At 68.9% G+C, this 55,297-nt stretch carries 53 protein-coding genes and 1 other RNA gene (2 of these 54 only partly in view); 27 read left to right on the plus strand and 27 right to left on the minus strand.

What is annotated here, in order from left to right; all coding sequences use genetic code 11:
• The 3 genes in view from ACAM42_RS19375 to ACAM42_RS19385 are tightly spaced (at most 31 nt apart) and all read left to right on the plus strand, a layout consistent with a single transcriptional unit that may run on beyond the window.
• On the plus strand, positions 1-328 hold the 3' portion of the coding sequence (locus ACAM42_RS19375) for an RDD family protein (protein ID WP_369629065.1). It extends 233 nt beyond the left edge of the window; 328 of the gene's 561 nt are visible here — the last part of the coding sequence; the start codon falls outside the window, past its left edge; its stop codon occupies positions 326-328.
• The gene (locus tag ACAM42_RS19380; RefSeq protein WP_062481435.1) at positions 325-723 is read left to right on the plus strand and encodes a diacylglycerol kinase; all 399 of its coding nucleotides are present in this window, start codon (positions 325-327) and stop codon (positions 721-723) included. Before ACAM42_RS19375 ends, ACAM42_RS19380 begins: the two co-directional genes overlap by 4 nt.
• A gap of 31 nt (positions 724-754) precedes the next feature.
• Positions 755-1,345, plus strand: coding sequence for a TIGR00730 family Rossman fold protein (locus ACAM42_RS19385; protein WP_369629066.1), 591 nt, complete (start codon positions 755-757; stop codon positions 1,343-1,345).
• A 126-nt stretch (positions 1,346-1,471) separates the two neighbouring features.
• Here ACAM42_RS19385 and ACAM42_RS19390 read toward each other — a convergent pair whose 3' ends face one another.
• Positions 1,472-1,810 carry a P-II family nitrogen regulator gene (locus tag ACAM42_RS19390; RefSeq protein WP_056580191.1) on the minus strand — a complete coding sequence of 113 codons (339 nt, stop codon included), beginning with the start codon at positions 1,808-1,810 and terminating at the stop codon, positions 1,472-1,474.
• On the minus strand, positions 1,807-3,504 hold the full coding sequence (locus ACAM42_RS19395) for an NAD+ synthase (protein ID WP_062481432.1): 1,698 nt from the start codon (positions 3,502-3,504) through the stop codon (positions 1,807-1,809). Before ACAM42_RS19395 ends, ACAM42_RS19390 begins: the two co-directional genes overlap by 4 nt.
• A 19-nt stretch (positions 3,505-3,523) precedes the next feature.
• On the opposite strand from ACAM42_RS19395, the gene ACAM42_RS19400 reads away from it, so the two are divergent.
• Both ACAM42_RS19400 and ACAM42_RS19405 read left to right on the plus strand, forming a co-directional pair.
• Complete coding sequence (locus ACAM42_RS19400) at positions 3,524-4,765, plus strand: GNAT family N-acetyltransferase (protein WP_369629067.1); 1,242 nt, start codon at positions 3,524-3,526, stop codon at positions 4,763-4,765.
• 77 nt (positions 4,766-4,842) lie between these two features.
• On the plus strand, positions 4,843-5,595 hold the full coding sequence (locus ACAM42_RS19405) for a hypothetical protein (RefSeq protein WP_369629068.1): 753 nt from the start codon (positions 4,843-4,845) through the stop codon (positions 5,593-5,595).
• A 44-nt stretch (positions 5,596-5,639) separates the two neighbouring features.
• Here the strand turns inward: ACAM42_RS19405 and ppa are convergent, their stop codons facing one another.
• Positions 5,640-6,167: an inorganic diphosphatase gene (ppa, locus tag ACAM42_RS19410; protein ID WP_007834256.1), complete on the minus strand. Its 528-nt coding sequence runs from the start codon at positions 6,165-6,167 to the stop codon at positions 5,640-5,642.
• A gap of 254 nt (positions 6,168-6,421) precedes the next feature.
• Here ppa and ACAM42_RS19415 point away from each other — a divergent pair, with 254 nt between their 5' ends.
• The 7 genes from ACAM42_RS19415 to ACAM42_RS19445 all read left to right on the plus strand — a co-directional run bounded on the left by ACAM42_RS19415 (position 6,422) and on the right by ACAM42_RS19445 (position 14,883).
• Entirely contained in the window at positions 6,422-8,938 is a 2,517-nt protein-coding gene (locus tag ACAM42_RS19415) for a sodium-translocating pyrophosphatase (RefSeq protein ID WP_369629069.1), read from the plus strand.
• Between the two features lies 1 nt (position 8,939).
• Positions 8,940-9,308, plus strand: coding sequence for a nuclear transport factor 2 family protein (locus tag ACAM42_RS19420; RefSeq protein WP_062481424.1), 369 nt, complete (start codon positions 8,940-8,942; stop codon positions 9,306-9,308).
• 72 nt (positions 9,309-9,380) lie between these two features.
• Positions 9,381-10,112, plus strand: coding sequence for a MerR family transcriptional regulator (locus ACAM42_RS19425; protein WP_070060925.1), 732 nt, complete (start codon positions 9,381-9,383; stop codon positions 10,110-10,112).
• Positions 10,113-10,117: 5 nt separating this feature from the next.
• Positions 10,118-11,554, plus strand: a complete 1,437-nt coding sequence (locus tag ACAM42_RS19430; protein ID WP_223301332.1) for a TolC family protein — start codon at positions 10,118-10,120, stop codon at positions 11,552-11,554.
• Positions 11,555-11,559: 5 nt separating this feature from the next.
• Positions 11,560-12,543 carry an HlyD family secretion protein gene (locus tag ACAM42_RS19435; RefSeq protein ID WP_369629070.1) on the plus strand — a complete coding sequence of 328 codons (984 nt, stop codon included), beginning with the start codon at positions 11,560-11,562 and terminating at the stop codon, positions 12,541-12,543.
• Positions 12,544-12,556: 13 nt separating this feature from the next.
• Positions 12,557-13,741 (plus strand): ABC transporter permease, encoded by a 1,185-nt coding sequence (locus tag ACAM42_RS19440; RefSeq protein WP_369629071.1) that lies wholly within the window; start codon positions 12,557-12,559, stop codon positions 13,739-13,741.
• Positions 13,741-14,883, plus strand: a complete 1,143-nt coding sequence (locus tag ACAM42_RS19445; protein WP_369629072.1) for an ABC transporter permease — start codon at positions 13,741-13,743, stop codon at positions 14,881-14,883. Before ACAM42_RS19440 ends, ACAM42_RS19445 begins: the two co-directional genes overlap by 1 nt.
• Here the strand turns inward: ACAM42_RS19445 and ACAM42_RS19450 are convergent.
• Positions 14,880-15,509 (minus strand): TetR/AcrR family transcriptional regulator, encoded by a 630-nt coding sequence (locus ACAM42_RS19450; RefSeq protein WP_062473073.1) that lies wholly within the window; start codon positions 15,507-15,509, stop codon positions 14,880-14,882. The genes ACAM42_RS19445 and ACAM42_RS19450 overlap by 4 nt on opposite strands.
• A 118-nt stretch (positions 15,510-15,627) precedes the next feature.
• Between ACAM42_RS19450 and ACAM42_RS19455 the strand changes: the two genes are divergently transcribed.
• The gene (locus tag ACAM42_RS19455) at positions 15,628-16,464 is read left to right on the plus strand and encodes a metal-dependent hydrolase (protein WP_369629073.1); all 837 of its coding nucleotides are present in this window, start codon (positions 15,628-15,630) and stop codon (positions 16,462-16,464) included.
• A 5-nt stretch (positions 16,465-16,469) separates the two neighbouring features.
• On the opposite strand, the gene ACAM42_RS19460 is transcribed toward ACAM42_RS19455, so the two are convergent.
• From ACAM42_RS19460 to ACAM42_RS19495, 8 genes are all read right to left on the minus strand, one after another.
• A complete protein-coding gene (locus ACAM42_RS19460; protein ID WP_070060930.1) occupies positions 16,470-17,063 on the minus strand; it encodes a hypothetical protein in 594 nt (197 codons plus the stop codon).
• Between the two features lie 226 nt (positions 17,064-17,289).
• Positions 17,290-17,538, minus strand: a complete 249-nt coding sequence (locus tag ACAM42_RS19465; RefSeq protein ID WP_056580179.1) for a hypothetical protein — start codon at positions 17,536-17,538, stop codon at positions 17,290-17,292.
• Complete coding sequence (locus tag ACAM42_RS19470; protein ID WP_062473079.1) at positions 17,525-17,893, minus strand: hypothetical protein; 369 nt, start codon at positions 17,891-17,893, stop codon at positions 17,525-17,527. Before ACAM42_RS19470 ends, ACAM42_RS19465 begins: the two co-directional genes overlap by 14 nt.
• A 17-nt stretch (positions 17,894-17,910) precedes the next feature.
• A complete protein-coding gene (locus ACAM42_RS19475) occupies positions 17,911-18,822 on the minus strand; it encodes a hypothetical protein (protein ID WP_369629074.1) in 912 nt (303 codons plus the stop codon).
• Positions 18,806-20,725, minus strand: a complete 1,920-nt coding sequence (locus ACAM42_RS19480) for an iron-containing redox enzyme family protein (RefSeq protein ID WP_369629075.1) — start codon at positions 20,723-20,725, stop codon at positions 18,806-18,808. The genes ACAM42_RS19475 and ACAM42_RS19480 overlap by 17 nt, the downstream gene beginning before the upstream one ends.
• A gap of 4 nt (positions 20,726-20,729) precedes the next feature.
• Positions 20,730-21,671 carry a fatty acid desaturase gene (locus ACAM42_RS19485; protein ID WP_369629076.1) on the minus strand — a complete coding sequence of 314 codons (942 nt, stop codon included), beginning with the start codon at positions 21,669-21,671 and terminating at the stop codon, positions 20,730-20,732.
• Positions 21,652-22,425, minus strand: coding sequence for a sterol desaturase family protein (locus ACAM42_RS19490; protein ID WP_095950217.1), 774 nt, complete (start codon positions 22,423-22,425; stop codon positions 21,652-21,654). Before ACAM42_RS19490 ends, ACAM42_RS19485 begins: the two co-directional genes overlap by 20 nt.
• A 9-nt stretch (positions 22,426-22,434) precedes the next feature.
• On the minus strand, positions 22,435-24,000 hold the full coding sequence (locus tag ACAM42_RS19495; RefSeq protein ID WP_062473093.1) for a phospholipase D family protein: 1,566 nt from the start codon (positions 23,998-24,000) through the stop codon (positions 22,435-22,437).
• Positions 24,001-24,131: 131 nt separating this feature from the next.
• Here ACAM42_RS19495 and ACAM42_RS19500 point away from each other — a divergent pair, with 131 nt between their 5' ends.
• Positions 24,132-24,689: a peroxiredoxin gene (locus tag ACAM42_RS19500; RefSeq protein WP_095745539.1), complete on the plus strand. Its 558-nt coding sequence runs from the start codon at positions 24,132-24,134 to the stop codon at positions 24,687-24,689.
• Positions 24,690-24,744: 55 nt separating this feature from the next.
• Positions 24,745-26,178, plus strand: coding sequence for an aldehyde dehydrogenase family protein (locus ACAM42_RS19505; protein WP_062473096.1), 1,434 nt, complete (start codon positions 24,745-24,747; stop codon positions 26,176-26,178).
• Between the two features lie 24 nt (positions 26,179-26,202).
• Here ACAM42_RS19505 and ACAM42_RS19510 read toward each other — a convergent pair whose 3' ends face one another.
• Together ACAM42_RS19510 and ACAM42_RS19515 are read right to left on the minus strand one after the other, a co-directional pair.
• The gene (locus ACAM42_RS19510) at positions 26,203-27,129 is read right to left on the minus strand and encodes a ZIP family metal transporter (protein ID WP_369629077.1); all 927 of its coding nucleotides are present in this window, start codon (positions 27,127-27,129) and stop codon (positions 26,203-26,205) included.
• A gap of 19 nt (positions 27,130-27,148) precedes the next feature.
• Entirely contained in the window at positions 27,149-27,787 is a 639-nt protein-coding gene (locus tag ACAM42_RS19515) for a superoxide dismutase (RefSeq protein WP_369629078.1), read from the minus strand.
• Between the two features lie 251 nt (positions 27,788-28,038).
• On the opposite strand from ACAM42_RS19515, the gene ACAM42_RS19520 reads away from it, so the two are divergent.
• From ACAM42_RS19520 to glp, 4 genes are read left to right on the plus strand one after another with little or no spacing between them, the layout of a single operon-like run.
• The gene (locus tag ACAM42_RS19520; RefSeq protein ID WP_369629079.1) at positions 28,039-29,328 is read left to right on the plus strand and encodes a serine hydrolase domain-containing protein; all 1,290 of its coding nucleotides are present in this window, start codon (positions 28,039-28,041) and stop codon (positions 29,326-29,328) included.
• 49 nt (positions 29,329-29,377) lie between these two features.
• Positions 29,378-30,517 (plus strand): GTP 3',8-cyclase MoaA, encoded by a 1,140-nt coding sequence (gene moaA / locus ACAM42_RS19525; protein ID WP_369629080.1) that lies wholly within the window; start codon positions 29,378-29,380, stop codon positions 30,515-30,517.
• Positions 30,518-30,528: 11 nt separating this feature from the next.
• A complete protein-coding gene (gene mobA / locus ACAM42_RS19530) occupies positions 30,529-31,173 on the plus strand; it encodes a molybdenum cofactor guanylyltransferase MobA (protein WP_307693018.1) in 645 nt (214 codons plus the stop codon).
• Entirely contained in the window at positions 31,170-32,486 is a 1,317-nt protein-coding gene (gene glp, locus ACAM42_RS19535; RefSeq protein WP_369629081.1) for a gephyrin-like molybdotransferase Glp, read from the plus strand. Before mobA ends, glp begins: the two co-directional genes overlap by 4 nt.
• A 22-nt stretch (positions 32,487-32,508) precedes the next feature.
• Here the strand turns inward: glp and rnhA are convergent, their stop codons facing one another.
• Together rnhA and ACAM42_RS19545 are read right to left on the minus strand one after the other, a co-directional pair.
• Positions 32,509-32,958 (minus strand): ribonuclease HI, encoded by a 450-nt coding sequence (gene rnhA / locus ACAM42_RS19540; RefSeq protein ID WP_095745544.1) that lies wholly within the window; start codon positions 32,956-32,958, stop codon positions 32,509-32,511.
• 66 nt (positions 32,959-33,024) lie between these two features.
• Entirely contained in the window at positions 33,025-33,786 is a 762-nt protein-coding gene (locus ACAM42_RS19545; RefSeq protein WP_223301333.1) for a class I SAM-dependent methyltransferase, read from the minus strand.
• Here ACAM42_RS19545 and gloB point away from each other — a divergent pair.
• The 3 genes from gloB (at position 33,785) to ACAM42_RS19560 (ending at position 37,990) form a co-directional block, all read left to right on the plus strand.
• A complete protein-coding gene (gene gloB, locus ACAM42_RS19550) occupies positions 33,785-34,564 on the plus strand; it encodes a hydroxyacylglutathione hydrolase (RefSeq protein ID WP_369629082.1) in 780 nt (259 codons plus the stop codon). The two genes, ACAM42_RS19545 and gloB, sit on opposite strands and share 2 nt — an antisense overlap.
• The gene (locus tag ACAM42_RS19555; protein ID WP_159271586.1) at positions 34,561-36,165 is read left to right on the plus strand and encodes a transglycosylase SLT domain-containing protein; all 1,605 of its coding nucleotides are present in this window, start codon (positions 34,561-34,563) and stop codon (positions 36,163-36,165) included. The genes gloB and ACAM42_RS19555 overlap by 4 nt, the downstream gene beginning before the upstream one ends.
• Positions 36,166-36,229: 64 nt before the next feature.
• A complete protein-coding gene (locus ACAM42_RS19560; RefSeq protein ID WP_062473110.1) occupies positions 36,230-37,990 on the plus strand; it encodes a monovalent cation:proton antiporter-2 (CPA2) family protein in 1,761 nt (586 codons plus the stop codon).
• A gap of 27 nt (positions 37,991-38,017) precedes the next feature.
• On the opposite strand, the gene ACAM42_RS19565 is transcribed toward ACAM42_RS19560, so the two are convergent.
• From ACAM42_RS19565 to dnaX, 7 genes are all read right to left on the minus strand, one after another.
• Positions 38,018-38,851 carry an ABC transporter permease gene (locus ACAM42_RS19565; protein WP_062473112.1) on the minus strand — a complete coding sequence of 278 codons (834 nt, stop codon included), beginning with the start codon at positions 38,849-38,851 and terminating at the stop codon, positions 38,018-38,020.
• On the minus strand, positions 38,848-39,663 hold the full coding sequence (locus ACAM42_RS19570; RefSeq protein ID WP_307586782.1) for an ABC transporter ATP-binding protein: 816 nt from the start codon (positions 39,661-39,663) through the stop codon (positions 38,848-38,850). The genes ACAM42_RS19565 and ACAM42_RS19570 overlap by 4 nt, the downstream gene beginning before the upstream one ends.
• 52 nt (positions 39,664-39,715) lie before the next feature.
• Positions 39,716-40,753 (minus strand): ABC transporter substrate-binding protein, encoded by a 1,038-nt coding sequence (locus ACAM42_RS19575; RefSeq protein WP_062473116.1) that lies wholly within the window; start codon positions 40,751-40,753, stop codon positions 39,716-39,718.
• Between the two features lie 138 nt (positions 40,754-40,891).
• Positions 40,892-41,284: an MAPEG family protein gene (locus ACAM42_RS19580; protein ID WP_159271584.1), complete on the minus strand. Its 393-nt coding sequence runs from the start codon at positions 41,282-41,284 to the stop codon at positions 40,892-40,894.
• A 51-nt stretch (positions 41,285-41,335) separates the two neighbouring features.
• The gene (gene recR, locus ACAM42_RS19585; protein WP_062473120.1) at positions 41,336-41,926 is read right to left on the minus strand and encodes a recombination mediator RecR; all 591 of its coding nucleotides are present in this window, start codon (positions 41,924-41,926) and stop codon (positions 41,336-41,338) included.
• Between the two features lie 7 nt (positions 41,927-41,933).
• Positions 41,934-42,266, minus strand: a complete 333-nt coding sequence (locus tag ACAM42_RS19590) for a YbaB/EbfC family nucleoid-associated protein (protein WP_007836669.1) — start codon at positions 42,264-42,266, stop codon at positions 41,934-41,936.
• 74 nt (positions 42,267-42,340) lie between these two features.
• Positions 42,341-44,188 carry a DNA polymerase III subunit gamma/tau gene (gene dnaX / locus ACAM42_RS19595; RefSeq protein WP_369629083.1) on the minus strand — a complete coding sequence of 616 codons (1,848 nt, stop codon included), beginning with the start codon at positions 44,186-44,188 and terminating at the stop codon, positions 42,341-42,343.
• A gap of 114 nt (positions 44,189-44,302) precedes the next feature.
• On the opposite strand from dnaX, the gene ffs reads away from it, so the two are divergent.
• Both ffs and ACAM42_RS19605 read left to right on the plus strand, forming a co-directional pair.
• Positions 44,303-44,399: signal recognition particle sRNA small type (gene ffs, locus ACAM42_RS19600), an RNA gene on the plus strand.
• A 104-nt stretch (positions 44,400-44,503) separates the two neighbouring features.
• Positions 44,504-44,932, plus strand: coding sequence for a GNAT family N-acetyltransferase (locus ACAM42_RS19605; RefSeq protein ID WP_369629084.1), 429 nt, complete (start codon positions 44,504-44,506; stop codon positions 44,930-44,932).
• Positions 44,933-44,945: 13 nt separating this feature from the next.
• Here ACAM42_RS19605 and ACAM42_RS19610 read toward each other — a convergent pair whose 3' ends face one another.
• Genes ACAM42_RS19610 through ACAM42_RS19620 form a run of 3 tightly spaced genes read right to left on the minus strand, consistent with a single transcriptional unit; the run spans position 44,946 to position 52,005 of the window.
• A complete protein-coding gene (locus ACAM42_RS19610; protein WP_369629085.1) occupies positions 44,946-46,184 on the minus strand; it encodes a TIGR03862 family flavoprotein in 1,239 nt (412 codons plus the stop codon).
• Positions 46,181-49,453 (minus strand): UvrD-helicase domain-containing protein, encoded by a 3,273-nt coding sequence (locus tag ACAM42_RS19615; protein WP_369629086.1) that lies wholly within the window; start codon positions 49,451-49,453, stop codon positions 46,181-46,183. Before ACAM42_RS19615 ends, ACAM42_RS19610 begins: the two co-directional genes overlap by 4 nt.
• Positions 49,450-52,005: a PD-(D/E)XK nuclease family protein gene (locus ACAM42_RS19620; protein ID WP_369629087.1), complete on the minus strand. Its 2,556-nt coding sequence runs from the start codon at positions 52,003-52,005 to the stop codon at positions 49,450-49,452. The genes ACAM42_RS19615 and ACAM42_RS19620 overlap by 4 nt, the downstream gene beginning before the upstream one ends.
• Before the next feature lie 160 nt (positions 52,006-52,165).
• Between ACAM42_RS19620 and trxA the strand changes: the two genes are divergently transcribed.
• Both trxA and rho read left to right on the plus strand, forming a co-directional pair.
• The gene (gene trxA / locus ACAM42_RS19625) at positions 52,166-52,498 is read left to right on the plus strand and encodes a thioredoxin TrxA (RefSeq protein WP_042578306.1); all 333 of its coding nucleotides are present in this window, start codon (positions 52,166-52,168) and stop codon (positions 52,496-52,498) included.
• Between the two features lie 182 nt (positions 52,499-52,680).
• Complete coding sequence (gene rho / locus ACAM42_RS19630; RefSeq protein WP_062473130.1) at positions 52,681-53,946, plus strand: transcription termination factor Rho; 1,266 nt, start codon at positions 52,681-52,683, stop codon at positions 53,944-53,946.
• 54 nt (positions 53,947-54,000) lie between these two features.
• Here the strand turns inward: rho and ACAM42_RS19635 are convergent, their stop codons facing one another.
• A complete protein-coding gene (locus ACAM42_RS19635; RefSeq protein WP_369629088.1) occupies positions 54,001-55,068 on the minus strand; it encodes an oxidoreductase in 1,068 nt (355 codons plus the stop codon).
• Between the two features lie 197 nt (positions 55,069-55,265).
• On the opposite strand from ACAM42_RS19635, the gene ACAM42_RS19640 reads away from it, so the two are divergent.
• On the plus strand, positions 55,266-55,297 hold the 5' end (the start) of the coding sequence (locus ACAM42_RS19640; RefSeq protein WP_056580149.1) for a type B 50S ribosomal protein L31. Its footprint extends 229 nt past the window's final position; only the first 32 of its 261 coding nucleotides appear in the window; the start codon lies at positions 55,266-55,268; the stop codon falls past the right edge of the window.

Below are 55,297 nucleotides of genomic sequence, written 5' to 3' on the forward strand. Positions count from 1 at the left end.
GGTGTTCGGCGTCTACTTCGTCTGGTTCTGGGCCAAGGGCCAGACGCTGGCCATGAAGACCTGGAACATCCGCATCGTCGACCGCCACGGCAGTCCCGTCAGCCAGGGCCGCGCACTCGCGCGCTACCTGCTGAGCTGGGTCTGGTTCCTGCCGCCGCTGGCCGCCATCGCCCCGTTCAAGCTGTCGGGCGGCGAGTCGACCGTCCTGATCTTCGGCTGGGTCGCCATCTGGGCGCTGCTGGCCCGTTTTCACCCCGAGCGCCAGTTCTGGCACGACGCCTGGGCCGGTACGCGGCTCATCACCTCCAAGCCGATGAGCCGCCAATGAGTGCCCTGCCCGACCCCGCCGTGAACCCGCAGAAGGCCCGCAAGGGCTTCGAGCGCGTCTGGCATGCCACCCTGATCTCGCTGCACGGCCTGCGCGCCGGCTGGAGCGAGCCGGCGTTCCGCCAGGAAGCCATCTTGTCGATGCTGATGATCCCGGCCGCCTTCTGGCTCGGGCGCAGCTGGGTCGAGGTGGCACTGCTCGCCGGCAGTGCCATCCTGGTGATGATCGTGGAGCTGCTCAACACGGCGGTGGAAGCCGCCATCGACCGCATCGGCCCCGAATGGCACGACCTCTCCAAGCGCGCGAAGGACATGGGCAGCGCCGCTGTCCTGCTGTCGCTCACGCTGTGCGGCGGCATCTGGGCCGCGGCCCTGTGGCAACGCTTCGTGTCATGAGCGGGTCCGCCGCCTGCGGCATGATCGCAGGATGACTCCTGAATTTTCGATTTGCGTGTATTGCGGCTCGCGCCCCGGCGAGCGCCCCGAGTTTTCCCAGGCCGCCCAAGCCGTGGGCCAGTGGATCGGCAGCCACGGCGGCCAGCTCGTCTACGGCGGTGGCCGCACAGGCCTGATGGGCACGGTGGCCGAGGCCACCCGCCAGGCCGGCGGCCGCGTCGTCGGCATCATCCCCAAGGCCCTGGTCGACAAGGAACTGGCCAATCCCCTGTGCGACGAGCTGCACGTGGTCGACACCATGCACGAGCGCAAGGCCATGATGGGCGAGCGCGCCGACGCCTTCCTCGCGATGGCGGGCGGCATCGGCACCTTCGAAGAACTGTTCGAGATCTGGACCTGGCGCCAGCTCGGCTACCACGACAAGCCGACCGGCATCCTCAACACCGCCGGCTACTACGACGGCCTGCTGGGCTTCCTGGCGCACAGCGTGCGCGAGGGCTTCATGGGCGAATGGCAGATGGACCTGGTGCGCACCGGCACCGACGTGCCCGAACTGCTGACCGCACTGCGCGCCGAAGTCCCCCTGCACCCCCGCGACGACAAATTGTCAGAAAACCTCTGAGCCCCAAAGGCCGCTGGAGCCCCTTCCAGCGAACACCGCGGAACCGGCTTTGCCGGGCCGCAGGTGTTGCCCCCGGTAGGGGGTTGGCGTAGCGACACGAAGTGCGCGCAGCCTGGGGGCGAGCTTTTAAACTGCGTTTTCGTTTTCTTCGCCGGTGCGGATGCGCACGATGCGCTCCACCTCGGTCACGAAGATCTTGCCGTCGCCGATCTTGCCGGTGCGCGCCGAGCTCACGATGGCCTCGATGCAGCGCTCCACGTCGCTCTCGTTGACGACCACTTCGACCTTCATCTTGGGCAGGAAGTCGACCACGTACTCGGCGCCGCGGTACAGCTCGGTGTGGCCCTTCTGGCGGCCGAAACCCTTGACCTCGGTCACCGTGAGGCCGGTGACACCCACCTCGGCGAGGGCTTCGCGCACGTCCTCGAGCTTGAAGGGTTTGACGATGGCGGTGATCTGCTTCATGGTTTTTGTGCTCCGGCGGTTTCGTTGAACTTGCTGGTGATAGGGTAACGCCAATCCTTGCCGAAGCTTCGGTGGGTGACCCGGATGCCTACGGGCGCCTGGCGCCGCTTGTATTCGTTGATCCTGATGAGCCGCGCAACCCGCTCGACCACCGCGCGGTCGTAGCCCGCGGCAATGATCTCGTCGATGCCTTCATCGTCCTGCATGTAGCGTGCCAGGATGCCGTCCAGCACGTCGTAGGGCGGCAGGCTGTCCTGGTCGGTCTGGTCGGGGCGCAGCTCGGCGCTCGGGGGGCGCGTGATGATGCGCTCGGGAATCGGCGCCGCGCCGGTGCCGTACGGGTCGTGGGCATTGCGCCAGCGCGCCAGCGCGAACACAGTGGTCTTGAGCAAGTCCTTGATGACCGCAAAGCCGCCCGCCATGTCGCCGTAGAGCGTGCAGTAGCCGGTGGCCATCTCGCTCTTGTTGCCGGTGGTCAGCACGATGGCGCCGAACTTGTTCGACAGCCCCATCAGCAGCGTGCCGCGGATGCGGGCCTGGATGTTCTCCTCGGCCGTGTCTTCCGGCCGGCCCGCGAACTCCCCGGCCAGCGCGGCCTTGAAGGACTCGAAGGTGTGCTTGATCGAAATCTCGTCGTAGCGCACGCCCAGCCGGCCGGCCATGTCCCGCGCGTCGATCCAGCTGATGTCGGCCGTGTAGGGCGACGGCATCATCACCGCGCGGACCTTGTCCTTGCCCAGCGCGTCCACCGCGATCGCGAGCACCAGCGCCGAGTCGATGCCGCCCGACAGCCCCAGGATCGCGCCCGGAAAACCGTTCTTGCCGACGTAGTCGCGCACACCGAGCACCAGCGCGTCCCACAGCTGCGCCTCGGCGTCGCGCGGCGCGGCGATGGCCGACGGATCGGCCACGACGGCGACGCCGCCCTGCGCCCCGCGCGCGAGCTCCATGAAGACCAGCCGCTCGCGAAAGCTCTCGGCCTGCGCGGCCAGCGCGCCGTCGGCCTGCAGCGCGAACGAGGCGCCGTCGAACACCACCTCGTCCTGCCCGCCCACCAGGTGCGCGTAGACCAGCGGCAGGCCCACGGCGCGTGCGCGGTCGGCCATGCGCGCCACGCGCTCGCCTTCCTTGCCGACGTGGTACGGCGAGGCGTTGATCACCGCCAGCACCTCGGCGCCGCCAGCGCGCGCCAGCTCGGCCGGCGCATCGAACCAGGCGTCCTCGCAGATCAGCAGGCCCACCGACACGCCGCCCGCCTCGAACACGCAGGTGCCCTGCCCCGGCGTGAAGTAGCGGCGCTCGTCGAACACCTGGTAGTTCGGCAGTTCGCGCTTGGCGTAGGTTTCGAGGATGCGGCCTTCCTTGAGCACGCTGGCCGCGTTGTGGCGCAACTGCACGGCCACAGATCGGCTGCGCAGGCTGCCGCCGCTGGGATGCCCCACCACCACGACCATGTCTTTGAGGTCGGCCAGCGCGGCGGCAATGCCTTTCACGGCATCATCACAGGCTTCGGTGAAGGCGGGACGGAGGAACAGGTCCTCCGCCGCATAGCCGGCAATCGAGAGTTCGGGTGTCAGCAGAAGGCGCGCGCCTTGCGCGTAGGCCTCGCGTGCGGCGCCGACGATCTTCTGCGCATTGCCGACGAGGTCGCCCACCACAAAATTGAGTTGCGCGATGGCGAGCTTGAGCGTCATACAGAAGGAAAAAAAAGGCTTGAACGATTATGTCATTCGGGTTCTGGCGTCGCCGTCGGACATCGACCCGCAAGCCTGGAACGCCCTGCTCGCCGCGCAGCCCGAGCCCTCGCCCTTCATGCGCCACGAATACCTCGCGGCGATGCACGACAGCGGCAGCGCCTCGCCCGAGCGCGGATGGACGCCGCAGTTCGTCACGCTGTGGCGCGGCGATGTGCTCGAAGCCGCCTGCGCGCTCTATCTCAAGGACCATTCCTACGGCGAGTACGTGTTCGACTGGGCCTGGGCCAACGCCTACGAGCAGCATGGGCTCGCCTACTACCCGAAGGCCGTGGTAGCAGCGCCCTTCACGCCCGTGCCCGGCGCCCGGCTGCTGGCACGCGACGCGCAAAGCCGCACGCTGCTGGTGCAGGCGCTGGTGGCGGTCTGCAAGGAACAGGAACTTTCGTCTTTGCATCTGCTGTTCGGCGCCGACGCGGATATCGCCGCATGCACCGAAGCCGGGCTGATGCTGCGCCACACGGTGCAGTTCCACTGGACGAACGTGGCCCCCACGCTCGGCACTGACGTGTCCTCGCTGCCCCCCGAGGGGGCGCGTTTCGCCTTGGGGCGGCCCGGCGGCGAAACCGAACCCGGCTACACCAACTTCGACGCCTTCCTCGCCAGCCTCTCGCACGACAAGCGCAAGAAGATCCGTCAGGAGCGCCGCAAGGTCGCCGAGGCCGGCGTCAGCTTCCGCTGGTCGCGCGGCACCGACATCGCCGCCGCCGACTGGGATTTCTTCTACCGCTGCTACGAGCGCACCTACCGCGAGCACGGCAACCCGCCCTACCTCACGCGCGATTTCTTCCAGCGCATGGCCGACACGTTGCCAGAGGCGTGGCTGCTGTTCGTGGCGGAGCGCGACGGGCGCCCCGTCGCGACCAGCCTGATCGCACTCTCCACCGACGAGGCCCAGCCGCTGGTGGCCTACGGCCGCTACTGGGGCGCGCTGGAGCGCGTCGACTGCCTGCACTTCGAGGCCTGCTACTACCAGCCCATCGCCTGGTGCATCGCGCACGGCGCGGTGCGCTTCGAAGGCGGCGCGCAGGGCGAGCACAAGATGGCCCGCGCGCTGATGCCGGTGCGCACCACCAGCGCCCACTGGCTCGCGCACCCGTCGTTCGCCGATGCCGTCGAGCGTTTCCTCGAGCGCGAAGGCGCCGGCATCGAGAACTACATGGACCACCTCGGCGAGCGCAGCCCGTTCAAGGCGGCCTGAGCGGTGCGGGAGCGCCGGGGGCTGCTATAAAGCCGCCCGGCACTCAAACAACCACACACAACACACAGGGAGCACCGATGCCATTCGTCGGACTGGGACTGCACATCCTCATCGCGCTGTACTTCGCCGTGCATGCCATGCGCCACGGCAAGCAGATGTACTGGCTCATCATCCTCTTCAGCTTTCCGCTACTCGGCAGCATCGTGTACTTCGTGGTCGAGTACCTGCCGGCCTCGCGCATGCAACGCACCGCGGGCAAGGTGGCGAACGCGGCCATCGGTTTCATCGATCCCGAGCGCGAATACCGCGCCGCCGCCGAGGCCTACGACCTGGCGCCCACGGCGCAGAACAAACTGCGCCTGGCCAAGGCTGCGCTGGACCGCGGCCAGGCGGCCGACGCCGTCGGGCACTACCGCGACGCGCTGAAAGGCCCCTTCGCCTCCGACCCCGAGCTGCAGTTCGGCCTGGCCAGCGCGCTGGTCGCCGAAGGCAGCCCGGCCTCGGCCCGCGAAGCCTCGCAGGCACTGCAGAACCTGCGCGCCACGCGCGACGACTACCGCAAGGACGAGGTCGCCGTGCTGAACGCCCGCGCGCTGGCCGCCGAGGGCCGCACGTCCGAAGCGCGCGAAGCCTTCGAGGCGGCGCTGAGCACCTACAACACGGTGGAAACGCGCGCCCGCTACATCGCGTGGCTGGCGCAGCAAGGCGACACCGCCGGTGCGCAGCGCCATTGGAACGAGCTGCAGCAGGCGGCGCGCCACTGGAACGCGCATGCGCGAGGCGTCAACCGCGAATGGATGCGGCTGGCCGGGGATGCGGTCCAGGGCTGACGGCCCGGAGCATCCAGGCCGCCTCTTTCAAGCGAAAGAAAAAATTACTTCTTGTACGCGGCGATGCCGTCAAGAACTTCCTTCTTGGCGGCGTCGATGCCTTCCCAGCCCAGCACCTTGACCCACTTGCCGGCTTCCAGGTCCTTGTAGTGCTCGAAGAAGTGGCTGATGGCCTTCAGGCGCATCGGGTTCACGTCGTCGACCGACTTCCAGTGGCTGTAAATGGGCAGCACCTTGTCGGTGGGCACGGCCAGCACCTTGCCGTCGACGCCGGCTTCGTCTTCCATCATCAGGATGCCCAGGGGGCGGCAGGGCACGACCACGCCCGGCAGCAGCGGGTACGGGGCGATCACCAGCACGTCGACCGGGTCGCCGTCGCCCGACAGGGTCTGCGGCACGTAGCCGTAGTTGGCCGGGTAGTACATGGCCGTCGTCATGAAGCGGTCCACGAAGATCGCGCCCGATTCCTTGTCGACTTCGTACTTGATCGGGTCGGCGTTCATCGGGATTTCGATCACGACATTGAAGGCGTCGGGGACGTTCTTGCCGGGGGAGACTTTGTCGAAGGACATGACGTTTTTCGAGTAGTTGAAAAGTATGAGACGGATGGGGACAAACCCGGAGTTTACTTTCCGTGTCACGGGCCGGTCGCACGCGTGTGTGTTTTTGCCTGTAAATTGCAAGCGTTGGCCAATCGGCTCCGCACCTCCGGTGCAGTGAGCTTCGAGGAAGCAACGCGGCGGAGAACATGGTCCCGTACGCGTTGCGCGCAGGGCCCAGGCTGTCCGTCTCCACAAGTCACAACGAACGAATGGAGAAGCAAAGCATGAGCGGCAACACCCCCCTGATTCTTGCCATCGTCTGCGGCCTGGTGGCCGTAGGCTACGGTTTCTGGGCCCGAAGTTGGATTCTCGCCAAGGACCCGGGCAACGCCCGGATGCAGGAAATCGCCGCGGCCATCCAGGCCGGCGCCTCGGCCTACCTCGCCAAGCAGTACACCACCATCGCGGTAGTGGGCGTGGTGCTCGCGGTGCTCATCGCCCTCTTCCTCGACCTGACCACGGCCGTCGGCTTCGTGGTCGGCGCGGTGCTCTCGGGCGCCTGCGGCTTCATCGGCATGAACGTGTCGGTGCGCGCCAACGTGCGCACCGCGCAAGCCGCGACCAAGGGCATCGGCCCGGCGCTCGACGTGGCATTTCGCGGCGGCGCCATCACCGGCATGCTGGTGGTGGGCCTGGGCCTCTTGGGCGTGACGGGCTTCTACTGGTTCCTGGCCGGCAGCGCGCCGAAGGCGGACCACAGCCTTGCAGCCATCCTCAATCCGCTGATCGGCTTTGCCTTCGGCTCCTCGCTGATCTCGATCTTTGCGCGCCTGGGCGGCGGCATCTTCACCAAGGGCGCTGACGTCGGCGCAGACCTGGTGGGCAAGGTCGAGGCCGGCATTCCGGAAGACGACCCGCGCAACCCGGCGGTGATCGCCGACAACGTGGGCGACAACGTCGGCGACTGCGCCGGCATGGCGGCCGACCTGTTCGAGACCTACGCGGTGACGCTCATCGCCACCATGGTGCTGGGCGCGCTGATGGTCACGGCGGCACCACTGGACGCGGTGCTGTACCCGCTCGCGCTGGGCGGCGTGTCGATCATCGCGTCGATCATCGGCTGCTTCTTCGTGAAGGCCTCGCCGGGCATGGTCAACGTGATGCCGGCGCTCTACAAGGGACTGGCGGTCGCGGGCATCCTGTCGCTGATCGCGTTCTGGTTCGTCACGAGCTGGATCATTCCCGACAACGCCATTGCCGCCAGCGGCAGCCAGCTGAAGCTGTTCGGCGCCTGCTTCGTGGGCCTGGCGCTCACCGCCGCTCTGGTGTGGGTCACCGAGTACTACACCGGCACGCAGTACAAGCCCGTGCAGCACATCGCACAGGCCTCGACCACCGGCCACGGCACCAACATCATCGCGGGCCTTGGCGTGTCGATGCGCTCCACCGCCTGGCCGGTGATCTTCGTGTGCATCGCGATCCTGGCCTCGTACTCGCTGGCCGGCCTGTACGGCATTGCAGTCGCTGCCACGTCGATGCTGAGCATGGCCGGCATCGTGGTGGCGCTGGACGCCTACGGCCCGATCACCGACAACGCCGGCGGCATCGCCGAAATGAGCGAGCTGCCCGACAGCGTGCGCGCCGTGACCGACCCGCTCGACGCGGTCGGCAACACGACCAAGGCCGTGACCAAGGGCTACGCCATCGGCTCCGCCGGCCTCGCCTCGCTGGTGCTGTTCGCGGACTACACCCACAAGCTCGAGAGCTTCGGGCTGAACATCAGCTTCAACCTGAGCGACCCGATGGTGATCGTCGGTCTGTTCATCGGCGGCCTGATCCCCTACCTCTTCGGTGCGATGGCCATGGAGGCCGTGGGCCGCGCGGCGGGTGCGGTGGTGGAAGAAGTGCGCCGCCAGTTCCGCGAGATCCCTGGGATCATGGAAGGCACCGGCAAGCCCGAGTACGGCAAGGCCGTGGGCATGCTGACCGGCGCGGCCATCAAGGAAATGATGATCCCTTCGCTGCTGCCGGTGGTGGTGCCGATCCTGGTCGGCCTGCTGCTCGGACCGAAGGCGCTCGGCGGCCTGCTGATGGGCACGATCGTCACGGGCCTGTTCGTCGCCATCTCGATGTGCACGGGCGGCGGTGCGTGGGACAACGCCAAGAAGTACATCGAAGACGGCCACCACGGCGGCAAGGGCTCCGAGGCGCACAAGGCGGCCGTCACCGGCGACACCGTGGGCGACCCCTACAAGGACACGGCCGGCCCGGCGGTGAATCCGCTGATCAAGATCATCAACATCGTGGCGCTGCTGATCGTGCCACTGGTGGTCAAGTTCCACGCCGGCGATGCGGCCGCGGCCGTGCCGACCAAGGTCGAAACGCCGCCTGCAGCCACCGCCCCCGCCGCGATGGCACCGGCGGCCACGCCGGCCGCCACCCTCGCCTCGGCGGCCGTGGGAGCCACCGAAGCCGCGGCGGTGAAGGTCGAGAACGGCATCGTGAAGTTCTACTTCGCGAGCGCCAGCGCCGAGGTCGCGCCCAATGCCAAGGAGGCGCTGGCCGATGTCATCAAGGCCGTACAGAGCGGCAGCACCGTGCTGGTGAGCGGCTACCACGACGCCAGCGGCGACGCGGCCAAGAACGCCGAGCTGGCCAAGCAGCGCGCCATGGCCGTGCGCGACGCCATCAAGGCGGCGGGCGCGCCCGAGGACAAGATCGAACTCGCCAAGCCCGAGCAGTCGCAGGCCGACGGCCCAGCCTCGGAAGCGCGCCGCGTCGAAGTGAAAGTGAAGTCCTGATATGCCCACGCCCGCCCGGCTCGAAGCCTTCATTGCCGCCGTCGAGGGCGGCGCGCATGCCCAGGTCATCGAAGACTTCTACACCGAAGACGCCACGATGCGCGAAAACCAGGCCGAGCCGCGGCGCGGACGCAGCACGCTGGTCGCACAGGAAAGCGCCGTGCTCGCGCGCACCGAGTCGGTGGCGTCGACCTGCGTGCGGCCGGTGCTGGTGAACGGCGACCACGTCGGCATTCACTGGATCTTCGAGTTCACGTTCAAGGGCGGCGGGCGCATGCGCATGGAAGAGATCGCCTGGCAGCGCTGGGACGGCGAGCGCATCGCCGAAGAACAGTTCTTCTACGACCCGGCGCAGCGCAAGCCGGGCTGAGGATGCCCCGCCCGGACCGCGCGATCCGGGCTGGTTTATGCAACATTTTCGATGTAACATTGAAACTGTCACATGAACGCATCCACCGCCACACCCGATTCCACGGCCCCGCAGGACCTCTCCATCGAGGCCCTGGCGGCGCGCACGGGCGTCACGGTGCGCAACATCCGCGCCTACACCACGGGCGGCCTGCTGCCGCCACCGCGGCTGCAGGGCCGGCTCGGCCTGTACGGCCCCGACCACGTCCAGCGCCTGGCGCTGATCCGCGAACTGCGCGAACAGGGCTTCGGCATCGAGGCGATCCGCCGCATCTTCACGCGCGCGCCGGCCTCCACCTGGCCCGACCTGCTGGCTGTGGCCCGCTCGGTGTCGGGCAGCCTGTTCGCCGAAGAAACGCCCGTGGTGGTGTCGGCCCAGGCGCTGGCCACCAAGTGGCAGGGCCAGATGACACCCGCCCTGCTCGGCCGCGCCACCCGCGCCGGCCTCATGCGCGAACTGCCCGACGGCCAGGTGCAGGTGCTGAGCCCGGCGCTCGGCCAGGTCGCAGAACAGCTGGCCGCGCTGGGCCTGCCGCTCGAAGCGGTCATCGGCATGCAGGAAACCATGGTCCGCACGCTGCGCACCGTGGCGCGGCGCTGGCTGCGTACGCTGGCCGACAGCCTGCTCTCCGGCGACACCCTCGATGCCGGCCGCGCCGCGCAGCTGCTCGAGAAAGCACGGCCGCTGGCCACCGGGGCGGTGCAGGCCGCCTTTCCCGTGATCCTGCAGCAGGAGCTCGACGCCCTGCTGCACAAGACCGCCTGATGCCGATGACACGACCTCGCCTCGCCCTTCTTCCGTCCCTGCTGCTGTTGCCGGCCTTCCTCGGCGGCGCGGCTTTCGCGCAGCAGCAGGCCCGCGGCGACACCACCTCCACGCTGGCGCTGAGCTTCGACGCCGCGCGCCAGCGCATGGTCGAACGCTCCGACAAGCTGGCCGCCGCGCGCATCGCCGTCGAGGCCAAGGAACTGCAGAGCGAAGGCGTCAAGCGCCTGGGCGGGCCGGTGGTCAGCATCTCGGGGCTGGCCTATGCGTACAACGCGAACCTGAACCTCGACCTCGATCCGCTCAACCAGAAGCTCGGCCAGATCGGCTCGTCGCTGCCGCCGTCGATCCAGAGCTTCGTCTCGCGCGTGCCGATTCCGCAGCTGCCCAACAGCTACACGCTGAACCGCCACGACACCGGTGCCAACGCCTCGGTGTCGGCCGTGTGGCCGCTCTACCTGGGCGGCGCGACCGACGCGGTGCGCGGCTTCGTCTCGGCGCAGGCGCGTGAGGCCCAGGCCGATGCCGAACAGGCCGGCCACGAGGTCGACACGCTGCTGGTGCAGCGCTACTTCGGCGCCCAGCTCGCACAGCGCGCGGCCACGCTGCGCCTGCAGGCCGAGCGCACCATCGCCCAGCATGACGCGGCGGCGCAGAAGATGCTCGCGGCCGGCGTCATTTCGCGCGTCGAGCGGCTGCAGGCCAGTGCCGCGTACGAAGAAGCGCGCCGCAACGCCCGCAAAGCCGAGAACGACGCCGCGCTGGCGGGCGTGGCCCTGGCGCGCACGGTGCGCGCCGAAGGCAGCGTCACGCCGCAGACGCCGCTGTTTCTCATCAGTGCGCCGATCGAACCGCTCGGCCACTTCATCGATGCGGCGCTCACGCGGCATCCGGGCCTGGGCAAGGTCGCGGCCAAGAAGGCACAGGCCGAGCAGCTGCACGAAGGCGAAGAAGCCCTGCGCCGACCGCAGGTGATCGCCTTCGGCACGCGCGAGATCAAGAGCGGCAACGCCGACTGGGTGGCCGGCCTCGGCGTGCGCTGGACGCTGTACGACTCGGTCGACCGCAACGCGCTGTCGGCCGCCTCGCACAAGCAGGTCGAGCAGGCCGAGCGCACCGACCTGCAGGCGCGCAGCGACATCTCGCTGTTGGTCGAACGCAACTGGCGCGCGCTGGACAACGCACGCCGCCAGTACCTCGAGATGAAGGTCTCGGTCGAGCTCGCACAGGAGGTGGTCAAGCTGCGCACCGCCGGGCTGCGCGAAGGCACCAGCACCACGCTCGACCTGATCGACGCCGAGACCAACCAGGCCAAGGTGCTGACCGAACGCGCGCAGGCCGCCAACGACTACGTGCAGGCGCTCGCGCAGCTGCTCGAGAGCGCGGGCCTGTCCGAGACTTTTTCCGACTACATCGCGCGCGCCGACGTGAAGGTGAACTGACCATGATGAGTGCCAAGACCCGCCGACTGATCGCCATCGCCGCCGCACTGCTCGTGCTGGTGCTGCTCGTCTGGGGCTTCTGGCGCGCCGCGCAGCCGGCGCCCGAGGTGTTCCAGGGCCAGATGGAAGCGCGCGAGACCGACGTGGCCGGCAAGGTCACGGCGCGCATCGCCGAAGTGGCGGTGAAGGAAGGCGACCGCATCCAGGCCGGCGCCCTGCTGGTGCGCATGGACAGCCCCGAGGTGCGCGCCAAGCTGGCGCAGGCCACCGCCGCCGAACAGGCCGCGCAGGCCGTGGCCGACAAGGCGCAGAACGGCGCCCGCCCGCAGGAGATCGAAATGGCGCGCATGCAGTGGCAGCGCGCCGAAACCGCCGCCCAGCTCGCGCAGACGTCGTTCCGCCGTGTCGACGGCCTGGCGCGCGACGGCCTCGTGGCCGACCAGAAGCGCGACGAGGCCGAGGCCAACTGGAAGGCCTCGCGCGACGCCGCCGTGGCGGCCAAGGCGCAGTACGACATGGCGCGCACCGGCGCCCGCCCCGAAGACAAGGCCGCCGCCAGCGCGCAGGCACGGCAGGTGGCCGGCGTGGTCGCCGAGGTGGAAGCCGCCAAGGCCGAGACCGAGCTGCGCAGCCCGGTCGTCGGCGAGGTGGCCAAGGTGCTCGCCAAGGTCGGCGAGCTCTCGCCGCAGGGCGTGGCCGTGGTCACGGTGGTCGACCTGAACGACCAGTGGGTGGTGCTCAACGTGCGCGAAGACCGGCTGGCCCGCTTCGCGCTCGACAAGGAATTCGACGCCCGCCTGCCCGCCCTGCCCGAAGACCGGCGCACCGCCCGCTTCAAGGTGTATTACAGCGGCGTGCTGCCCGACTTCGCCACCTGGCGCGCCACGCGCGGCGGCGCCGGCTTCGACGTGCGCACCTTCGAGGTCCGCGCCCGGCCGCTCAAGCCGATCGAAGGCGCGCGCCCCGGCATGAGCGTTCTGGTCGACTGACGCCGCACCCGCCATGAGCCTGCGCGGCTTTTCCACCGCCAGCGCCCGGCGCGAATTCGCGCTGCTGCGCACGCGTCCGTGGGACCTGGCCATGATCTCGTGGGTGCCGCTGCTCGCGGTGTTCCTGATCTGGTGGATCTTCTCGGCCGGCCTGCCCGAGCGCCTGCCAATCGGCGTGCTCGACCAGGACCACTCCGCCCTCTCGCGCCAGCTGGTGCGCTTCCTGGACGCCACGCCGGGCCTGCGCGTGGCGCAGCAGTACGCCGACGAAGGCGAGATGCAGCGCGCGCTCACCAGCGGCGCCGTCGATGCGGCGGTGCAGCTGCCGCGCGAGCTGAGCCGCGACGTCAAGCAGGGCCGCGTCGGGCAGGTCGTGCTGCTGCACAACGCGCAGCTGGGCACGCACTCGAGCCTGATCCAGCGCGACGTGCGCACCGCCGTCGCCACGGTGTCGGCCGGCGTCGAGCTCGCGGTGCGCAATAAGCGCGGCGAGTCGATGAAGGCCGCGCGCGTCAGCATGGACCCGGTCAAGGCCAGCATGGTGGCGCTGTTCAACACCTCGACCGACTACGAGCAGTTTCTCGGCGCCGCGCTCATTCCGGCGCTGCTGCACATCCTCGCGATGACGGCCGGCGCCTGGGCCGTGGGCCGCGAGCTGCGCGACCGCAGCCTGGGCGGCTGGCTCGGCGCCGCGCCGCGCTGGCCCGAGGCGCTGGCCGCGCTGGCGGGCAAGCTGGCGCTGCCGTTCGCGAGCCTGTCGGCGGTGGGCCTGGCCGCCATGCTGTGGATCACGGCAGGCCGCGGCTGGCACCCGGTCGGCTCGGTGGGATGGACGCTGTTCGCGCTGATGGTGTTCCTGGCGCTGTCGATCGCGCTCGGCGCCTTCGTGGCCAGCCTCACGCGGTCGCTGCGCACCGCGCTGTCGGCCACCGGCTTCATCACCGCGCCGGCCTTCGCGTTCGGCGGCGTGGGCTTTCCGCTGGTCGCCATGCCGGTGCTCGCACAGCTGTGGGCCGGCCTGCTGCCCTACACGCACTACATCCGCGTGCAGATGGAGCAGCTGCAGATGGGCGCGCCGTTGGCCTACTCGGCCGCCACGCCGCTGTGGATGGTGGTGGGCACCGCGGTGCTGCTGGCCGTGTCGGCCACGCTCCTGGTGCGTGCGGCCGCGGCGCCCGAGACGTGGGGAGGCCGCTGATGAGCACGCGCACCCAGGGCTTCGCCGCCGCCTGGCGCGACACCGCCTTCGGCGTGCTGCGCGACAAGGGCGTGCTGCTGATCATGCTGCTCGCGCCCATCATTTACGGCTTCTTCTACCCCTGGCCCTACGGCACGCAGGCCGTCACGCGGGTGCCGGTGGCGGTGGTCGACCAGGACCACAGCGGGCTGTCGCGGCAGATCGCGCGCTTCGCCATGGCCAGCCCGCGGCTGGACGTGCGCATGGTCACGTCCGACGTGCACGAGGCGCAGCAGGCGCTGTGGCGCGGCGAGATCGAAGGCTACGCCCTGGTGCCGCAGGACCTCAAGCGCAACGTGCTGCGCGGCACGCCGGCGGTGGTGAGCATCGAGGGCAACGGCGCCTACGCGCTGCTGAACAAGGCGGTGCTGTACGGCTTCTCGGAGGCGGTGGGCACGGTGTCGGCCGGTGTCGAGATCCGCAAGCTGCAGGCCGGCGGCCAAAGCGCGGTCCAGGCCGCGCGCAGCCGCAGCCCGCTCAACACGCAACTGGTGGCGCTGTTCAACCCGACCGAGGGCTACGGCAGCTACGTGGTGCCGGCGGTGGCGCTGCTGATCCTGCAGCAGACGCTGCTGATGGGCGTCGCGATGCTGGCCGGCACCTGGGCCGAGGCCGGTCGGCTGCGTGCGGGCATGGGTGCGTGGCTGGGGCGGCTGGGCGCGCTGTCGGGCTTCGGCGTGCTGAGCGGCCTGTTCTATTTCGGCTGGGTGTTCTTCCTGCAGGACTACCCGCGCGGCGGCAATCCATTCGGCGCGCTGGTGCTGCTGCTGTTCTACGTGCCCGCGATCTGCGTGCTCGGCCTGCTGCTGGGCTGCTGGTTCCGCGACCGCGAGCGTGCGTTGCAGGTGCTGCTCTTCACGGCGCTGCCGATGGCTTTTCTCTCGGGCTTTTCATGGCCCGTCGAGGCCCTGCCCGCGCCGCTGCAGGCGCTGCGCTGGCTGTTCCCGAGCACGGCGGGCATCCAGGCCTCGCTGCGACTCAACCAGATGGGGGCGCCGCTGCACGACGTGCTGCCGTACCTCGGCGCGCTGGCGGCGATGGTGGTGGTGGGACTGCTCGTGCTGTGGGCTGCGGCCACGCCGCGCCAGAACGAGCGCGACTAGCGCCGGCTGTCCGCCGCCACGGCGCGCACCAGCCGCGTGGCGGGCGCCACCAGCTCGCGCAGGTCGCCCACGCGGTCCTGCTCGATGGCCTGCAGCACCAGTTCGTTGATGCCGCCCACCACCGTCATCGCCATCTGGCTGCTCATGTGTGCTGCGGGCACCTCGCCTGAGTCGCTGCTGTTGATCGCCACCTGGATGAAGTTGGCGATCTCGCCGTTCACGCGCCGCCGCGCCGCCAGGCCCGGCAGGCCCAGCCCGAGGATCTCGACGAACAGCGTGCGCAGCAGCACCGGGTCTTGGGCGAGGTAGTCCATGTAGGCGGTCATCGCCTGCTCCACCTGCGTGTGCCAGGGCTGGGCCGGGTCGAAGGCCTCGCTCACGGCCTGCAGGCCGAGCCGGCTGGCCGTTTCGTACAGCGCGATCAGGCACTCGGTCTTGGTGCTGAAGTGCTCGTAGAACGTGCGCCGCGACACGGCGGCCTCGCGCACGATGTCGGCGATGGTGGTGTCGGCGTAGCCCTTGGCCGCCACGGCATGCGCCATGCCCTGGAGCAGCCGCGCGTAGTGCTCGCTGGGCGCGCCTTCGGCGGCATCGGGCGTGGCGGTTTTGTCGATGGTGGCAGTCATGTGCGATTCATTCTCCTACGCCTTGGTACTTGACAGTACCAGCTCACAATTGCACCATGGCGGCACGCGGTACGGAGTTGTACCAACTTTTACCCTCGAACTCAGGAATTGCCACCCCATGACCGAACTCGTAGTCCGCCGCCTGCTGATCGACCTGCAACCGCCCTTCTCGCGCGACTGGTGCGGCGGCGATGCGTTTTCGACGGCTTTCTTCAACGCCCTGTCGATGAGCTTCCCCTTTGGCGAGCAGTTCTTCATCGACGCCGTGCGCGACGCCATGGCCACGCTGCCGCCCGAGGTGCAGGAACGCCACCGCGCCGACGTGCGCGGCTTCATCGGCCAGGAGGCGACGCACCGGCGCATCCATTCGCTGTTCAACGCGCACCTGGAGCAGCAGGGCCTGGTCGACCGCTGGACCGAGCGCGCCAGCCAGCGCATGGAACTGATGGACGGCGCCGATCCGCGCCACGCGCTGGCCGTGACGGCCGCCACCGAGCACTTCACGGCCATGTTCGCCGAGTGGCTGCTGGCCCGCCCCGAGATCCTCGACGGCGCCGAGCCCCGGCTGCGCACGATGTGGCTGTGGCACAGCGCGGAAGAGCTGGAGCACAAGAGCGTGGCCTTCGACATCTACAAGGCCGCGGGCGGCTCCGACGAATGGCGCACGCGCTGGTTCCGCCGCGTGACGGTGATGTTCCTCGGCGACCTGATGCGCCAGACGGTCGACAACCTGCGGCATGAAAAGCAATTGTGGAAGTGGGCCACCTGGAAGAGCGCCGCGCGCATCCTGCTGGGCCGCGGCGGCCTGCTGCGGGGCAATCTCGCGGGCTGGCGCCAGTACCTGCGCAGCGACTTCCACCCCGACCAGCAGGACAGCAGCCTCTCGGCGCGCTGGCTGGCCGACAACGGCGCGCAGTTCACGCCCGTGGGCACGCCTGCAGCCACGTCGGCCTGAGTTCGTCAGTAGATGCTGGCGCGGTGCGGGCTCAGCGCGCCCGCCTGCGTCGGCTGCCCGTCGGCGCGCAACGTGAGGTCGTGCAGCGTGTCGAAATCGGACGGCGCATCGGGCACGCGCATCACCACTTCGAGTTCGTGCATGGACGCCACCCAGCGGCCGGCCGGCGATTCGGCGGGCTCGTCATTCGCGAACACGCCGTCGCGGATGTAGAGCGTTTCGCCTTCGGGGCGTTCGCCGTGCAGCTCGATCAAGCGTGCGATCGAGAAGTTGTAGGTCACGAGTTTTTCGCGTGTGCGGCGGTCCTTGCCGCCGCAGTTGAACGAGCCCTCGGCCGCAATCACGATGCAGGAGCCGTCCACCCCGCCGTCGATCGCGATCTCGTTGCCCGAGCGCCAGATGGCGTTGGGCAGGCGCACGCGAACCTTGTCGATCACGAGGTCGCGTTGCTTGTTGAGGGCACCCAGCGGCGGCACCAGCGAGCGCAATTGGCGCAGGCGCTCGGCGAAGTTGTCGTCCATGAGGAATTCGACGTGGTGCGTGGCGCTGCCGGACGAACGCTTGACGACCTGCATGACGACGTGACGTGGCTTGTTCACAGCTCAGGCCCTCCACGCAGAGAAAAATCCACGCCCGCTGCGGGGCACCGATCGCCTTCTTGCTGGATTTGAGTGGTCATCGGCTACAAATTAGAACTTTAGATTAAATGCAATTACTTGCATCATTTGTGTCCAACTGTATATCGATTGCGACCGGGATGGAAGGCAATCGACGACATGCCGATGAGGCCATGTCGCCAACGCGACGCGGCGCCGTGCTAGGCGCTCAGCTCGACGATGCTTCGGCCTCGAGGGCCTCGTCGAGCGCCTTGCACGAAGGCGCGCAGACGGTCTGCGACTTGCCCAGCACCTGGCGCGTGCGCAGCTGCGAACGCACGCGGTGCTTGCCGCACATGAAGCAGGACATCGTGGCCCCGCTGAACGACGCCGAGGCGCGGAACGGAGAGCCCGGCGCCTTCGATTTGTAGCGCAGCCCGTCCGCCACCACTGCCGTTTTCACTTCACCCTTGGCCATGCATCTTGTCCTTGTTCGATTCGTCACCGCGCATGGCGCGGGCAATGGCTTCCCTGGCTGCGCCTTCGGCGGCCAGGGAAACGTCCAGCGCCGAGCGGCAAAGGCCGGCGTGCTGGTAATTCATATTTTCGTAGACCTCGGAGGCGGCCGGATAGGCATCGAGCAACTGCCCCAATTCGGCACCGGGCTCGACGTCTTCGAATTCATGCACCAGGTGCTCGACCACCGAGCGGTACTGCTCGGCACCAACCGGCACGGCGCTGTGCTCAAGCCTCTCCAGCAGTTGAGCCAGCACGTGGGTCACCGCCAGATCGGTCTTGGGGGACGGATTTCGGGTCGTGTTCATGGTTTGCATGTGGGGACAGCATACCCCTATGCAAGGGGCGGGTCGCGCGGAAGTGTCTCTGTCGACATGGCTTCCTGCGCAGCGCGCATGCGCTGGAGCAGGCTGTGAAGCATTTCGGTCGACAGGCCGTGGATCACCAGCCGGTGCCCGGCCCGCAAAGTCGACAGTGGCACCAGCGGATGCTTGTTGTTGACCAGGATCAGGTGCTCCGGCGCGTTCAGGATCGTCGCCGCGTAGATGCCGATGGTTTCGTCCAGTTGCAAGGAGTTGGCGGCGCGCCAGAAATCGTTGTCGGTCAGCATCAGCTGGTACAACGGCGTGAACAGCTCGATGGCGCTTTGCAGGTCGAGAAAATTGAGCTTGCCCTGGGGCATGTCTTCCAGCCGCAACGCCGGCGGCTGGATCATCGAGAAATCGACCTGCTCGGCCTTGCACAGCGCCAGCCCCTTGTCGCGCAGCGCCGTGTTCAGCCGGATCACGAAGTTGAACAAATTCAGGTCGTGCTTCAGGAACATCTCGTCCTTCAGCGCGTCGATGTCGGCCGGTTCCAGCGGCGACGTGCCCACGGGCGCGGGCGAGTTGCGCCCGATGAAGGCCAGCACCTGCGAGCCCAGGTGAAAGTGCCGCAGGATCAGCCAGTTGGCCTCGGGCGACACGAAGCGCTTGAGCCCCCACGCCAGGAAGCGGTGCAGCAGCATCGAGTGCGACCAATTGCGCGGCACGAACACCTTCACGATCTGGATCAGGATGATCGTCAGCCGCGCGATCGGGCGCAGGAACGGCAGCAGGTACTGGCGCGAGGCCGCGCTCGAGTCGGCCAGCCACGCGGCCTTCACGTCGTCGGGCAGCGGCGTGCTCTGGTCGAGGTACAGCGCCAGCCAGGGGCTGGGGTCGCGCTCGTCGTGGGCTTGCTTCAAAAACTCAGGCGTTCGATCCATGGGGCATTCGCTCAGTGATGTGCTGGAACTGCATCAGGTACAGCGCCGCCGTGTGGCGCGCGGTGTCGGCAATCTGGCGGGCGGCGCGGGCCTGCCCTTCCACGGCCATCACCATCTCGACCGCGGCGAGCCAGCGGTTCAAGTGGTGCTCGTCGTTGTGGCCGTGGTACTCGAGGAAACGGAACGCATCGGGCGGCAGCTTCAGGCTGGCCTTGAGCAGCGGCAGCAGCGCCGGCACGATGCGCTGGCCCGTGCCTTCGATGATGTAGATCGCGCCCAGGAGGCCGATCGGGTCGCGCGTGGCGGCCAGGCCGTGCAGGTAGGCGTTGAGCGCCTCGCCGCCGGGGTTGCGGCGCAGTTCGTCGATCGATTCGACCGTGCCGCCGGCCTTGCGGTAGTCGCTGAAGAGGATGTTGAAGTCGTTCTGCTCCTCGCCCGCGTGCACGTCGATCAGCGACGACAGCATGCGGTACGGCTCGCTGAGCGAGGCGGCGCCTTCGCGCATCCACAGGCTGCCTTCGCGCACCTGCGGCACCCACTGCTCCATCCAGTTCAGGTAGTCGGGCACGGCAAAGCGGCGCTCGCGGATCTGGCGGATCAGCGGCGTGCGCCACACGCGCGAGCGGTAGTCGTGCCAGATGGCGGCCAGCTCGGTGAGCAAGGCGCCCAGGCCTTCGGGCGCGGCGGCCGGGTCGTGCGGGGGTGCGATGACGAGGTCGTCGTCGGGCGTCACCGCCGCCGCGCGGGGCGCGATCACGACGGGCGCCGCATCGACGGCTTCGACCTCGAGCAGCATGTACGCCGCCATGAAGCGCCCCGACTCCGGCACGTAGCAGAAGATCTGCTCGCCCGGCTTCAGCGCCTTGGTGTGCAGGAACTCGGCCAGCATCACGAGGATCGATGCCGCGCCGGTGTTGCCGCGCCACGCCAGGTTGCTCCACCAGCGCTCGCGCGGAATCGCCAGGTCGGCCTTGGCCATCAGGTCTTCGACCACCGGGATGAATTTTTCCGACGAGTAGTGGCAAAGGAAATGGTCGACCCGCTTCGGATCGACCCAGCCGTCGCGCACCAGGCCCGCGTACTCGTGGATGCCGATGTCGAACAGGTGGGGCAAGAGGCGGATGTCCTGGCGCAGCGACAGCGCGCCGGCCGCCTCGGCCTCGGCCCACGAGCCGAAATCGAGGTGTCCGCGCGCACGGTCTTCGGTCAGGCCCAGCTGCATGCACACCGGATAGTCGCCCGAGAAGGCGCGCTGGTGCACCCACTTCAACTTCAGGCGCAGCCCCGGCTTGCCAGCCAGCGCGGGCGTGCCGTCGGACAGCAGCAGCGCGCCCGCGCCATCGGACAGCATCCAGCGCAGGAAGTGCGAGTCGAAGTCGGTCTCGTAGCCGCGCGCGGCAAAGCGCGAGCGCTTGAACAGGCGCGACGGCATTTCGCTGGCCACCGCCAGCGCCGAACGGTGCGCGCCCAGCTCGATGCCCTGCGCCGCCGTCTGGATCGCCGACACGCCGGCCGCGCAGATGCCGTGCACCGAATGCGTTTCCATCGGCTGCGCCGCCAGCTCGCCCTGGATCATGTTGGCGAAGCCGGGCATCAACGTGTCGCCGCCCGAGGAGCCGCTGGCCAGCAGCGACACGCGCGACAGCTCGGCGCCGCTGCGCTGCAGGCAGTCGCGGATCGCGCCGGCCGCCAACTGCGCGTTGGTGTGGCGTGTCACGCCTTCTTCGTCGATCGCGTAGTGCCGCGTGAGGATGCCGTTCTCGGCCAGGATGCGGCGCTTGATGCGCTCCGACATGCGGTTGAGCGGCGCGATGTACGCGTCCATGCGGTCGTTGGGAACAGGCTCGCCGGGCATGAAATAGCCGGCGCTTTCGAGGTACACGCGTTGGAATGAAACGGGCATGGGTTCAGGCAATAGGTGAATCGGGAGGCATCAGCGAGCGGCTGCGAAAACGCGGCCACACGGTCCCCAGCACGAAGACGCGCACCATGTAGGGCACCAGCCCGCCCTCGTTGAGCGCGGGTGCCACCTGCGCGCGGTAGCGCGTGTGATGCAGGTGCGTGAGCTCGGACCAATGGGCATGCGGGTTCTCGTGGTGTGCGGTGTGCAGGCCGATGTTGAACAGCAAGGGGTTCACCAGCCCCTCGAAATTGCGCGCGTAGTTCAGCTGGCTACCGCGGGTATCGCCGGGTGCCTCCTTGCGCGGCGTCTTGCGGCCGTCGGCGTGCGCGTGCTGCAGGTAGTTGGTGGCCAGCAGCCAATGCAGACCGTGCAGCTGCGGCACGATCACGAACAGCAATGCCTTGCGCCAGTCGATCGCCAGCAGCACGCTCCAGCTGGCCAGCCACAGCGCGTACTGCGCCATGCAGTAGCGCCAGGCGCCGCGGTGGTGCCGGTGCAGCCGCGCGAGCCAGCCGAAGAACAGCGGCGTCAGCACCCACACGGCCTGGAACGGGTGCAGCAGGTAGCCCCACAGATGGTTGGTGTCGCCGCCGAAGCGGTAGGTGCGCGCCACGTCCTTCGGCCCATGGCGATGGCGGTGGTGGTTGGCCACGTGCGCGGGCCAGAAGACGAAGGTCGGATGGCCCTGCAGCAGCGTGATCCAGAAGTCGGTGAGCCGGTTCATGCGCCGCCCGCGCCACATGCGCAGGTGCACGTGGTTGTGGTGGATCACGCCGATGCCGAGCGTGAGGAACAGCATCAGCGCATACGGCACCACCTGGAAACCGTGCACCCACTGCCACGCCGCCAGCGCGGGCAAGGCGACGAGGTACGCCAGGCTTTGCCAGTCGCGCCAGTGGCGCAGCCGCGGCAGCCGATGGCGCGCGTCAGGCCGTCGTGGCGCCATGCTTCTTTCGAAACGCCTGGAACAGCGGCTCGGCCGCATCGGCCGCGATGCGCGTGCGGAACAGCCGGTCCATGAAGGTGAACTGGAAGCCGTAGTTGCCGTTGTGCACGGCATGGTGCAGGTGGTGACGGCGGCTCGCGGCGAACCAGTGGCTGTACGACACGCCGGGCACGAAGTCGTAGTTCGAATGCCCGACGCAGTTGAAGAACAGGCTGAACACCGGCACCGACGCCAGCGACCAGAAGCTGAAGTCGTGCAGCACCATCGGCAGCAGGATCACGTTGCCGAGCATCAGCGCCTCGATCGGATGAAAGCTGTAGGTGGCCCATGGCGTGGTCACGAACGAGCGGTGGTGCGGCCCATGAAAACGCCGCAGCCAGCGCGTGTGCAGCAGCCGGTGGTTGAGCCAGAAATGCACGTCGTTCCACACCGCGAGCACGAGGATCTCGATGCCGATGCGGCGCCAGCCCGCGTCGGGCTCCAGTCGCGCCCAGCCCAGCTGCAGCAGCCCCCACGGAAACACCATGCCCAGCCCGAAGATCAGCACCGAGATGCCCGACTGCGTGAGCTCGCGCCGCAGCTGGCCGGGCTGCAAGGGCCGCGGATCGAGCGCGCGCCCGATGCCCAGCGCCGGCAGCACGCGCTTCGTGAGCAGCCAGGTGAGCGCGCCGAAACCCAGGTAGATGCCGCCGAAGAACAGCAGGCCCCACAGCATGACCTGCGGAGCCGAAAGAGAAGTGAAGGTCTGCGCCATCCCCCGAGGCTACAACAGCATCTCGGGCACCAGCGGGGAGATCAGGGTGTTGTACAGGCGCTGGAAGAAACCCGACTCGGGTTCCGAGGTGAGGATCACCTCTTTCTCGCCGTCGTTCGTGAGCCATTCGAGCGTGCCGCCCTCCTTCGACAGCCGCAGCCGGTACGAGTTCTGCAGCTTGCTCACGTGGATGATGCGCAGCATCTCGCGCGCCAGCTGCGGGTTGTCGACCACCACGCCCATCTCGGTGTTCTGGCTGGCCGAGCGCGGGTCGAGGTTCATCGAGCCGATGAAGATGCGCGTCTTGTCGATGGCGGCGGTCTTGGCGTGCAGCCGGCCCAGCGAGTTGCCGAAGCTGCCGAAGCGCATGCTCGCGGTGGTGCGCTGCGGGCTCAGCTCGTACAGGTCAGCGCCGCCTTTCAGCAGGCGCTCGCGGTAGCGCGCGTAGCCGGTGTGCACCAGCGGCTCGTCGTTGGCGGCCAGCGAATTGGTCAGCAGCGTGAGCTTGACCTTGCGCTTGGCCAGGTCCTCGAAGGCGGCCATGCCGCGCTCGCCCGGCACGAGGTAGGGCGAGGTCAGGTCGACCTCGGTCTTGGCGTCGAGCAGCAGCGCCCAGACCTTCATCGTCACGCTGGTGGCAATGGCGTCCTCGGCCGTCAGCGTCGTGGGCTTGGAGGGCGGGTCGGCGATGGCGCGCGCCTCGCCCCACAGCAGGCCCATGCGGCCGCCGTCGAGCTCTTCGGCGATGGGGCCGTAGCCGAGGATGTCGGAAGGCGGCAGCACGACCTTCGGCGGCGGGCCCGACATGCCGATCTCGGCATCGAAGGTGGCGGCGCCGGCCTCTTTGCGCACGATCTCGGCAATGGGCCAGATCTGGTCGCTGTTCCAGTAGGCGTCGAAGATGCTCTCGAGCTGCGGCACCACCTTGCCGACCACCAGCGCGTCCATGTCGATGAAGTTCTGCGCCTCGCTCAGCACGAAGTACTCGTCGGCGATGTTGCGCCCGCCCACCACCGCCATCGCGCCGTCGGCAATGAAGAGCTTGTTGTGCATGCGGTGGTTGAGCCGATGGATGTCGAAGATCGACACCACGAAGCGCGACAGGAACCCGTCGCGCGCGCAGCAGAACGGGTTGAACAGGCGCACCGACACATTGGGCGTCTCGGACAGCGCCAGCAACAGCTGCTGGCTCTTCACCGTGTACAGGTCGTCCACCAGCACCCGCACCTTCACGCCGCGCGCCGCCGCCTCGCGCAGCGTGCGCAGCAGCAGCCGGCCGGTGGCGTCGTTCTCGAGCTGGTAGTACTGCACCACCAGCGAGCGCTCGGCGCGCTGCGCGAGCTGCAGGCGCGCGTCGAGCGAGTACACGCCCAGCGGCATCAGCCGGAAGCCCGAATGCTCGCCGGGCGGCGTGGAGGCCGCGACGATCTTCGCGAGCGCGGTGCCCGGGTCGGCGGCGGCGGCGTGTTCGGCCGGGCGTTCGCGCGCCGGCGGCAGCGAGCCGCACGCGCCGAGCAATGCCAGCAGCACGCCGGCCAGCGCCGTGCGCAGAAGAGATCGGGCCCAGGCGTTCATGGTCGGGTTCCTCTTGTCGTTGTGGATGCCACTGCCCTGATGTACGCCGGTCCTCCCGCGGCGGTTTCAACGGGGCCCATTTTGCGAAGCGTCGTCCTAGAATTCGATTCACTTCGCTTCGGAGTTACATCATGGCCCGATCGCTCCTTTTGCGCACCGCTTTGTGGGCCGCGGCCCTCGCCGCCGGGGTACCCACTGCCCACGCCGCACTCGACATCGGCGACCCGGTGCCCAAGTTCACGGCCACGGCCGCGCTCGGCGGCAAGACCTTCCGCTACTCGCTGGCCGAGGCGCTGGCCAAGGGGCCGGTGGTGCTGTACTTCTTTCCGGCGGCCGACTCCAACGACTGCTCCATCGAGGCCCACGCCTTCGCCGAGGCGGTCGACCAGTTCGCCGCGCTGGGCGCCTCGGTGATCGGCGTGTCGGCCGACGACATCGACACGCTCTCCAAGTTCTCGGTCAAGTCGTGCCAGAGCCGCTTTCCGGTGGCCTCCGACCAGGGCAAGACCGTGATCCAGGGCTTCGATGCGCTGATGCAGACCCGGCCCGACTTCGCCAACCGCCTGTCGTACGTGATCGCGACCGACGGCAAGGTCGCCTACTACTACCAGAACCTCAACCCCGACAAGCATGTCGAGCGCATGCTGAACGCCGTGCGCGCGCTGCCCAAAGCCACCGCGGCGAAGTAAGGCGGGCCGGCCGGGGCGCCACGCGCGGGGCGGGCTTCGCGCAAAATCTCGCCCCATGCAGCTCAACTACATCGCCAACGCGGACGTTCCCTCCGCCTCCGGCCGCACCCTCCCCGTCATCGACCCGTCGGACGGCCAGCCTTTCGACGAGATCCAGCGCAGCAACGCAGCCGACATCGACGCCGCCGTGCGCGCCGCGCGCGACTGCTTCGAGGGCGTGTGGCACAAGGTCAGCGCCGCCGACCGCGGCCGCCTGCTCTTCAAGCTTTCGCAGAAGATCGCCGAGCACGTCGACGAGCTCGCGCTCATCGAGCAGCGCGACTGCGGCAAGCCCGTGAAGCAGGCCCGCGCCGACGCGGTGGCGCTGGTGCGCTATTTCGAGTTCTATGCCGGCGCCTGCGACAAGCTGCACGGCGAGACCATTCCCTACCAGGACGGCTACAGCGTCTTCACCTGGCGCGAGCCGCACGGCGTCACGGGCCACATCATTCCGTGGAACTACCCGATGCAGATCTTCGGGCGCAGCGTGGGCGGCGCCCTGGCGGCCGGCAACGTGTGCGTGGTGAAGCCCGCCGAAGACGCCTGCCTCTCGCTGATCCGCGTGGCGCAGCTGGCGGCCGAGGTCGGCTTTCCGGCCGGCGCGCTCAACATCGTGACGGGCTACGGCCATGAGGTGGGCGACGCGCTCGCACGCCACGAAGGCATCGACCACATCAGCTTCACGGGCAGCCCGAAGATCGGCACGCTGATCCAGCAGGTGGCGGCCGAACGGCACTGCCCGGTCACGCTCGAGCTGGGCGGCAAGAGCCCGCAGATCGTGTTCGCCGACGCCGACCTGGACGCGGTGATTCCCGTGGTGATCAACGCCATCGTGCAGAACGCCGGCCAGACCTGCTCGGCGGGCTCGCGCGTGCTGATCCAGCGCGACATCTACGAGCCCCTGCTCGAGCGCCTGGGCCACGCCTTCGAAGCCCTGCGCGTCGGCCCCGCGGCAATGGACCTCGACGTCGGCCCGCTGATCCGCCAGACGCAGCAGCAGCGCGTGTGGGACTTTTTGAGCGATGCGCAGCACGCCGGCATCCCGATGGTGGCGCAGGGCGTGGTGGTCGAGGAAGCGCCCGAGACCGGCTTCTACCAGGCCCCGACCCTGCTGCGCGACGTGCCCGTGGGCCATCGCCTGGCGCAGGAAGAAGTGTTCGGCCCCGTGCTCGCCGCGATGCAGTTCGCCGACGAGGACGAAGCCGTGGCGCTCGCCAACGCCACCCAGTTCGGCCTCGTGGCCGGCGTCTGGACGGCCGACGGCGCGCGCCAGTTCCGCATGGCCCGGCGCGTGAAGAGCGGCCAGGTGTTCATCAACAACTACGGCGCGGGCGGCGGCGTCGAGCTGCCGTTCGGCGGCGTGAAGTCGTCGGGCTACGGGCGCGAAAAGGGTTTCGAGGCGCTGTACGGCTTCACGACCCTGAAAACCATCGCCGTCAAGCACGGCTGAGGCTGACGACGCCGCGCCCGGGCGTCAGCCCAGCGCGGTGTCCAGCAGCATCATCAGCACGAAGCCGATCATCAGCCCGCTGGTCGCATAGGCTTCGTGCCCCTTGCGGTGCGATTCGGGAATGATCTCGTGGCTGATCACGAACAGCATCGCACCCGCCGCGAAGCCCAGCCCCCAAGGCAGCAGCATCGCCGAATGCCCCACCACCGCCGCGCCGAGCACGGCGCCCAGCGGCTCCACCAGCCCCGAGGCCATGCCGATCAGCACCGCGAACAGGCGGCTGTAACCCGCCGCCAGCAACGCCACGGCCACCACCAGCCCCTCGGGCACGTCCTGGATCGCGATGCCGGTGGCGAGCGCATCGGCGCGCACGCCGTTGTTGGCCGCGTAGCCGACGCCGATGGCCAGGCCCTCGGGCACGTTGTGCAGCGCGATCGCGAACACGAAGAGCCAGGTGCGGCGCAGCTGGCGCCCGCTCTGCCCTTCGCGGCCCTTGATGAAGTGCTCGTGCGGCAGCACGCGGTCCATGGTCATGAGCACCAGGCCGCCCAGCAGGATGGCCGTGCCGATCACGCCGCCGGCCGCCCAGTCGCCGCCGCCGAAGACGCCGATCGACTTGGCGGCGTCCAGCCCGGGAATGATCAGCGAGAAGGCGCAGGCCGCGAGCATCACGCCGGCGCCGAAGCCGAACAGCGTGTCCTGCAGCTTGTCGGGCAACCTCTGCGAGAACAGCACCGGCAGCGTGCCCAGCGCGGTCGCCAGCGCCGCCACCGAACCGCCGCGCAGCGCGTTCCACACCAGCGGGTCGGCGCGCACGAAGGACCAGAACTGCGACGCCAGCGCCAGCGCGCCGGCCGCGACGATGGCAAAGCCGATCCATTCGCGCACCGAGCGCGGCGACCTTGGCGGCGGCGCTGTGGCCACCGTGCCCTGCAGCTGCGTGTCGTTCATGGGCGGGCTCCTCTTCGGCTCATCGGCCGCCGGTCGCGGCGGCATGGCGGCGGGCCACCTCGGCCCAGTTCACCACGTTGTAGAAGGCCGCGATGTATTCCGGGCGGCGGTTCTGGTACTTCAGGTAGTAGGCGTGCTCCCACACGTCCAGGCCCAGGATCGGGGTCTTGCCCGAGCCGATGCCGCGCATCAGCGGGCTGTCCTGGTTGCCGCTGCTTTCCACGGCCAGCTTGTCGTCGGCACCGACGACCAGCCAGGCCCAGCCGCTGCCGAAGCGCGTGAGCGCGGCCTTGGTGAAAGCGTCCTTGAAGGCGTCGAAGCCGCCCAGGTCGGTGTCGATGGCCTGCGCGAGCGCGCCCGAAGGCGCCCCGCCGCCACCCTCGCCCACCGGGGCCATGACGGTCCAGAACAGGCTGTGGTTGGCGTGGCCGCCGCCGTTGTTGCGCACGGGGGCGCGCAGCGCCTCGGGCAATTCCTCGACACCGGCGATGAGGGCTTCGACCGGCGTGTCCGCAAGCGGCGTGTCTTTCAACGCCGCATTCAGGTTGTTCACGTAGGTCTGGTGGTGCTTGCCGTGGTGAATCTCCATCGTCTGCGCGTCGATGTGGGGTTCGAGCGCGTCGAAGGCATAGGGCAAGGCTGGCAGGGTGTACGGCACGGTTCGGAAGCTCCTTGTTGGAAGAGAGCCCTTTGCGTGGTGCTTGTGCTGCGTACTCAGGCGTTCAAATGATAGTAATTCTCATTGTCTGCGTCAAGATATCGGCGCCATAGATGCCGCCAATCGGCCAGCTCGTCGCGTGCCGCCCTGCGGCCCATCCGCCGATACACTGCCCCGCGACCGGTTCGCACGGACGGCGTCAAGACCGTCCTGCCGGTTCCATCCATCCACCACCGACGGAGACAACACGCATGACCTTCCTGAAGCGCCGCGCCCTGGTGCGCACGGCCCTGCTCGGCCTGAGCCTCGCCCTGCCGCTGCTCGCCACCGCCCAGTCGCTGCCCACCGCCCGGCCCGAGTCGGTGGGCCTGTCGGGCGAACGCCTGCAGAAGCTCACCGACGTGCTCAGGGCCGACGTGGCCGCCGGCAAGATCCCCGGCGCGGTGCTGCTGGTCGCTCGCCAGGGCAAGGTCGCGTGGTTCGAACCGGTCGGCAAGCTCGACGCCACCGCCGGCACGCCGATGCCGCGCGACGGCATCTTCCGCATCTACTCGATGAGCAAGCCCATCACCACGGTCGCCGCGATGATGCTGGTGGAAGACGGCCGCATGAAGCTGGACGACCCCGTCGCGATGTACCTGCCCGAGTACGCCCGCATGACGGTCGGCATCGAGAAGCCCGGCACCGACGGCAAGCCGGTGCTCGAGACCGTGCCCGCGCGCCGCCCGATCACCGTGCAGGACCTCATGCGCCACACCTCGGGCCTGACCTACGGCTTCTTCGGCCCGGGCCTCGTCAAGCAGGCCTACAACGCCGCCAACCTTGCGGAAGGCGATCCGACCAGCGCCGAGTTCTCGCAGCGCCTGGCCAAGCTGCCGCTGGCCTACCAGCCCGGCACGACCTGGGACTACAGCTACTCGACCGACATCCTGGGCCGCGTGGTCGAGGTGGTGTCGGGCCAGTCGCTGTACCAGTTCGAAAAGGCGCGCCTGTTCGACCCGCTGGGCATGAAGGACACCACCTACTACGTGCCCGAGCCGGCGCGCCAGCCGCGCATCGCCGAGCCGCTGCCGAGCGACCGCAGCTTCGGCGTGGGCGCCGACCTGAACGACCCGCGCATCGTGCGCAAGTTCGAGTCGGGCGGCGGCGGGCTGGTGTCGACCGCGTCCGACTACGCGCGCTTCCTGCAGATGCTGCTCAACGGCGGCACGCTCGACGGCACGCGCTACCTCGGCCCGCGCACGCTGGCGCTGATGACGACCGACCATTCGAACGCCGGCGCCGGCATCGTGCCCGGCCCGCTGTACCTGCCTGGCCCCGGCTACGGCTTCGGCCTGGGCTTCGCGGTGCGCCGCAACGACGGCGAGGCGCCCTACCCGTCCGGCGGCGGCGAATACAACTGGGGCGGCGCGGGCGGCACCTACATGTGGGTCGATCCGAAGAACGAGCTGTTCGTGGTGCTGATGCTGCAATCGCCCAAGTACCGCACCCACTACCGAAGCCTCGCGCGCAACATGGTCTATGCAGCAGTGCTGAAGTAGCCCGCATGGCGCGCGGTCGCGGGCCATGGCGCAAAATCGGCATCGCCCCATGAAGAAAAGCAGCAGCACCGTCATTCCGATCGCTCAGGCCGGCCACGCCGTCGTGGCCGCGCCGGACATTGCCGTGCCCGCCACCGGCCTGCTGGCCGACCGGCTGGGCCGTCCGCTGACCGACCTGCGCATCAGCGTGACCGACCGCTGCAACTTCCGCTGCAGCTACTGCATGCCCAAGGACGTGTTCGACAAGGACTACCAGTACCTGCCGCACAGCGCCCTGCTGAGCTTCGAGGAAATCACGCGCCTGGCGCGCCTGTTCGCCTCGCACGGCGTGCACAAGATCCGCCTGACTGGCGGCGAGCCGCTGCTGCGCAAGCACATCGAGGGGCTCATCGCCCAACTGGCCGAGCTGCGCACGCCCGGCGGCGACCCGCTCGAGCTCACGCTCACCACCAACGGCTCGCTGCTGAAACGCAAGGCCGCCGCGCTGAAAGCCGCCGGCCTGCAGCGCGTGACCGTGAGCCTGGACAGCCTGGACGACGCCGTGTTCCGCCACATGAACGACGTCGACTTTCCGGTGGCCGACGTGCTGGCAGGCATCGACGCCGCCCTGGCCGCGGGCCTGGGCCCGATCAAGGTCAACATGGTGGTCAAGCGCGGCACCAACGAGCAGGAAATCCTGCCGATGGCGCGCTACTTCCGCGAGCACCACGGCGGCAAGGTCGTGCTGCGCTTCATCGAGTACATGGACGTGGGCGCCACCAACGGCTGGCGCATGGACGAGGTGCTGCCCTCGGCCGAGGTCATCGCCCGCATCGCGGCCGAGTTTCCGCTCGTGCCGCTCGAAGCCACCACGCCCGGCGAGACCGCCCAGCGCTGGGCCTATGCCGACGGCGGCGGCGAGATCGGCGTGATCAGCAGCGTGACCCAGGCCTTCTGCCACGACTGCAGCCGCGCGCGCCTGTCGACCGAGGGCAAGCTGTACCTGTGCCTGTTCGCCAGCCACGGCCACGACCTGCGCCCGATGCTGCGCGATGGCGCGAGCGACGGCGACATCGCCTCCGCCATCGGCCACATCTGGCAGGGCCGCGCCGACCGCTATTCCGAGCTGCGCGCCCTGCGCGGCCCCGACGACAGCGCCCCCGACGCGGCAGCGCCCCGGCGCGTCGAGATGAGCTACATCGGCGGATGAGGCCGCCAGCCATGGGTACCGCACCGGCCATCGCAGCGGCCGACATCACGGGCCTCGTGCTCGCCGGCGGGCGCGGCACCCGCATGGGCGGGGTCGACAAGGGCCTGCAACTGCTCCAGGGCGAAGTGCTCGCCGCGCACGCCGTGCGGCGGCTGCGGCCGCAGGTCGGCCGCGTGCTGATCAACGCCAACCGGAATTTCGCGGCCTACGAGGCGCTGGGCGTGCCCGTGTTCGCCGACAGCGTGCCCGACCACCCCGGCCCGCTGGCCGGCATGCTGAGCGGACTCGAACACTGCCCCACGCCCTGGCTGCTCACCGTGCCCTGCGACACGCCACGCTTTCCGCCCGACCTGGCGGCGCGGCTGGCCGAAGCCCTGGCCGCCGAGGGCGCCCACGCGCGCATCGCCATGGCCGCCGCGCCTGAAACCGAGGCCGACGGCCGCACGGTGCTGCGTCGCCAGCCGGTGTTCTGCCTGCTGCACATCGAACTGCGCGACAGCCTGCGCCGCTTTGTCGAGGAAGGCGGCCGCAAGGTCGGCGCCTGGACCGCGCAGCACAACGCCCTGACCGTTCCCTTCGACCGCCCCGGCGACGCGCCCGACGCCTTCTTCAACGCGAACACGCTGGCCGACCTGCAGACGCTCGAACAGCCATGAGCCGCATCGCCGCCATCGCCGCCGACCTCGCGGACTACGACGCGGGCGACCTCGACGTCGACACCGTCGCCGCCTTTCTCGCGCGCCTCGTAGCGCCGCTGGCCGTGGCCGACACCGAAGAGGTCGCGCTGCGCGACGCGCTCGGCCGCGTGCTGGCGGACGACCTCGTCTCGCCCGTGAGCGTGCCGCCGCACGACAACTCCGCCATGGACGGCTACGCCTTCGACGGCGCGCTGCTGCCGGCCGATGCGCCCATCGACCATTCGCTCACGCTGCGCGTGGCGGGTACGGCGCTGGCCGGCTCGACCTGGCGCGGCGCGCTCGGGCCGAACGACGCGGTGCGCATCATGACTGGCGCGATGATGCCGGCCGGCCTGGACACCGTGATCCCGCAGGAGTTCTGCAAGGTCGACGGCGACCAGGTCTGCTTTCCGGCGCGCGTGCTGGGCCGCGGCGACAACCGCCGCCTCGCCGGCGAAGACCTGATGCAGGGCCAGGCGGCGCTGCGGCGCGGCGAGCGCCTGTCGCCGGCCGCGCTCGGCATGGTCGCCAGCCTCGGCCTGGCGCGCGTGACCGTGCGGCGCCGGCTGCGCGTGGCGTACTTCTCGACCGGCGACGAAATCCTCTGCCTGGGCGACACGCCGCGCGAAGGCGCCGTGTACGACAGCAACCGCTACACCCTGTTCGGCCTGCTCACGCGGCTGGGCTGCGAGGTGGTCGACCTCGGCCTGGTGCACGACGATCCCGCCACGCTCGCGGCCGCGCTGCAGCGCGCGGCGCGCGAGGCCGACGCCATCGTCACCAGCGGCGGCGTGAGCGCGGGCGCGGCCGACCACACACGCGACGTGATGCAGCAACTGGGCGACATGGCCTTCTGGCGGGTCGCGATGCGGCCCGGGCGGCCGCTGGCGGTGGGGCTGATTCCGCGTCCGCGCGAGGCCACGGCCACGTCGGCCGTGCTGTTCGGCCTGCCGGGCAATCCGGTGGCGGCGATGGTCGCCTTCCTGGCCTTCGTGCGCCCGGCGCTGCTGCGGCTGATGGGCTGCCACGACGAAGCCTGCGCCCCGCCGCCGCTGCTGCGCGCGCGCAGCGCGGGGCCCATCCGCAAGAAGCCGGGGCGCACCGAGTACCAGCGCGGCGTCGTGCGCCAGGTGCCGGGGTCATTGCCCGAGGTGCGGGTGGCGGCGCACCAGGGGTCGGGCGTGCTGAGTTCGATGCTCGAGGCCAACGGGCTCGTGGTGCTGCCTCACGAGCAGGGCCATGTCGACGCCGGGCAAGAGGTCGACGTGATGGTCTTCGAAGGGCTGATCTAGCCCCTGGCCCTGCCGCTGAGGGTTAGATCCGGCCCAGGGCCTTGTCCACGCCCTTGTTGGCCAGCATGTCGGCCCGCTCGTTGCCCGGGTCGCCCGAGTGGCCCTTGACCCAGCGCCACTCGATCTGGTGGCCGCCCTCGGACACCAGCTTGTCGAGCTTCTGCCAAAGCTCGACGTTCTTCACGGGCTGCTTGGTCGAGGTGAGCCAGCCCTTGGCCTTCCAGCCGCGAATCCACTCGGTGATACCCATGCGCACGTACTGGCTGTCCAGGTACAGCAACACCTTGCAGGGCCGCTTGAGTGCCGCCAGGCCTTCGATGACGGCCGTGAGTTCCATGCGGTTGTTGGTGGTGTTGAGTTCACCGCCGAACAGTTCTTTCTCGGTGGGGCCCGACTTGAGCCACGCGCCCCAGCCGCCCGGTCCCGGGTTGCCCTTGCACGCGCCATCGGTGTAGATCACGACTTCGTTCAAACTGACTGTTCCTTTTTTCTCTAGCGTCATGCGGGCGATGCCGCCCGCGTCCATGGATTCGTTCGTTCACTGCTTGCTGCGGTGCACCTTGCCCGCGATGGGCACCGGCGCCGTCGCCCGCGCGCCGCTACGGCGCCAGTCGGCGCTCAGCAGGCGCATGCCGCGCACGCGCTTCACCGCCACCAGGAAGTAGGCGGCGCCGAAGATCGGCCACCAGCGCTCGCCGGCGGCGTCCATCCAGCGCGAGCGCTCCAGCCAGGCGTCACTGCGCACCGCCGGCCGGTAGATGCCGAAACGGCCCGACTCCACCTCGAAGCTCAACAGGCGCAGCCAGTCGCGCATGCGCCAGTAGCCGATGAACTCGCCGGCCTCGGGCAGGAAGGTCTCGCCCAGGCCCAGCCGGCGGTACAGGTGCCCGCGGCGCTGCCGCAGGCCCCACAGGCTGGTCGGGTTCAGGCCGCAGATCACCACCCGCCCCTCGGGCACCAGCACCCGCTCAACCTCGCGCAGCGTGGCGTGCGGATCGGGACTGAGTTCCAAGGCGTGCGGCAGCACCACGAGATCGAGGCTGTTGGCCGCGAACGGCAAGGCGGCGAAATCGGTCACCAGCGTCGCCTTGCCGGCCCGCACCGGGTCGGTCAGGGCCAGCCAGCGGTGCGGCATGCGGTTGGCGCGCAGCCCGTCGACCTCGGCGGCCCCGAGCTGCAAGGCGTGGTAACCGAAAACATCGGCCACCGCCTCGTCGAACTGGGCCTGCTCCCAGGCCAGGAGGTAGCGGCCGGGGGGGGTCGCGAACCAATCCTGCAAACCTATAATTTGACCGCTCATGACCCTTGTTCCGCTGCCCGCTTTTGCTGACAACTACATCTGGATGCTGCACGACGGGCACCACGCCATCGTGGTGGACCCGGGCGATGCCCAACCGGTGTTCGATGCGTTGGCGCACCACAAGCTGCAGCTGGCCGCGATTCTAGTCACGCACCACCACCCCGATCACACGGGCGGCGTGGCCGCGCTGCATGCGGCCACGGGCGCGAAGGTGTGGGGCCCCGCGCGCGAGCGCATCCCCGAGCCCTTCACGCCGCTGGTGCAAGGCGACATCGCCCAGGCCCTGGGCCTGCGCTTCGAGGTCATCGACGTGCCGGGCCACACGGCCGGGCACATCGCCTACTTCCTGCCGGCCTCGGCCGCGCAGGCCCCCGTGCTGTTCTGCGGCGACACCCTCTTCTCGGGCGGCTGCGGCCGCCTGTTCGAAGGCACGCCCGCGCAGATGCTCGCCTCGCTCGACGCCCTGGCCGCATTGCCCGGCGACACGCGCGTGTGCTGTGCGCACGAATACACACTTGCTAACCTGAAGTTCGCCCGCGCCGTGGAACCCGGCAACGACGAACTCACTCACTACAACGCGCGTTGCGAAAGCCTGCGCGCACAAGGGCAGCCCACACTGCCGTCGCAACTGGCGATCGAACGCCGGATCAACCCCTTTCTTCGCAGCCGCGAAGCCACCGTCTTTCGAGCAGTGCGGGCCCATGCCGAGCTTTCCGCGGATGCCGCCGAAGCCGAGGTGTTCGCCGCCCTGCGCCAATGGAAAAACGACTTCCGATGAAATTTATCGTTGCCACCTGCCTTGCAGGCTCCCTGGTACTCGCGGGCTGCGCGAGCACGGACAACAGCGCTTCTTCCTCCACCTCCGCCAAGGCCGGCACCGCTGCCGGCGGCACCGGCGCCCGCCCCTCGGGCAGCGCCACGCCCATCTATCCGCGTGACTCCAACCTCAGCCCGCTCACCAGCGGCCAGGCGCGTTCGCAGAGCGTGGTCACGCTGGCACCGCCGGCCGACATGTGGGACCGCATCCGCCGCGGCTTCAAGATGCCCAACCTGGAAAGCGACCTGGTGCGTGACCGCGAGCAGTGGTACGCCAGCCGGCCCGACTACATCCAGCGCATGACCGAGCGCTCGAACAAGTACATCTTCCACATCGTCGAGGAGCTCGAGCGCCGCAACATGCCGACCGAGCTGGCGCTGCTGCCGTACATCGAGAGCGCCTTCAACCCGCAGGCCGTCTCCAGCGCGCGCGCCGCCGGCATGTGGCAGTTCATGCCCGCCACCGGCACCGACTTCGACCTCAAGCAGAACATCTTCCGCGACGACCGCCGCGACGTGGTGGCCTCCACCCGCGCCGCGCTCGACTACCTGCAAAAGCTCTACGGCATGTTCGGCGACTGGCAGCTCGCGCTCGCCGCCTACAACTGGGGCGAAGGCAGCGTGGGACGCGCCATCGCCAAGAACCAGCGCCTGGGCCTGCCCACCACCTACAGCGACCTGTCGATGCCGGCCGAGACCCGGCTCTACGTGCCCAAGCTGCAGGCCGTGAAGAACATCGTGGCCAATCCGCAGGCCTTCAACGCCGAGCTGCCGCTGATCGCCAACCACCCCTACTTCCAGACCGTGCCGCTCACACGCGACCTCGACGTGGAACTGGCGGCCAAGCTGGCCGACGTGCGCATCGAGGACTTCCGCGCGCTCAACCCCGCCGCCCACAAGCCCGTGCTGATCGCGGCCGGCACCTCCGAGATCCTGCTGCCCTGGGACAACGCGGCGGTCTTCAAGCGCAACTTCGACGCCTACACGCAGGGCCAGTACGCCAGCTGGACCGCCTGGGTCGTGCCCACCACCATGACGGTGGCCGACGCCGCCCAGCGCTCGGGCATGAGCGAGTCGGACCTGCGCGCGCTCAACAACGTGCCGCCGCGCATGCTCATCAAGGCCGGCTCCACGCTCATCGTGCCGCGCGGCGCGCGCGTGAAGGAAGACGTGGCGGCGGTCGTGGCCGACGGCGGCCACCTGAGCTTCCAGCCCGAGATCATCACGCGCCGCACCACCGTCAAGGCCGGCCGCTCGGACAACGTGGCGAGCATCGCGCGCCGCTACAACCTCAAGCCGGCGGCCGTGGCCGACTGGAACGACGTCAACCCCAACCACGCCTTCAAGCGCGGCTACAGCGTGGTCGTGTACCTGCCGGTGCGCGCCACGCCCGCGGCGCGTGTCGGCTCGGGTGCAGCGCCCGCGCGCGGCCGGGGCGCGGCGGTGGTCACGTCCAAGCGCGGCGGCGCGCCGGTGAAGGCCGCCGCACGCGGCAGCAGCAGCGCCAAGCAGGCGGTGGTGCGCCAGCCGCGCGGCGGCACGCCGTCCAAGCGCAAGCGCTGACCCCTGCCCTGCCGGCGGGCGGTGCCGGGCCCGGACCCAAAAAGCGACATCAGGAGGACAGGCCATGGCAGTCGAAGGAAGCGCGGGCGATCTCATCAAGGTCGTCACGTTGTTGGGGGCCGCCGTCGTGGCCGTGCCGCTGTTCAAGCGGCTCGGGCTGGGCTCCGTGCTCGGCTACTTGGCGGCGGGCCTGGCCATCGGGCCCTTCGGCTTCGGCCTCTTCACCGACCCGCAGACCATCCTTCACACGGCCGAACTCGGTGTCGTGATGTTCCTCTTCGTGATCGGGCTCGAGATGCGGCCGTCGCACCTGTGGAGCATGCGGCGCGACATCTTCGGCCTGGGCAGCCTGCAGGTGGTGGTGTGCGGCATCCTGCTGACCGGCGTGGGCATGGCCTTCGGCTTCCCGCTCGCCGTCTCGTTCGTGTGCGCGATGGGCTTCGTGCTCACCTCCACGGCCATCGTGATGCAGCTGCTCGGCGAGCGTGGCGACATTGCCGCGCCGCGCGGCCAGAAGATCGTCGCCGTGCTGCTCTTCGAAGACCTGCTGATCGTGCCGCTGCTGGCCATCGTCGCCTTCATCGCACCGGTGGATGCGGCGCAGCAGGCCATTGCACCTTCGCGCTGGATCGGCATCGGCATTGCCGTGGGTGCGCTCGCGGCGCTGGTGGCGGCCGGCATCTGGCTGCTCAATCCGCTGTTCCGCGTGCTCGCCAACTCCAAGGCGCGCGAGGTGATGACGGCCGCGGCACTGCTCGTGGTGCTGGGCGCGGCGCTGCTGATGCAGGTCGGCGGCCTGTCGATGGCCATGGGCGCCTTCCTGGCCGGCGTGCTGCTGTCCGAATCGACCTTCCGCCACCAGCTCGAAGCCGACATCGAACCCTTCCGCGGGCTGCTGCTGGGCCTGTTCTTCATCGGCGTGGGCATGTCGCTCGACCTCGCGGTGGTGGCGCAGAACTGGCAGCTCATCGTCGCGGGCGTGATCTCGATGATGGTGGTCAAGGCGCTGTGCATCTACGGCGTGGCGAGACTCGCCAAGAGCTCGCCCGCCGATGCGCTCGACCGCGCGGTGCTGATGGCGCAGGGCGGCGAGTTCGCCTTCGTGCTGTTCTCGTCGGCGCTCGCCGCCAAGGTCATCAGCCCGACGGTCAATGCCAACATGACGGCGGTGGTGGTGCTGTCGATGGCGCTCACGCCGCTGGTGGTGCTGGTGCATCGCCGCTTCGCGCCCACCGCGCAGGCCTCGATGGAGGGCGTGGAGAAAGCCGAGGAACTGGCCGGCAACGTGCTCGTGATCGGCTTCGGCCGCTTCGGGCAGATCGCGATCCAGGGCGCGCTGGCGCGCGGTGCCTCCATCTCGATCATCGACAACGACACGCAGGTGATCCGCGACGCCGCCGACTTCGGCTTCAAGGTGTACTACGGCGACGGCGCACGCGCCGACGTGCTGCACGCGGCCGGCGCGCACAACGCCCGCGCGATCATGGTGTGCATCGACAACCGCGCCGTGGCCACGCGCATCGCCGAACACGTGAAGGCCGAGTTCCCGCATGCGCACCTGATGGTGCGCGCCTTCGACCGGGAACATGCGGTGGAGCTCGTGAAGCTCGACGTCGACTACCAGATCCGCGAGACCTTCGAATCGGCGATGGCCTTCGGCCGGCAAGGCGTGGTCGCATTGGGCGCCACGCCCGAGGAAGCCGACGAAGTGATCGACGACCTGCGCCGCCGCGACAAGGAACGGCTGGTGCTCGAGATGTCCGGCGGACTCTTCGCAGGACGCGCGCTGGTGCAGGTCAACACCGAGACGCGCCAGACCCACTGAAGGCACTGGGCGCGTTGAACGCGCGGCTCAGAGCTTTTCAGTCTCTCCGCTGCGCGGCTGCCACTTCATGAGCCGCTTCTCGATCAGCCCCACGAGCCCGTCGAGCGCCAGCGCGAAGGCCGTGAGCACCACGATGCCCGCGAACACCGTGTTCACGTCGAACGTGCCCTCCGCCTGCAGGATCAGGTAGCCCACACCGCGCGCCGAGCCCAGGTACTCCCCCACCACCGCACCGACGAAGGCCAGGCCCACCGAGGTGTGCAGGCTGGAGAACACCCAGCTCGTGGCGCTGGGCAGGTACACCGTGCGCAGCAACTGCCGCTGGTTGGCGCCCAGCATCTTGGCGTTGGCCAGCACCACCGGGCTCACTTCGCGCACGCCCTGGTAGACGTTGAAGAACACGATGAAGAACACCAGCGTGACGGCCAGCGCCACCTTGCTCCAGATGCCCAGGCCGAACCACAGCGCGAAGATCGGCGCGAGGATCACGCGCGGCATCGAGTTGGCGGCCTTGATGTACGGATCGAGGATCAGGCTCGCCGTGGGCGCCAGCGCCAGCCACAGGCCGCAACCCAGCCCCAGCGCCGTGCCGATGCCGAAGGCCAGCACCGTTTCGAGCAGCGTCGTGCCCAGGTGGCGGTAGATGTCGGCGTTGCCCTTCAGGCCTTCGGGAAACAGCAGGTTCGGCGGCACCTCGAAGGGCAGGAACCAGCTCCAGATGCGCCCCGCCACCACGATCGGCTGGCCGAGGAAGAACGCGATCTGGTCGTTGCGCGAAGCAACGTGCCACAGCACAAGAATCACGGCGAGCAGCGCGAGCTGCCAGAAGCGCGCATGGCGCGCGTCGAGACGCGGCATCATGCGGCCTTCCTCAGTTGCTGCGCATAGCCCTTGAGCACTTCGTCGCGCAGCACCTCCCAGATCTGCCGATGCAGCTCCACGAAGCGCGGCTGCGTGCGCACCTCGGCCACGTCGCGCGGACGCGGCAGGTCGATCACGAACTCGCCGATCGGCCGCGTCGCGGGGCCGGCCGACAGCACCACCACGCGGTCGCTCATCGCAATGGCTTCGTCGAGGTCGTGCGTGATGAAGAGCACGGCCTTCTTCTTTGCGCTCCAGAGTTCGAGCACTTCGTTTTCCATCAGCTGCCGCGTCTGCACGTCGAGCGCGCTGAAGGGCTCGTCCATGAGGATGATGTCGGGGTCGAGCACCAGCGTCTGCGCCAGCGCTACGCGCTTGCGCATGCCGCCCGAGAGCTGGTGCGGGTAGCGGTCGCCGAAGCCCGTGAGGCCCACGCGCGAGAGCCACGCCTCGGCCTGCGCGTGCGCCTCGGCGTCGGGCACGCCGCGGTACTGCAGCCCCACCTTCACGTTGTCGATGGCGCTGCGCCACGGCATCAGCGCCTCGGTCTGGAACATGTAGCCGGCGCGCTTGTTCACGCCCGTGAGCGGCTGACCGAACACCTTCACCCCGCCCGACGACGGCTCGAGCAGCCCCGCGCCCACGTTCAGCAGCGTCGACTTGCCGCAGCCCGTGGGCCCGACCACCGAGACGAACTCGCCCGCGCCGATGCGCAGCGTGGTGTCGTCCACCGCCGTGTAGCGCTGGCCCGGGTCGTCCTTCGAAAGAAAGGTGCAGCGGATGGAAAGGAGTTCGAGTGCGTAGTCGGACATGGCGCTCCGGAAGAAAAAACCCGGCCGAAGCCGGGTTGCTGAACGTTCGCAATCAGGCTTTGAACCTGTCTTTCGCACGCTTTGCAAAATCGTTGGTGTAGGTCCTGGCGAGGTCGATCTTGTCGGCCTTGACCGAAGTGTCGAAGCTCGCGATGGCATTGAGCGCCGTCTTCGGCCCTTCGGCCGGCACGAGGCCGTCGGTGGCGATGGACTCGCGCACCTTGTCGAACGACGCGAGATACAACGCGCGGTCGCCCAGCAGGTAGGTCTCGGGCACGGTCTTGATGATGTCGCCCGGCCCTGCCGTCTGCAGCCACTTCAGGCCGCGCACGATCGCGTTGGCCAACGCCTGGCAGGTGTTGGGGTGCTTCTGGATGAAGTCGATCGGCGCGTAGAGGCAGGCCGCGGGCATCGGCCCGCCGAACACCTGCTCGGTGCCCTTGAGCGTGCGCGTGTCGCTGATGATCTTCACGTCGCCCTTTTGCTCGAGCATCGTCATCACCGGGTCGGTGTTGCTGATGGCGTCGATCTGGCCCGAGCGCAGCGCGGTGAGCGCACCGGCCGCCACGCCCACCCCGATGAAGCTCACGTCGCTGGCCTTGAGGCCGCCGCGCGAGAGCACGAGGTTGGCCACCATGTTGGTCGACGAGCCCGGTGCCGAGACGCCGATCTTCTTGCCCTTGAGGTCCTGGATGCCGGTGTAGCCCGCCATGTTCTTCGTCGACACGCCCACCGCGATCTGCGGTGCGCGGCCCTGCAGCACGAAGGCCTGGAAAAACTGGTTCTTGGCCTGCAGGTTGATCGTGTGTTCGTAGGCGCCCGAGCAGACATCGGCCGAGCCACCCACCACCGCTTGCAGTGCGCGTGCGCCGCCGGCGAAGTCGGAGATTTCCACTTCGAGCCCTTCGGCCTTGAAGTAGCCCAGCTGCTCGGAGATGGTGAGCGGCAGGTAGTAGAACGCCGCCTTGCCGCCCACCGCAATCGAGACCTTGGTTTTCTCCAGCTTGGCCTGCTGCGCAAAGACCCGCGGCAATGCAATCGCTGCGGCAGCGACTGCGGAGGCGGAGATGAGGGTTCTGCGATGAAGCATGGCGCGGTCCTGCGGGCTCTGTGATTCTGGTGAACTGAATCGAGCTTAGGCGTGCGCCCTGTGGGCCTGCATCGGGGTCATCCCGTGCGGGTTTTCACGTAAGCACGAAGGCCTCCTGGAGAAGCCTTCGCCAAGGCGCTATCGCGCCAGAAAAAGTATCGCGATATTGACCAGGAACGCGAGTGCCCAGACCGCGCTGCGCGCGCTCGGCGCGCCGCGGATGTACAGGCCGAGGTAGATCACGCGCAGCACCACGTAGGCCACCGCGAGCATGTCGAGCCGCGCCTGCGCCACGCCGAGCTGGTGCGCAATGACCACCGCGCCGATGAAGAACGGCAGGCCTTCGAAGCTGTTGGCCTGCGCACTGTTGGCGCGTGCGCGCCAGCCGCTTTGCTTGGCAGCCCAGTCGCGCGGATGCATGTTGTCGCGCACGCCGAAGCTGCCCGCCTTCGCGATCCATGCCGCGAGGTACGGCAGGCCGCAGGCGATGAACACGCACCAGTAGGCGACGGTGAGCAGTGAGAAGGTCATGGAGGCGACAACAAAAGGGAAGAACGAACGCGGCCTTGCACAGGCCGCGCGTCAGCGGCGATCGACCAGCGCGTGCGCGATGGTGCCGAGGTCGACGTACTCGAGCTCGCTGCCGGCCGGCACGCCGCGCGCCAGACGCGTCACGGTGAGCCCGTGCTGCTTGAGCGCCTCGCCGATCACGTGCGCCGTGGCCTCGCCTTCGGCGGTGAAATTGGTCGCGAGGATGACCTCGCTCACCGTGCCGTCGCGTGCGCGGTCGAACAGCTTCTGCAGGCCGATGTCCTTCGGCCCGATGCCGTCGAGCGGGCTGAGCTTGCCCATGAGCACGAAGTAATAGCCGCGAAAGGCGCCCGTGCGCTCGAGCGCGGCCTGGTCGGCCGGTGTCTCGACCACGCACAGCTTGGTGCCGTCGCGCCGCGAGTCCATGCAGACATGGCAGATCGGCGCTTCGGTGAAGGTGTTGCACAGCTCGCAGTGCCGCACCTGGCCCGCCGCCTGCTGCAGCGCACGCGCGAGCAGCTGCGCGCCCTCGCGGTCGTGCTGCAGCAGGTGGAAGGCCATGCGCGAGGCCGACTTGACGCCGACACCGGGCAACCGGCGCAGCGCATCGACCAGCGCATCGAGCGAACTGGCGTCTGCCATGCCTCGCTTAGAACGGGAGCTTCATGCCGGGGGGGAGACCGGGCATGCCGGCCGTCAACTTGCCCATCTTCTGCTCGCTGGTTTCCTCGGCCTTGCGCACGGCGGCGTTGAAGGCGGCAGCCACGAGGTCTTCGAGCATGTCCTTGTCGTCGGCCAGCAGGCTGGGGTCGATGGTGATGCGCTTGACGTCGTGCTTGCAGGTCATGACGACCTTGACGAGACCGGCGCCCGACTCGCCTTCGACCTCGATGTGCGCCAGTTCTTCCTGGGCCTTCTTGAGGTTGTCCTGCATTGCCTGCGCCTGCTTCATGAGGCCGGCCAGTTGTCCTTTGTTGAACATCGTTGGTCCTGTCTGTGATGGGTTGGTGATGGAAAGAATACGGGTCGAAAAATGCGGCGACTGCGGCGCCGGCTTCAGAGGGGCTTCAGCGATCCGGGCACGATCTTCGCATCGAAGTCGCGCATCAGCATCTGCACCTCGGGGTCGCTGCGGATGGCTTCCTCGGCCACCCGCTGGCGCTCGTCGGCCGCCTGCTTGTTGCGGCGCGCCGGGCTGTCGACCACGCCGCCGATCTCGATGGCCAGCCTCACATTGTGGCCGAGGCCCTGCAGCGCCGCCGTGAGCTTCTCGCGGCTGGACGGCTGGTTGAGGGTTTCGCGCTCGATGCGCAGCATCCACTGGTCGGTGTCGCGCGCCACCAGCTGCGACTGCAGCGCGAGCTCGCGCGCCAGTGCCGCCACGCTTTCGGCGGCAACGAGCTGCATGACCGTGGCGTGCCAGAAGTCGCCCTCTTCGCTCGGCGGGATCGGGGTGTAGGTGCTGCGCTGTTCTTCTTCGCGCGGCACGTCGCGCTGGCCGGGCGGCGGTTGCACGCGGATCGGCACGCCGACGACATGGGCTGCGGTGGCGTCGGACGCCTCTTGCGGGGCAGGCCGGGGCACGGGCTGGCGCTGCGGGGCATCGACCACCGCGAGCCGCTGGCCGGCCGGCGCGGGTTGTGCGGGCGGTTGCGAAGGCGCGGCAGCGGGTGCCGGATCGGGCACCGAAGGCCGGGAAACCGGGGCGGCATCGCGCGCGGGAGCCCGCGGCGCGGCGCCGCCGGCGTCATTCAGAGTTTTTTTTTCCGTGGAGGCCGTCGAAGCGGCCGCATGGGAGGGCTTGAAGGCCAGCAGCCGCAACAGCACCATGGTCAGCGCCGCGTACTCGTCGGGCGCCAGGCCCAGCTCGCCGCGCCCATGCAGGCACAGGCTGTACAGCAGCTGCGTCTCGTCGGCGGGCATCAGCGACGCCAGGCGCGCCGTGTCGGCCGCGTCGGGGTCGGTGGCCGCATCGGCCGATTCGGCGCGCGAGGGCACGGCCTGCAGCACGGCCATGGCCTGCAGCACCGCCGTCATTTCTTCGAGCGTGGACGCGGCGGACATGCCGTCGCGGCGCAGCGCCTCGGAGGTGTCGACGACGGTCTTGCCGTCGCCTTGTGCGAGCGCCTCGATGAGGCGGAAGACATGGCCGCGATCGACGCTGCCGAGCATCTGGCGCACGCCGGTCTCGAGCAACTCGCCGTTGCCGAAGGCGATGGCCTGGTCGGTGAGCGAGAGCGCGTCGCGCATCGAGCCGCGCGCGGCGCGCGCCAGCAGACGCAGCGCCTGCGGCTCTGCCGGCACCTGTTCAGTCTGCAGCACGCTGGTGAGGTGTTCGAGCACCGTCTCGGGCGCCATCGGCCGCAGGTTGAACTGCAGGCAGCGCGACAGCACCGTCACCGGCACCTTCTGCGGATCGGTCGTGGCCAGCACGAACTTGAGGTACTCGGGCGGCTCCTCGAGCGTCTTGAGCATCGCGTTGAACGCGGTGTTCGTGAGCATGTGCACTTCGTCGATCATGAAGACCTTGAAGCGCCCCTGCACCGGCTTGTAGACCGCCTGTTCGAGCAGCGACTGCACTTCGTCCACGCCGCGGTTGGAGGCCGCGTCGAGCTCGGTGTAATCGACGAAGCGGCCCGAATCGATGTCCTGGCAGGCCTGGCACACGCCGCAGGGCGTGGCCGTGATGCCGCCCTGCCCGTCCGGGCCCTGGCAGTTGAGCGACTTGGCCAGGATGCGCGACACCGTGGTCTTGCCCACGCCCCGCGTCCCGGTGAACAGATAGGCGTGGTGCAGGCGCTGCGTCGTCAGCGCGTTTTCCAGCGCCTGGACCACATGCCCCTGACCGACCATCTCACCGAAGGTTTTCGGACGGAACTTGCGAGCGAGCACGAGATAAGACATTGCGGGCATTCTAAAAGGCGCGGCGGGGGTCACTTCACGCTTGTTTCCCATCCACCGTCGAAATGATTCACGCCCCGGCCAAGGGGGCAAATCCGCGCGGTTAGAATGCAGGCTGACGGGCCTCCCTGCATGGTGAAGTGGCCAACCGGGTCAGGTGGGGAACCAAGCAGCCCTAACTGCGTAGTCAGTGCCAGGGGTAAGGCTCGTCAACCTAACATCCAGAAGCCGTGAGTTCCTTTGCAGAGAACTTACGCGCCGTGTCCAGGGGTTACCGCCCCGGACACCTCAAATTCCCAGAACTTCGCGCAGCCATCCATGAACTTGGACATCCGGCCCGCCCGCATCAGTGATCTCGAAGCGTTGGTGCGCCTCGACACCGTCGCCGCGCACGATGCGCGCCGCGCCGTGCAGATCAAAGGCTGGATCGAGGATCGCTTCTGCCATGTGATCGAGGTGGACGGCGACATTACCGCCTACGGCGTGCTGCACCACCACTTCTTCGACTGCGGGTTCATCGAAATGCTGATGGTCGGCGAACCATTTCGCCGCAGGCGGTTCGGCCTGCGACTCGTCGATCACTTCCAGTCGATCTGCGAACGCCCCAAGCTCTTCACCTCGACGAATCGCTCCAATACGGCGATGCACGCGCTGCTGAAAGAAGCCGGGTTCAGGGAGAGCGGCCACATCGACAACCTCGATGCGGACGACCCCGAGCAGGTCTTTTTCTGGCCGTGCAAGCGCTGAGCAGCGCCTGCCGCTACAGCCCCAGCCGCTGGATCGCGCCGCGCGCCGCAGCCGCCCCGCTGGCCATCGCCGCAGTGAGCAGGTAGCCGCCGGTCGGCGCTTCCCAGTCGAGCATCTCCCCGGCCGCGAACACGCCGGGCAGCGCCGTCGCCATCAGGGCCGGATCGAGCGCGTCGAAGCGCACGCCGCCCGCCGTGCTGATCGCCTCGTCGACCGGCCGCGTCGCGACCAGCTTCAGCGGCACCGCCTTGATGGTGGCCGCCAGCTGCGCCGGGTCCTGCATCGCTTCCTTGCTCAACGCTTCGTGCAGCACGCCCGCCTTGATGCCCTCGATGCCGAGACGGCTCTTGAGGTGGCTGCTCAGCGAGCGAGCGCCGCGTGGATGCTTCACTGCAGCCAGCACCTGTTCGGCGCTGCGGTCAGGCAGCAGGTCGAGCAGCAGCGTCGCACTGCCGTTCGCTGCAATCTCGTCGCGCAGCAGCGCCGACGCCGCATAGACCAGGCTGCCTTCGATGCCGGTGGCCGTGGCAACGAACTCGCCCTTGCGCGCGAAGTGCCGTCCCTGGCTGTCGGTGAAAGCGATCGCGACCGACTTGAAGGGTTGCCCCGCGAAGCGGCTTGAAAAATGCTCGCTCCAGCCTGCGCCGTCGAAGCCGCAATTGGCGGGCAGCAGCGGCGCCACCGCCACGCCCTGCGCTAGCAGCCACGGAGCCCACGCCCCGTCGGAGCCCAGGCGCGCCCAGCTCGCGCCGCCCAGGGCCAGCACCACGGCATCGGCCTTGGCGGTGACCTCGCCCGCCGGCGTCGCGAAGCGCAGCGCGTTCGCATCGAAGGCCCCATCACCCACCCAGCGATGCCGCATGTGGAATTGCACGCCCGCGGCGCGCAAACGATGCAGCCAGGCGCGCAGCAAGGGCGCGGCCTTCATGTCGGTCGGGAACACGCGGCCCGAGGTGCCGACGAAGGTCTCGATGCCCAGTCCGGCCGCCCACTCGCGCGCCTGTTGCGGACCGAATTTGGCGAGCAGCGGCTCGAGTTGCGCGCGGCGCTCGCCGAAGCGGGTCACGAACACGTCGAAGGGCTCGGAGTGCGTGAGGTTGAGGCCGCCGCGGCCGGCCAGCAAAAACTTGCGGCCCACCGAGGGCATCGCGTCGTACACATGCACCTGCGCGCCGGACGCGCTCAGCACTTCGGCCGCCATCAGGCCGGCAGGTCCGCCGCCGATGACGGCGACGGTAGAAGAAAAAGTCATTCGAGATTCACCAGTTCGCCCTGCCCGGTCAGGAACGCGGCGCGCACCATGGCACCGGGGTAGGCATGTTGCACGGCAGCGCGGTAGCGCTGCATCTGTGCGATCAGGGCCGCGTCCCGTTCGGGGCGCGCGGCCGATTTGTAGTCGAGGATCCACCATGCGCCGGTGGCGCGCTCGCGGACCAGCCGGTCGATGCGCAAGGTATCGCCCTCGTGGACCAGCGTGACTTCATTGCCATGCCAGTCGATGCTGCGATCGTCCCACACCCAGGCACCGGCGCCCGCGCGGATGCGCTGGGCCAGCGCCGCGGCGCCACGTGCCTGCTGCGGATCGAGCATGAACTCGCGCGCGGCCGCCCGCACATGCGCAGGCGGCAGCGCCTCGCCGGGCACCGCCCATTCGAGCAGCCGGTGCATGGCCTGGCCGAACGCGGCGGCACGCGCGTCGACCGTGGCGTCTTGTGCCTTTTTCTTTTCGGGCGGCGCACCGGTTGCAGCCACGAGCGGCGCGGGCAGGCGCTTCATCGCGAAGGTGCCCACCCCGGTCTCGCCGGCGGCGGAGGCCTCGACCAGCGGCTCGTCGGCCTCGGTCGGCTCGCACAGCGGCTCCAGCCGCGCCCACCAGCTGCCCTCATTGGCGCGCGACGGCTTCACCGACGACAGCACCAGCCGCTCGCGGGCCCGCGTGGTCGCCACGTAGAGCCCGTTGAGTTCTTCGCGGTGGCGCGCGCGCTGCTCCTCTTCGAGCAGCGCGGCGGCGCAGGCCGGCGGGGTCTTCTCGCTGGCCAGGAACACGAAGCGCGTCGGCGCGCTGTCACTGCCCCTCCACTCGACCAGCACGCCCATGGTCTGCGCGCGCGGCGGTGGCGCGTCGCAGTCGAGCATCAGCACCGTGTCGGCCTCCAAGCCCTTGGCGCCGTGCACGGTCAGCAACTGCACCGCCTCGGGCGCGGCCACAGTGGGCGCGCGCACGCCGCCCGCGCGCAAGGCCCGCACCAGGGCATACGGCGTCGCGAAGCGCGCACCGTCGATGTCGAGTGAGGCGGCGACCAGTCCGCGCAGGTTGGCCAGCGCGCTCTGGCGCAAGGCCGCCGGCACCGCGGCGCCGAACTTCGCGAGCACGTCGCCGTCGTGAAAGATCGCGTCCAGTGCGTCGTGCGGCGGCATCGCCATCAGCCAGCGCTGCCAGCGGCGCAGCTGCACGCCCGCCTCGGTCAGCACGGTCGGCAGGCCTTCGCCCTTCTGGATCAAAGAGAACCAGCTGGCCACTGGCGTCTCGCGCTGGCAGCGGGCCAGTTGTACCAGCGTGTCGTCGTCGATGCCGAACAGCGGCGACTTGAGCGCGCGTGCCAGCGACAGGTCGTGCGCGGGCGACACCAGCGCGTCGAGCAGCGCGACCACGTCCTGCACCTCGGGCGCGTCGTTCAGGTCGTTCTTCTCGGGCTGCTGCACGGGAATGTGGCGGCGGCGCAGCGCGTCCTGCATGGCCGACAGCCGGCTGCGGCGGCGCGCCAGCACCATGATCTGGCGCGGCGGCGTGCCGTCGGCGATGCGCTGCGCGACCCAGCGCGCGGCCTGCTCGCATTCCTTCTGCAGCAGCTGCTCTTCAGGCAGCACGCGCGGCGTGACGAGGCTGTCGCGCCAGTGCAGCATGCCGTCGTCGGCCGGCGCGGCGGCCGCCGTGGTGTCGAGCGCGTCGCGGTCGATGGCGGGCAGCTTCAGCAGCTCGCCCTCGTCGCCGCGCTCGGTGGTGTGGGCGCGGTAGCCGTCGAACTCGCCGACCGCCTGCGCGGCCAGCATCGCGCTGTTGACGAGGCCGACCACGGCGCGCGCGTTTCGGTGCGTGTGGTCGCAGTTGAGCAGTTCGCCGCCGAGCCCTTCGCGCACGAACTTCTTGGCGGCGATGAACACCTGCGGCTCGGCGCGGCGGAAGCGGTAGATGCTCTGCTTGGGGTCGCCCACGATGAACACACGCGGCGCGCTGCCGCCCGCGCCGGTGTAGGCGCTGAGCCAGCCGTAGAGCGCCTGCCACTGCAGCGGGTTGGTGTCCTGGAACTCGTCGATCAGCAGGTGCGCGACGCGCGCGTCGAGCCGCTCCTGCACCCAGCCCGACAGCGCCGACTGGCCCAGCAGCAGCTGCGCGGCCTGCTCGACGTCGTTCATGTCGACCCAGCCGTGCGCGCGCTTGACCTCGCCGAACGCGGTGATCAGCAGGCGCGTGAGCCGCGTCATGCGCTGCTGGTACAGCCATGCCGCGTGCTGGGCCTGCGCGGCGCACAGCAGTTGCAGTTCGGTCTCGGCCTCTTGCGCGGCGGGGAATTTCTGCAGGTTCTTGGTGAGCCGGTCTTCGCTCGCGACGAAGAAGGTCTTGCGCAGCACGGCAAGCGCATCGGCCAGCGCCTCGGGCGCGGGCTCGCCGATGCCGAACACGTCGATGATGGCTTCGGCCGCCTTCTGCGGTGTCTTGTTGGCCTCGCGGCCGAGGGCGGCAGCGCGGTCGAGCCAGCGGCGGCGCACGGCCTCGCCGCGCAACGCGTCGGTCGGCACCTCCAGCCCCTGCAGGGCCGGGTACAGCACGTCGAACGGTGTCACCGCATCCTGGGGATCGGACAGCGAGAACTCGACCCGCTTCGACAGCGCCTCGCCCAGCGCCTTGGCCGTCTGCGAGCGGCCGTGGGTGGCGACGACGGCGTAGTAGTCGGCCAACGCGCGCGCATCGCCGGTCACGGCCTCGAAGAACGGACGCCAAGTGTGGTTGCGCGCCTCCGCATCGTCTTCGAGCAGTTCGTAGTTCGCGGGCAGCCCCAGCTCGCGCAGCACGGCGAGCGGCGCGTTGCGCAGCAGGCCCGCGAACCACGCGTGGAAGGTGCGGAACTGCACCGGCCGCCCGCCTTCGAGCAGTCGCCGGTAGAGCCCCTGCAGGCGCGGCACGGCGGCCTGCGCGGCCTCGGGCGTCATGCCGCGCATCACGAGTTCGCGCTGCGAAGCGGCGGGATCGAGTTCGGCGAACAGCGCGAGCCATTGGTCGAGCCGCTCGCGCATTTCGCCGGCGGCCTTCTTGGTGAAGGTGATGGCCAGGATCTCGTGAGGCTCGCAGGCGGAATCGCCCTCTTCGAGCAGCGCGCGCACGATGCGCGACACCAGCATCCAGGTCTTGCCGGCGCCCGCGCAGGCCTCGACCGCGACCGAGCGCCGCGGATCGCAGGCGACGGTGTAGAAGGCCTCGCGCGCGACGTGCCGGCCGTTGTGTTCGTAGGCAGCGCCGTTCATGGCGTGACCTCCCAGAAATCCTTGCGGCACAGGCCGCGTGCGGCGCAGAAATCACAGACGCTGCCCTCGCCCAGCGGCGGCAGCGGCGCACCCTGCGCGATGCGCGCGAAGTCGTCGATGATGCCGGCGACCAGCGCATCGCGCGCCTCGACCACGGCGGGCTGCTCGACGGTCTGCGTGCCGGACGACTTCTCGCCCACGTTGACGTAGGCCGCACGCAAGGTGTCGTCGGCCACCAGCGCCGCGTAGAAGGCGAGCTGCGTGTCTTCGGTCGGGTCTTTCACGCGCTCCTTGGTGACGGAGGCGGTCTCGGTCTTGTAGTCGATCACGAAGGGCTGGCCGTCGGCCGTGCGGTCGACGCGGTCGAGCCGACCGACCAGCCGCAGGGTGCCCAGGGGCTGCTCTTTCCAGGGCTCGGCCTCGACGAAGACCGCCCCGTCTGCTTCATGTTTCGCGAGCCATTCGAGATACCCGTCGCGCACCGCCGGCCACGCCGCGGCGAACGGCAGGAACTCGGCATCGGAGTAGCCGAGCGTCTGCGTGACATCGCGCGCGGTGTCGGCGAGCAGCGTGGCGCGCGCCTGCGCATCGCTGATCGGCGCGTCGCGCAGGGTCTCGTGGAACTGGCCGAGCACCGCATGCAGCCAGTTGCCGAAGTCGCGCTTGTCGACCTCGGCATCGAGCTCGTCGGCGGTGCGCAGGCCCAGCTGGCGCAGCGCGAAGAAACGATAGGGACAGCGGCGCAGGTCCTCGTAGACGCTGGTCGACACGTTGGTGAGCGGCAGCAGCGCGCCCGAGGGCGTGGGCCGCAGGGTCGGCGTGACGGTGACGTCGCGCGGCGTGCGCGGATCGACGCCCGGCTGCAATGCGTGCGCGAGCTGCAGGGCCTGCACCAGCGGGCTCGGCCGCACGGGCTCGCCGCTGGCGTCGGAATGGCGCCAGACCAGGTCGCAGTTCGGGTTGCGCGTGGCCATGGCCCAGGCCGCGCGCTGCGCGGTCTCCAGCACCTCGCGCGAGGCCAGCCCCAGGTCGAGGCGCTGCGCCGCGCTCCAGTTGCCCGGCGGCTCGGGCGACGCGGGCATGCGGCGGTCGTCGCAGCCGGGAATGACGACGGCGCCGAAGACGCGGCCCAGCAACTGGTACATCGGCAGCACGGACACCTTGGGCGCCTCGTCGCCGGCGGGCGGCACGAAGCTGGCGTCTTCGAGTACGTCGCGCGCCCAGGCCGTGAACTCGGCCAGGCTGTGGCGTCCGCCGGGGAATTCGTCTTCCTCGCCGTGCGCGTCGGCATCGAGCCAGAGGGCGGCGATCACCTTGGCGCCCGCGAAGTCGGCGGCGAGCGCGTCCCACTGCTCGCCGGCCGTCAGCAGCTCGCGCAGTGCGCGGTGCCACTCGGCCAGGGAGCGCGCGCGCGCCATCGGGGCGCGGCGGGCTTCGATGGTGGCGGTGAACGTGCGCAGGCTTTCGTCCTGCGGCTTGTCGCTGCGCGCGATCAACGCGCACCAGGCCTGCCAGTCGCGCACGCCTTCGCGTCGCAGGCGCATTTCGAGCGACTGCACGGCGAACCCATCGACCTCGGCGCCGCTCTTGAGCCATTCGAGGACCTGGTCGGTGGCTGCGTCGTGCGCGCAAGCGCGCAAGGCACTCATCAGCGTGGCGGCGGCGCGCGTGGTGGACAGCTTCCAGCCGGTTTCGTCGTGCGTGACGATGCCCTGCGTGCTCAGTTGGGCGCTGATGCGGCGGGTGAGCGCGCGATCGGTGGCAACGAGCGCAACCGGCGCGCGGCCCTCGGCCAGGTGCTGCAGTACGCAGGCGGCGGCCAGCTGGGCCTCGTCCTCGGGGTCGAGCGCCACGTGTGCGTGGGCGGCAGACGGCGGGGCATCGGCGGGCACGAGCGGAATGCGGATCGCGCGGTCGCCCCACAGCGCGCACAGGGCCTGCGTGAGCGGATCGATCTGGAAGCCTTCGAGCACGATCAGCGCATCGACCTGGGTGCGCGCCGCGTCGCGCAGCAGCACGTCGGTCGCATAGCCCGAGTTCGCGGCCCAGGCCACGGCGACGCGGATCAGCGCGCTCTCGATGCGGAACCACTCCGACTCGCTGCCGGCATCGGCCACCTTGGCTGCGCCCTGTGCCCAGTCGCTGCCGCGCACCTCAGGCGCCACGGCGGATGCCAGCGGCGCCAGCTGATAGGCCAGCTCGACCACGCGCCCCGCGAGCGCGAAGCGTTCGGCCTGGAAGCCCGATTGCGCGAGCAGGCCCTGGGCCGTGACCAGGTCGCGCGCCATGTCGAAGGCGATGTCGTAGCCGGACGGCAGGAAGCCGCCCGCGCTGCGCGCCCAGTTGTGCGTAGTCTCGAAACGCGGCACGAAGCCCGGGCTGCCGCAGCGCGCCCACATGCCGCGCGCGACCGCCATCAGCTGCGCATACGGCACCAGCACCACGGTGCGCGCCGCATGCAGCTGGCGCTCGTCGAGCGCGCGCACGATCCGCGCGACGACGCCGTCGGCGGGATCGCACCACAGGGCCTGGACGGGGTGGCCTTCGTTCATGTTCTATCGAGGGGGTTGAGGGGGTCGGCGGCAGGGCCGCAAAGGGCTTTGGCTATCGCCGCCATAGCCGGGCCGCATGGCACGTCACCCCTTGGTTTCTGTCACAATGACCCGCACTTTAGCTGCACCGAAACTCTCTCTGCGCACAAGGACACATCACATGGCCAGCGAACTGATCAAACACATCTCCGATTCTTCCTTCGAGGCCGACGTGCTCAAGTCCAGCCAGCCGGTTCTGGTCGACTACTGGGCCGAATGGTGCGGTCCCTGCAAGATGATCGCCCCCATCCTGGACGAAGTCTCGGCCACCTACGAAGGCAAGCTGCAGATCGCCAAGCTCAACGTCGACGAGAACCGCGACATCCCCGCCAAGTTCGGCATTCGCGGCATCCCCACGCTGATGCTGTTCAAGGACGGCCAGCTGGCCGCCACCAAGGTCGGCGCCATGAGCAAGGCGCAACTCACGGCCTTCATCGACCAGCAACTCGCCTGATGCATTTCTTCCGGCCAGCGCGCAATGCGTTGGCCGGGGCGATTTTCCTGTCATAATCGCCCTCAGTTCACCGGGCCTTTCATCAGGCAACCGGTTCGAGTTCCCCGGTTCGTGAGGCAGTTCTTGCCCCACATCAAACCTCCCCCCGTTCCCGATTCGATTACCCCTCCAGGGGTCGTTCCATGCACTTAAACGAACTCAAGGCACTCCACGTGTCTGAAGTCTTCAAGCAGGCTGAGGCGCTTGAGATCGAAAACATCGGCCGCATGCGCAAGCAAGAGCTGATGTTCGCGATCATCAAGAAGCGCGCCAAGGCCGGCGAACAGGTCTTCGCCGACGGTGTGCTCGAAATCCTGCCCGACGGCTTCGGCTTCCTGCGCAGCCCGGACACCAGCTTCACTGCCAGCACCGACGACATCTACATCTCGCCCAGCCAGGTGCGGCGCTTCAACCTGCACACCGGCGACATGATCGAAGGTGAAGTGCGCACGCCCAAGGACGGCGAGCGCTACTTCGCACTGACCAAGCTGGACAAGGTCAACGACGGCGCACCCGAAGCCAACAAGCACAAGGTGATGTTCGAGAACCTGACGCCGCTGTTCCCCAAGGAACAGATGAAGCTGGAACGCGAAGGCGTCAAGGGCGAAGAGAACCTCACCGGCCGCATCATCGACATCATCGCCCCCATCGGCAAAGGCCAGCGCGCCCTGCTCGTGGCACCGCCCAAGAGCGGCAAGACGGTGATGATGCAGCACATCGCCCACGCGATCAGCGCCAACTACCCCGACGTGCACATGATGGTGCTGCTCGTGGACGAGCGCCCTGAAGAAGTGACCGAAATGCAGCGCACGGTGAAGGGCGAAGTCATTGCTTCGACCTTCGACGAGCCCGCAGCGCGCCACGTGCACGTCGCCGAAATGGTGATCGAGCGCGCCAAGCGCCTGGTCGAACTCAAGAAGGACGTGGTGATCCTGCTGGACTCGATCACCCGCCTGGCCCGCGCCTACAACAACGTCGTGCCCTCGTCGGGCAAGGTGCTGACCGGCGGTGTCGACTCCAACGCGCTGCAGCGTCCCAAGCGCTTCCTGGGCGCCGCGCGCAACGTGGAAGAAGGCGGCTCGCTGACCATCATCGGCACCGCGCTGATCGACACCGGCAGCCGCATGGACGAAGTGATCTTCGAAGAGTTCAAGGGCACCGGCAACTCCGAAATCCACCTGGACCGCCGCCTGTACGAAAAGCGCGTGTTCCCCTCGATCCAGCTCAATCGCAGCGGCACGCGCCGCGAAGAACTGCTGCTGGCCCCCGAGATCCTGCAGAAGACCCGCATCCTGCGCCAGCTCATGTACAACATGGACGAGATCGAGTCGATGGAGCTGATGCTCAAGAACATGAAGGCGACCAAGACCAATGTCGAGTTCTTCGACATGATGCGTCGCGGCGGCTGAGCTTCAGGCTCTTCCGCAAAAGCGCGTTGGCCCTCACGGGTCAACGCGCTTTTTTCATGGGCGCTCGATGCGGATGGCGCGGCCTTCGGCGGCGCTCTGGCGGCCGATGTCGAGCAGTTCCATCAGCGCGACGGCCTGCGCGGGCGGCACGGGATTGGGCCCCTTGCCGAGGATCGCATCGCGGACCGCGGCGTAGTAGTCGGCGTAGTTGCCGGCCTGCGTCGGCACCGCGCGAAAGTGCGGCGCGCCGTCGCTGCCGACCAGCGTGAGTTCGCCATCGAGCGGATCGGCGCCCCACCCTTCGGCCGGCGGCCGCTGGCCGGCGCGCAGCGCGTCTTCCTGCGTGTCGACGCCGTGCTTGACGTAGCTCCCGCGCGTGCCGTGCACGATGTAGCGCGGTGCCGCATGGGCCGCGAGCGTCGTGGCGTGCAGCACCACACGCAAAGGCGCATGAGGGCCGCTCTCGTAGCGCAGCACGGCGTGGAAATAGTCTTCGACCCGTGCGCCATCGCGCAAGGCGGCAGTGTCGAGTTGCAGCGTGTCAGGCCGGCCGAAAAGCTGCACGGCCTGGTCGAGCAGGTGCGAACCCAGGTCCACCCACAGGCCCGCGCCCGGCACGGGCTGCTCCCGCCAGCGCTCGCGAACCTCGGGACGGAACCGGTCGAAATGCGATTCCAGATACACCGGGCGCCCCAGATCGCCAGACGCCAGGACCTGCTGGAGCGTCAGGAAATCGGCGTCGAAGCGCCGGTTCTGGTAGACCGATAGCACGCGATTGTTGCGTGTAGACAACAATTCGAGCTCCCGCGCTTCGGCCACATCGAGCGTGAACGGCTTGTCGACGACCACGTGCTTGCCAGCCTCCAGCGCCGCCTTGGCGACCGGATGGTGCTGGGCATTGGGCGTTGCCACCACCACGAGGTCGATGTCCGCCCGGGCGACCAGCGCCGCCACGTCGGGCACCACGGCCACGCCGGGCCAGTCGGCGTGCACCTTGTGCGGCTGCGAGCTCGCCACGGCCGCCAGTTCGAGCCCCGGAACGGCCGAAAGCACTGGCGCATGGAAGGTCTGGCCGGCAAAACCGTAGCCGACGAGGCCGGCGCGAAGGGGTGTAGAAGTCATGGGAGGGCCCGGTTTGCTCGCAATTGGGGCAGTATGCGATAATCATGGGCTCCGCGAAAAGTGCGGCTGGGCACGTCGCCCGGCTTCCTTGGCCTTCACTTCACGTCAAGACCTCAGGGCGGCGCGCCAGATTGCTGGCACGCTGGTGGCTCTCGCATCGACCGCGCATTGATTCCAACAGCGCAAAAGGAAACACCATGGCAAAAGAAGGCATCCACCCGAATTACCG

This window comes from Variovorax sp. V35 (assembly GCF_041154465.1).
GTDB lineage: Bacteria > Pseudomonadota > Gammaproteobacteria > Burkholderiales > Burkholderiaceae_C > Variovorax > Variovorax boronicumulans.

Bases quoted from the DNA above. Each gene is read 5' to 3' on its own strand.
- ACAM42_RS19380 (WP_062481435.1), top strand. From the start codon at position 325: ATGAGTGCCCTGCCCGACCCCGCCGTGAACCCGCAGAAGGCCCGCAAG.
- ACAM42_RS19385 (WP_369629066.1), top strand. From the start codon at position 755: ATGACTCCTGAATTTTCGATTTGCGTGTATTGCGGCTCGCGCCCCGGC.
- ACAM42_RS19390 (WP_056580191.1), bottom strand. From the start codon at position 1,810: ATGAAGCAGATCACCGCCATCGTCAAACCCTTCAAGCTCGAGGACGTG.
- ACAM42_RS19395 (WP_062481432.1), bottom strand. From the start codon at position 3,504: ATGACGCTCAAGCTCGCCATCGCGCAACTCAATTTTGTGGTGGGCGAC.
- ACAM42_RS19405 (WP_369629068.1), top strand. From the start codon at position 4,843: ATGCCATTCGTCGGACTGGGACTGCACATCCTCATCGCGCTGTACTTC.
- ppa (WP_007834256.1), bottom strand. From the start codon at position 6,167: ATGTCCTTCGACAAAGTCTCCCCCGGCAAGAACGTCCCCGACGCCTTC.
- ACAM42_RS19415 (WP_369629069.1), top strand. From the start codon at position 6,422: ATGAGCGGCAACACCCCCCTGATTCTTGCCATCGTCTGCGGCCTGGTG.
- ACAM42_RS19420 (WP_062481424.1), top strand. From the start codon at position 8,940: ATGCCCACGCCCGCCCGGCTCGAAGCCTTCATTGCCGCCGTCGAGGGC.
- ACAM42_RS19425 (WP_070060925.1), top strand. From the start codon at position 9,381: ATGAACGCATCCACCGCCACACCCGATTCCACGGCCCCGCAGGACCTC.
- ACAM42_RS19430 (WP_223301332.1), top strand. From the start codon at position 10,118: ATGACACGACCTCGCCTCGCCCTTCTTCCGTCCCTGCTGCTGTTGCCG.
- ACAM42_RS19435 (WP_369629070.1), top strand. From the start codon at position 11,560: ATGAGTGCCAAGACCCGCCGACTGATCGCCATCGCCGCCGCACTGCTC.
- ACAM42_RS19440 (WP_369629071.1), top strand. From the start codon at position 12,557: ATGAGCCTGCGCGGCTTTTCCACCGCCAGCGCCCGGCGCGAATTCGCG.
- ACAM42_RS19445 (WP_369629072.1), top strand. From the start codon at position 13,741: ATGAGCACGCGCACCCAGGGCTTCGCCGCCGCCTGGCGCGACACCGCC.
- ACAM42_RS19450 (WP_062473073.1), bottom strand. From the start codon at position 15,509: ATGACTGCCACCATCGACAAAACCGCCACGCCCGATGCCGCCGAAGGC.
- ACAM42_RS19455 (WP_369629073.1), top strand. From the start codon at position 15,628: ATGACCGAACTCGTAGTCCGCCGCCTGCTGATCGACCTGCAACCGCCC.
- ACAM42_RS19465 (WP_056580179.1), bottom strand. From the start codon at position 17,538: ATGGCCAAGGGTGAAGTGAAAACGGCAGTGGTGGCGGACGGGCTGCGC.
- ACAM42_RS19470 (WP_062473079.1), bottom strand. From the start codon at position 17,893: ATGCAAACCATGAACACGACCCGAAATCCGTCCCCCAAGACCGATCTG.
- ACAM42_RS19475 (WP_369629074.1), bottom strand. From the start codon at position 18,822: ATGGATCGAACGCCTGAGTTTTTGAAGCAAGCCCACGACGAGCGCGAC.
- ACAM42_RS19480 (WP_369629075.1), bottom strand. From the start codon at position 20,725: ATGCCCGTTTCATTCCAACGCGTGTACCTCGAAAGCGCCGGCTATTTC.
- ACAM42_RS19485 (WP_369629076.1), bottom strand. From the start codon at position 21,671: ATGGCGCCACGACGGCCTGACGCGCGCCATCGGCTGCCGCGGCTGCGC.
- ACAM42_RS19490 (WP_095950217.1), bottom strand. From the start codon at position 22,425: ATGGCGCAGACCTTCACTTCTCTTTCGGCTCCGCAGGTCATGCTGTGG.
- ACAM42_RS19495 (WP_062473093.1), bottom strand. From the start codon at position 24,000: ATGAACGCCTGGGCCCGATCTCTTCTGCGCACGGCGCTGGCCGGCGTG.
- ACAM42_RS19500 (WP_095745539.1), top strand. From the start codon at position 24,132: ATGGCCCGATCGCTCCTTTTGCGCACCGCTTTGTGGGCCGCGGCCCTC.
- ACAM42_RS19505 (WP_062473096.1), top strand. From the start codon at position 24,745: ATGCAGCTCAACTACATCGCCAACGCGGACGTTCCCTCCGCCTCCGGC.
- ACAM42_RS19510 (WP_369629077.1), bottom strand. From the start codon at position 27,129: ATGAACGACACGCAGCTGCAGGGCACGGTGGCCACAGCGCCGCCGCCA.
- ACAM42_RS19520 (WP_369629079.1), top strand. From the start codon at position 28,039: ATGACCTTCCTGAAGCGCCGCGCCCTGGTGCGCACGGCCCTGCTCGGC.
- moaA (WP_369629080.1), top strand. From the start codon at position 29,378: ATGAAGAAAAGCAGCAGCACCGTCATTCCGATCGCTCAGGCCGGCCAC.
- mobA (WP_307693018.1), top strand. From the start codon at position 30,529: ATGGGTACCGCACCGGCCATCGCAGCGGCCGACATCACGGGCCTCGTG.
- glp (WP_369629081.1), top strand. From the start codon at position 31,170: ATGAGCCGCATCGCCGCCATCGCCGCCGACCTCGCGGACTACGACGCG.
- gloB (WP_369629082.1), top strand. From the start codon at position 33,785: ATGACCCTTGTTCCGCTGCCCGCTTTTGCTGACAACTACATCTGGATG.
- ACAM42_RS19545 (WP_223301333.1), bottom strand. From the start codon at position 33,786: ATGAGCGGTCAAATTATAGGTTTGCAGGATTGGTTCGCGACCCCCCCC.
- ACAM42_RS19555 (WP_159271586.1), top strand. From the start codon at position 34,561: ATGAAATTTATCGTTGCCACCTGCCTTGCAGGCTCCCTGGTACTCGCG.
- ACAM42_RS19560 (WP_062473110.1), top strand. From the start codon at position 36,230: ATGGCAGTCGAAGGAAGCGCGGGCGATCTCATCAAGGTCGTCACGTTG.
- ACAM42_RS19565 (WP_062473112.1), bottom strand. From the start codon at position 38,851: ATGATGCCGCGTCTCGACGCGCGCCATGCGCGCTTCTGGCAGCTCGCG.
- ACAM42_RS19570 (WP_307586782.1), bottom strand. From the start codon at position 39,663: ATGTCCGACTACGCACTCGAACTCCTTTCCATCCGCTGCACCTTTCTT.
- ACAM42_RS19575 (WP_062473116.1), bottom strand. From the start codon at position 40,753: ATGCTTCATCGCAGAACCCTCATCTCCGCCTCCGCAGTCGCTGCCGCA.
- ACAM42_RS19580 (WP_159271584.1), bottom strand. From the start codon at position 41,284: ATGACCTTCTCACTGCTCACCGTCGCCTACTGGTGCGTGTTCATCGCC.
- recR (WP_062473120.1), bottom strand. From the start codon at position 41,926: ATGGCAGACGCCAGTTCGCTCGATGCGCTGGTCGATGCGCTGCGCCGG.
- ACAM42_RS19590 (WP_007836669.1), bottom strand. From the start codon at position 42,266: ATGTTCAACAAAGGACAACTGGCCGGCCTCATGAAGCAGGCGCAGGCA.
- dnaX (WP_369629083.1), bottom strand. From the start codon at position 44,188: ATGTCTTATCTCGTGCTCGCTCGCAAGTTCCGTCCGAAAACCTTCGGT.
- ACAM42_RS19605 (WP_369629084.1), top strand. From the start codon at position 44,504: ATGAACTTGGACATCCGGCCCGCCCGCATCAGTGATCTCGAAGCGTTG.
- ACAM42_RS19610 (WP_369629085.1), bottom strand. From the start codon at position 46,184: ATGACTTTTTCTTCTACCGTCGCCGTCATCGGCGGCGGACCTGCCGGC.
- ACAM42_RS19615 (WP_369629086.1), bottom strand. From the start codon at position 49,453: ATGAACGGCGCTGCCTACGAACACAACGGCCGGCACGTCGCGCGCGAG.
- ACAM42_RS19620 (WP_369629087.1), bottom strand. From the start codon at position 52,005: ATGAACGAAGGCCACCCCGTCCAGGCCCTGTGGTGCGATCCCGCCGAC.
- trxA (WP_042578306.1), top strand. From the start codon at position 52,166: ATGGCCAGCGAACTGATCAAACACATCTCCGATTCTTCCTTCGAGGCC.
- rho (WP_062473130.1), top strand. From the start codon at position 52,681: ATGCACTTAAACGAACTCAAGGCACTCCACGTGTCTGAAGTCTTCAAG.
- ACAM42_RS19635 (WP_369629088.1), bottom strand. From the start codon at position 55,068: ATGACTTCTACACCCCTTCGCGCCGGCCTCGTCGGCTACGGTTTTGCC.